This window comes from Vibrio sp. M250220, from assembly GCF_036533795.1.
In the GTDB taxonomy this organism is placed as follows: Bacteria; Pseudomonadota; Gammaproteobacteria; order Enterobacterales; family Vibrionaceae; genus Vibrio.
Map to the genome: position 1 here is coordinate 1 of NZ_JATABI010000011.1, position 56,251 is coordinate 56,251.

The window sequence follows — 56,251 nt, forward strand, 5'->3', positions numbered from 1 at the left end:
GTACTCCGTTGATACCGCCTCGCAAGAATGCGGCGCTTTGGGAAGATGGGCATCCCAGAAATGAAGCAGTAAAGGCTCTGAAAAACGGAACAATAGCGGAGTGGAAATCTGAGTTGGGTTATCACTATCGCTCAATATCTGAGACTGCAATGTCTCGATATAAAGGACTAACCAGCGGTAAATTGAGCTTGAGATGTTATAACGCTCAAGTTGGTGAGGCACTGGCAAATGTCAAAGCAATGAACAAAGTCATAGGACTAGGTATGCCTGTTAGAAGCTAGCGGCTAGTCATATATGGCGTCGTTGATCTTCAAGCTGATTTGATCAACAACGCCTAATATAACCACAATAACTAGGTGGTATTATTAACATATGCAACTGGCAATTTGGCGTGTTTTTTTTGTACAAAATACAGAGGCGGAACGAGCATCTTACAATGTGAGTTTTAAGTAAATGCTGACTTGAATAACGTGATTTAATTGCGCTTATAGTTCGTTCTAAATGCATCTATCGAATCAGGATATGAAATGTAAATAGAAGATATAGCCTCTTGCCAAGCATTTGAAGGACACACGCCATAAAGCGTTGACTCTTAGGATTCAGAGAGCCTTTTTAATGGTGCCTGTCCTTATTAGTTTTTTGTGTTGCTGCATGGCTTCTACCGTTCGGTCAAAGAAAAGGGCAAAGCGACGCTCTGCCCTGATTTAAAGAATTAGTTTCGAGACTTACTTGGGTAGAATGACTTGGTCAATAACGTGAATGACACCGTTGCTAGCTTTGACGTCAGTCGAAACCACATTGGCATTGTCAACCATGACGTTACCGTCCACCACTTTGATCATCACATCTTGTCCTTGTACAGTGGTTGCTTTGTCCAATTTGACAACATCAGCCGCCATTACCTTTCCTGCAACAACATGGTAAGTAAGCACTGCTACCAACTTATCTTTGTTCTCTGGTAGAAGTAACGATTCCACTGTGCCTTTTAGTAACTTGGCAAAGGCTTCATCCGTTGGTGCAAAGACGGTGAATGGGCCATCGCTCTTTAACGTGTCGACCAAGCCAGCTGCTTTGACTGCCGCGACAAGCGTAGTGAATGAGCCGTTTTCGACTGCTACATCAACAATGTCCGCTTTCATACCATGGTTGTGTGCTTGTGCTGGCAAAATAAACGTGAATAACGCGATTAAAGCTACCGCAAGTGAAATTGTATATTTAAACATGAGTCCATCCTTTAAGTGAGGAGCTATGCTCCATTTAGCTGTTGTCTTGCTCACTAATGTCTCCGCAACGGATTTGTAAACAGATCATTTTTGTAAATCTCAACCGCTAATACTCTAAACAACAGTTTGTTGTATTTTGTGGCCGCCATTCCATAGAGAGGCGAAGAAACGAGTAGGGAATCTCGTGAAGGAAGCTCTGTGTTTAATTGGCTTATCACTGGATCTTTAAAGCCACATACATAACAAGGACAGGCACCATAAAAACTTGGTGACATCAAAGAGAGTCATACTCAAAGGCCCCATATCCTTCAAGGAATATGGGGCCTTTGCAAGTCGAGGCTATTGAGGTCTTTTCAGTGGTTTAACCACACTGTCGAGGCCTTCAATCTTCAGCGCTAAGCACAACTGCATAAGTTCGCCGAGTTCCCCTTCAGGAAACTGCTTTTTGTTGGCAAACCAAAGTAAATATTCTTCAGGCAAGTCAATCAATACTCTGCCTGCGTACTTTCCAAAAGGCATTTGCATACGTGCAAGTTTAATCAAGTTTTCTTTTTCTAGCATAAGACTGAATAAACAAGGTATTAGAGCCGTAGGGTAACACCGATTATTTAACTCGGATAGCAGTGCCTTAATCAAACGTTAGGATGGACAGTATGGGCGTACTCAACAACCACTTGATTGCCTTCAATATAGGCATTTTGTATTTCACCATCAACGCTCATACGGCTTTGTAGGTAGACCACTTTTGGACCGTTCTGATTGTCTTCTTTCAATGAGGGTACAACGTTTTGAGGTTCGATGCGTAACAAGCGGCAAAAATGACTAATAAACGACATGGTTAACGGCGTCTCGCCACGTAGCACCTGAGAAAACGTCAACTGATTCATACCGAGTTTCTTAGCAAACTCCATCTGTGTCAGGCGCATTTTTGATTTCTGAGACATCCAGATTTGATACAGCGCCTCTCGGTCTCTATCTGTGAATTCCATGTTTGGTCCTTGTGTAACTCTATTTAATTAATTGCCAGTCTTTTCATACAAGGCGTTGTCAGCGCGGAGTTAGCGAAAATCAAAGGTTCTGTTTCGTCTATGGGCATAGCGCTATTTGATGGAATCAGGCTTACCCATTAATTCATTGACAAAGAAAATTAGTCAGGTGGGATAAGTTGTTATTTTTAATAAAATTAACTAGGTAAGAAATAGATAATTCGCAAGTCAAATTATCAACAACTTATTCAATTCGAGAATGCAATTCCATATTCATTCGATGCCGTGGATTTTGCGGATTCCTTTGGCTACATTCTTCCCGCTCAATTATCACTTCAGGCAAACTATCCGAAAGGTTAGGACGCAAAGCCACCGGTCTGTCGACGTTTAATGTCTATGATAGCGGGGCTGCCGCTTGGTCTAGTCACCAAGTGTTTTCGCGTACCGGAGTGCCATCTTAACTGTCAGTTATAAAAAAGGACAAATGATGCACAAACTGCCAAACAAATCCCTCATCGCCCTCGCTTTGATCAGCGTCAGTGGCGCGAGTTACGGTCACGGTTATGTCTCTGCATACGAGAATGGTGTCGCAGAAAGTCGCGTTGCACTGTGTAAATTCCCAACCAGTGACACCAATGAGAAGAACACCAACTGTGGTGCCATTCAGTATGAGCCGCAAAGTGTCGAAGGCCCAGATGGCTTCCCTGAAGCGGGTCCAAGCGATGGCAAAATTGCCAGCGCAGCCACTACCCTAGCGGCGGCTTTAGATGAGCAGACCGCTAACCGCTGGGTAAAACGTCCTATTCATTCTGGAACTCAAAATTTTGAATGGACATTTACCGCAAATCATGTGACTAAAGATTGGAAGTACTACATCACTAAACAAGGATGGAATCCAAATCAGCCACTTGCCCGTGAATCATTTGATTTAACGCCTTTCTGTGTGGTTGATGGTGGCATGGCTCAGCCTCCAAAACGTGTCAGCCACCAATGTAACGTACCAACACGTGAGGGATACCAGGTTATCTTAGCGGTTTGGGACGTAGGCGATACTGCTGCGTCATTCTACAACGTAATAGACGTTCAATTTGATGGTGACGCACCTGTAGTTCCAGACTGGAGTCAGTCAGGCCAAATCAACCCAGGACTTAACCTAAATATTGGCGATAGTGTCTACACCCGCGTATTTGATCAAAACGGTGAAAATGTCTCTTACAGTACTGAATTAGTCATAGAAACCGCTGAACAAGGTCAGGCAAATAACTGGTCTTACGCGCTAGCGTCTAAGATCAATCAAGAGCAAAGCCAAATTCGAGCTGGTCAGTTGAATGATCGAGGTGAGTTTACTCCTGTCTATGGTACAAACCCTGTATACATCAAAGCAGGTTCCGGCTTAAATAGCGTTGAGATCGGCTATAAACTTGAAGCACCAGAGCCAGATTATCGCTTAGATGTTACAGGGCTGGAAGATGAATACCTAATTGGTGATGCCGCAACACAAATCAACCTAACACTTGAAGCAACTGGCGACCTTAATGCAGAGCTCACTGTGTTCAATCATCACCGTGAACCTCTGGCATCCTACACTGCGCCACTGGCTGACGGAGAACTGAGCAACACGACTCTAACGCTGTCAAAGTCTGAAGCCGGACATCATATGCTAGTGGTCGTGATAAAAGACCAGCAAGGCAGTGTCGTTGACCAGAATACGCTTGATTTTCACCTGATTGAAGAGGCAACACCACCACCATCCGATGCTTATGACTATGTCTTCCCTCAAGGCATGGAGAACTACACTGCTGGCACAAAAGTACTTGCTGTTGATGGTGGCATTTACCAGTGCAAACCGTTCCCATATTCAGGTTACTGTGTTCAGTGGTCGCCTTCTGCAAACCACTATGAACCAGCAGTAGGCTCACACTGGCCTTCGGCTTGGGACAAGCTAAACTAACCAGTAAAAAAAGCGGATGCCATGGCATCCGCTTTGCTACTTTTTCAATTCAGGGTTTTAGAACCATCCTAGAACCAATCGTTTAACCCAGTCGAGCAACTTCTTGAACAGGCCACCCTCTTCAACATCTTGTTGAGCGATTAGAGTAGCGCTTGCCACTTGTGTACCTTCAACACTGTAGATCACCTCTCCTACCGCGTCGCCTTTTCGAATAGGTGCTTCTAGCTCACCTTTGTACTCGATTTCGGCCTTGAGCTTATTAGCATCTCCTTTAGGCAAGGTAATCATTACCTGTTCAGATACCCCCACAGGTACAGAGTCCTGACGTCCCATCCATACCTTGGCTTCGGCTAATGTGTCACTCAGTTTGGTCGGTGAAACTGTATCGAAGAAACGGAATCCATATGAGAGTAACTGTTTACTTTCTGACTCTCGACTTTTAGTGCTGGTAGAGCCCATAACCACAGAGACTAAGCGCATTTCACCGTTGGTGGCAGACGTTGCCAAACTGTAGCCTGCTCCACTGGTGTAGCCGGTTTTCATTCCGTCAACATTGAGGCTGCGATCCCTCAATAATCCATTTCGGTTGTACTGCGTAATGCCGTTATAGGTAAAGGCTGTTTCACTGTATAACGGATAGATATCGGGTAGATCTCGAATGATCGCTTGGCTAAGAAGTGCAATATCGCGTGGCGTAGAATAAAGCCCTTGGCTATCCAGTCCATGTGGATTGGTAAAGGCGGTGTTATCTAGCCCTAACTTTTGCGACCAATTGTTCATCAAGCTCACAAACGCGTCTTCACTACCAGCCACATGCTCCGCAATCGCGACGCTAGCATCATTACCCGACTGAACGATCAAGCCACGATAAAGATCCATCAATTCAACGTTTGTTCCCACTTCGATAAACATTTTCGAAGAGTCAGGAAAATTTTTCGCCCATGCCTTAGCACTGATTTTTACCTGATCATTCAAAGAAATATTACCGCTTTTTACTTCTTGTCCCGCAACGTAAGCCGTCATCAATTTAGTCAAGCTCGCAGGATTAAGCTTCTGATCGGCATTTTTTTCCACTAGAACGGTACCAGTGTTGTAGTCAATCAGAATATAGCCTTTCGCTCCAAGCGCAGGAGGATCGGGAATAATTGTCGGGGCAGAATACGCTCCGAATGAGAAAAGAAGTGTCGGAAGAAGTGCTGTCGATTTTATTAAACGCAATGTCATGATATGCGACGTCTCACTTTAGTTAAATATGGTCGGGTTCAGTATAGACAACCGCCAAACAGTTTCAGCCGCTTTGAAACCAATCGTTACTATTGAGTCATGTTTTTCGCAATTAACACCGAATCAACCCTGGCGAGAAATAAAAAAACCAGCAGTATTAACCGCTGGTTTTCAATTTGTTCACTTTTAACTTAAGCCAGCTTCATCGCGGCTTGTTTGTTCATCATGCGTTCACGGTGAGAGAACCACAAGTATGTCGCTGCAATCGAGAAGAATAGGTATGAAAGCGCAAACACAAATGGTGAGCTAATAAGCTCTTGTGACATACCCCAACTCACTCCTGCAACTGTGATTGCAATCTTTGAAAACAGACCACAGATAAGAAGAAGTAATGCTAACTGTGGAAAACGGCTGCTTCTAAACGCAAACCAATAACAGCTACCCACAGCCATGGTCGAGATGTAAAGGCCGAGCAAAAATGAATGTAAGTGATCTGCTGATGCTACGCCTGCAGTAATTGAAATCATAAAGAGTATGAATAGTTTCATGTCTTGCCTCGCTTTTTAAACTGGGAAAAAGCTTCCTTTCATTTTTGAAATCTCATTTTGCGCATATTTTCATCGTTTGGCTCGGTAATATCAAGCAGTAATTTGTTGCAAAACTTGTTCAAAAAACAACCAACAGACAGATGTTAACATCTGGTTACAATAGCGATTTCATTAGCCTTAGAGAAAGAAAGGGTTAACCACATATTTAAGAAAAGCCAACTTATGGGCATCACAATTCAGTAACATTTGTTTACCTATAAAATTCCTTAAAAATTGTGACTAAACACAGCAAATGCCAGCCACAAAGCAGGCCTTTCGCCAGGCGAAAATTAAGATTGCTCAAATAGACAGATTACAAAGAAAAATAAAGGCCAATTTAAGTGTGAGCTTAACCACTGTTCCCAATTTTCCAGCTCGAATCACAACTTGGGGTCTGATACCTTTGCGCGACCCATTTTTAGGTCACACACACCATGCCTTCCCAGTACCGAATTGATAAAATTGTAGAGATAGGTGACACTCTTCATCGCAGCGGTTGCGCACCGTACAAACTTGAAAAGTACACTCAATTTTATGCACGTAAACACGGCGTAGATCTGATGATTCAAGCGACGCCGACGACCGTTAACTATCAGTTTCCTGAAGACAACAATGCTGTTGTAATGAAACGCCACCAGCCTGCATCAATTAATCTCAGTCTGTTGGCTAATACCATTATCCGCATCAATCAACCCAGCAGCGAACCGGTTCCTGAGCCTGTCGGATACCCGAAATGGGTAATCGCATTAGCCAATATGGCTATTCCCCCAGCCTATCTGATGCTAGTGGGCAGTACCATGGAAGCGATAGTGTTCTCCGTATTTTTGGGTTTTGTAGTTTGGCTAACACAGCAGGTGTGTAAAGCTCGTCGCTCCATCGCCGTAGAATTTATTGCCGCCTTGCTCACGGGGATTCTGGTTGCTTTCTTCGCCAGCACTGGCTTTGCAATCCCTATCTGGGCTCTATGTATTGCTGCAATAGTTCTATTCGTGCCCGGCTTATCGATTGCGAACTCGCTAGAGTGCCTTGCATTCAATGATTTAGTATCTGGTACCAGTTTACTTGGCCAGAGTGCGTTGACGCTAATAAAGCTGTTTGTCGGCATCGTTATGGGGCTAAATATTGGCGAGGCGATATGGGGGCAAGCGGAAAGCATAAAATACGTCAACGAAGTGCCATTCTGGATGCATATCTTTGGACTATTTCTGATTTCCATTTCACTGAGCATCATATTTAATGCGCGTCCTACCGATATCTTATTAGGTTTACCCGTTGCCGCATTGGGCATGTGGGGACCATTTTATCTTGGTTTTGACAGTGGGTGGGTCGTCGGCACTTGGGTAACAACCGTCTTAATCACGCTATACGGCACTTGGGTTGCAAAAAAAATGGACCTGACGGGGTCTATCTATATTGTTCAAGGCATCATTATTTTGGTTCCGGGTAGCCGAGTACTGATCAGTGCGAGCCAATCAGTATTTGAGCAATCAATTTTACCGATCCCTAGTATTGGGCTCTCAGCCTTGTTTATGTTCTCTGCTATCGTCGCAGGGCAAGTCACAGCGTACTCGATTTATTCGCCAAGAATTGAACGCTAACATCCATTGATTCAGCAAAAAGCCCTATTCAAACGTCGCTAACTAAGCGGCTTTTGAATAGGGCTCTTTCCCCTTGTGTTTCATGTTTCTTCTGAAACTTCCTTTGCCTTTTTTCGCTTTTTCTACTCTTGCTCGAAACAGCTTACTGGTCACAACGGCTTTAAGGGCGTTATCTTTTATCTGACCTCGACCGACCTCTAATTCTGTGTCGAGATCCGTGAACTCATGGCTTGAGTCACTTAACTTTTTCATAATCCATTCCTCTGAATGATAGTTTACATACAGCTGGTTTCTGCGCTGTTTCTACTCACATTTTTATCGTTAAGTAGAACAATCAACCAAGCCTTCGAATGTTACACTATTTATGCGCTAATCAGTATTATTTTCGAAATTATACCTAGCGCAAATTTTCCAATGAAAACCCCTATTTATGGCGTGCAAATCCCCTGATTTTTATTGACTTAGTTGCACTTCTCTTTAGACTGGATGCCAGCTAGAAAACGGTTCTTGTTTACTTTCGCCGTTTCGTTGGATGTATGAATATCTACCGTAACGTCGTACGCATTAGCAATCTCCTTTTCCACGCTATCGGTGCCGTATGGCTTTTACAAGATTTATCAAGGATATACATTATGTCTAACACTGTTACTGGTACAGTTAAATGGTTCAACGAAACTAAAGGTTTCGGTTTCATTCAACAAGAAAACGGTCCAGACGTTTTTGCACACTTCTCTGCAATCACTGGCGACGGTTTCCGTACTCTAGTAGAAGGCCAAAAAGTTGAGTTCGTAGTATCTCAAGGCCAAAAAGGTCCTCAAGCTGAGAACATCAAAGTACTTTAATTGATAAGTACCACAGTTTTTCGATAGCCAGCTTCAAGCTGGCTATTTTTATACCCTAAATATGCCCATACCATTGAACTTCCCTAGCGCTAAACTCTTCTAACGCACCTCCTATCTCACCCTGCCTGAGAGACACAATTCTTCCTCACAACACCACTCAGTGGATCTTAATTTCTCATTATTAGTTTTTGGCATATGCCAAAAACTAATACTATAGTGTCTCTGTCACAAGATAAGGAGTTTACTATGTTATTCGCCATCCCATACCACGGAGCGTCTGTTCACAATCACTTATCTAAAGCCCCTCAGATCATGCTTTGGGATAGCAAGGAACAAACCAAGCGCGTGCTTGACTTACCCCCTTCTTCAGCGTGTTGTGAGCGTAAAAAATATTGGCAAAGTGTTGTACAGGAGAACAATATCGACGCTGTCATCGTTCGCTCTATTGGAACCAATATGCTTAACACTCTATTTAAAATGCATGCCACTGTGCTAGCTGCACCGCGCCAGTTCGACCTTGAACGGTTTGATACCAACGTGTTGAAGCCCATTACCGACATTAATTTTGCGCGCCCTTCAGTCAAAAAGCACAACGCAACTTGCTCAGGAGATTGCCCTACTCACTCTATATCAGCGAACAAACAAGCGAGGGCCAGCAAGTTGTCACCTAAGGCGATGAGCCATCTTGCTAAGGTGTTTAAATGCACCACTCACGCAGAGTAGTAGCTATTGTTCACTAGCCAATATCAACGCATGACCATGCACTAAGCTCTGCGCTACTTTACTACGTGCACGCTTAACAATATTGGCAAAAGTTTGTCTTGATACCTTCATGAGCGTTGCCGCTTCCAATTGGCTTAAACCATCCAAATCAGCTAGACGCAACGCTTCGAGTTCATCCTCAAATAACTCGATTTTTTCGAGCTGAGAAAGCGGCACCCCATTGGGTTTAAAGCATTCGTAACTTGCTCTGCCACATATGTTTCGCTTTATTTTTGGCCTCGCCACTTTGTTCCCCTTTACGTTTTATGGGCTCAATGTTGCTTTCTAACTTTGCGGTATTTTATGACTATTCACAAACCCAAAAATCATCAACAGTGCGCTATATGTTGCCAGCCTTTTTTCAACCACCATACCAAGATTCACTTTATCGTGATGCCAAACGGTGGTGTACAGGGCGAAATTGTAGCAACAGAAGCTGCTCAAGGCTACCAAGGGGTAATGCAAGGCGGTGCCATTAGCGCTTTACATGATACCGCCATGACTCACTGCTTATTCTCTCAGCATGTCTGTGCTATGACAGCACAACTTGATGTGCGCTTTATACAGCCCATTCCTCTCAACACATTGCTTCGAGTTGAAGCGATATGCATAAAACATCGACGTGGATTGTATCTGTTAGAGAGCACTATTTACGTGGATGGTCAGTGCCACTCGAAAGCAGAGGCAAAATTTATAAGATGCGCCAAGGAGACAGTGACTACGGATAAAACAGACCTGCATTCACGCCATGTGAATGAGTCCCGAATTCCACCTGTGTAATTGAATTAATAAACAATCGGTTATGCTCCCGTTTTCTTGGGGACTGCTGTATAGTGAATTCCATTAACGTTTTACTATAAGAAAAGCCTCAGCGGTACTCCTATAGTACACTTCAATCATTTGGAACCCTTGAAAATACATGGCTCTTAAACCGACTATCTACAAATTCCGTATTTCACTTTCAGATACCAACCGTGACCTGTATGACTCGACGCAACTTACCGTTGCTCAGCATCCGTCAGAAACCGTTCCGAGAATGATGGCGCGAATTCTGGCCTTCTGTATTAAATGGCAGCCAGATTTAGCGTTGACCAAAGGCTTGTCGACCACTGAAGAACCAGACCTGTGGGTCAAATCTTTAGACGACCAAATACAGCTTTGGGTTGATATTGGAGAGCCTTCGCTCGACAGAATCAAAAAGGCGTGTCGCTTAGCCACTAACGTTGATGTGTTTTCATTTAACAGCAAATCTAATGTTTGGTGGGAACAAACTAAGAACAAGGCACATCAATACAACGCCAATATCTATCAGTTTGATTGGGATGGTATTGAAGCATTATCAGAAATTGTTGAACGCAGTATGGATCTGTCAGTCATGATTACTGGTGAAAGCCTGTTTGTTGATTGTGACAAAGGCTCATTTGAAATCTCATTGAAGAGCTTGCAGTCAAATGACTGAACTTGAGCTGTCGCTTAAAGCCATTGACGCCGACTCTATCCCAGCAATCACGCTACCTTGTTCAGCATGGGAGCAGTTTTGCAGCCGCCACGCGTCACTGTTTGCTAAAACAAGGAGACGCAATCCAGATAAGCCCGCCACACATGGGCTGCTGGGTGTTCTCACTAAAGCCCATATGGAAGAGAGTTCAGCCCTCGAATCACAAATTGCATCGATTCAGGCAATGCAGGATGTATTGGTATCAAATCTCGGACAGGAGCACGCCGATAAATTTGAGCAGCAAGGCATCAAGCAACTTATTCTCGTTACCCATCTGTGGCTCTATCTTCAAGGCTATTTGAAGATGGACTTCAGTTTGGCCAATGATCATGCCGGCAATACGGCTCACTTGATCGCGACGCTCAACAAGCAAGACCCTCAATATCTGCGCACTCAGTTTCTCGAAAGCTACTACCACGGCAAGCAACGCGCCGCTGAGAATACTCAAGCGAAACCAGGCCTGATAGATTGGCTGCGTCGCATCTTCGGCAACTCGACTTCATAAAAAAATGGCCCTCATCGAGGGCCATTTTTTTATAGGTAAGTATGAGGGCCAAATACCTCATAGTGGATTCGATCTCGGTCTACACCAAGAGACTCTAGTTGACGCACTACCGATTCCATAAAACCGATAGGGCCACAAAGATAAAAATCGGCACTGTCTAAAGGTAGTTGATCGGCAATCAGGCTTACGTTGAGCTCCCCTTGAAACTCGGCATTGGCCTCTTCAAGATACCAAGTGAATGACTTCCAGTTGTTATCTTTCACAGCTCGTTCCGTATCCGCCTTGAAAGTATGCTGCTGTTCAGTGTTGCACGCATAGAGCACGCTGACATCTTGCTTATTCTGCGCAGCTAATGTCTGCATCATCGACTGAATTGGTGTTGCACCAACACCCGCGGAAATCAGCACCACTGGTTGCTGTTTCTCTTGGTAGAAGAAATCACCTGCTGGTGGGTAAAGGCGAACCACATCCCCCTCATGTACTTCATCATGTAGGTAGTTTGATACCAAACCTTTATGCTCACCCACTTCTCTTTTAACAGAAATACGGTAGTCTACGCCGTTTGGTTTTTGCGACAGTGAATACTGGCGAATCTCGTTGTATTCGCCCTCTGTAGGCTTTAATTCAATACCCACATATTGACCTGGTTGGTAGGTTAGAACATCCCCACCATCCTGCGGTACTAAAACAAAACTAGTCACAAACTGTGATTCCGGTTGCTTAGATTTAACCACGAAGTTGCGTGAGTTAGCCCAACCACCAACGGCCTGCTTGCGTTGCAGATAAAGTTCGCCTTCACGATCGATAAAGACCTGAGCCAAAAACAGGTACGCCGCTGTCCATGCTTCTTCAACTTCAGAGGTAAAGGCATCACTGGCCAGTTCACGTAGTGTTTCGATTAAGTGATGACCAACAATCTGGTAGTGTTCAGCTTGAATGTTAAAACTAGTGTGTTTGTGAGCAATGCGCTCGACAGCAGAAGTCAGTACTTGCAGATTATCAATATTCTTTGCGTACGCCGCCACAGCTTCAAATAGGGCGACGCCCTGACGACCGTTTTTTTGGTGGGTCATATTGAAGATGTCTTTCAGTTCTGGGTTGTGAGTAAACATTCTTTGATAGAAATGTTGGGTCAATGCAGGACCTGCTGATTCCAGTAGTGGAATTGTACTCTTTACGACTTCAATGTGCTGATTGTTGAGCATTCGAGTTTTCTCCTCATTATTTTAATTTTGTTCGTAGCAGATATAGCAGGAAGAATGCCAACTTCAAAAATGTATCTAAACACTTGGTTTAGCGCGTTTTAATCACCAATATCATGTCAAATAAACACACCTGTAAAATGTCAATTTGACACATTGATATTGTAATAACTCGACCAATATGGTTAATTCAACATCATGTGATGCTCAACTGTTTCTACCTTTAGCTATTATGCAAGATATCTCTGTTTCTACCCTTATCGACATGACCATTGGTCTCGCTCGCGGTGATAACGACCAAGATCGATTCAATAATCTACTCGACGCTATTCGTAAAGCCATCCAATGCGACTGTGTCGCCCTGCTCTCATTACAAGGAGATACTCTTATCCCGTTGGCGATGCAAGGGTTGACCCGTGACACGCTAGGGCGTCGTTTTAAGATAGACGAACATCCTCGTTTTGCCCTGATTTGTGAGTCGAAAACCGCAGTTAGGTTTGATGCGAATAGCGATCTTCCCGATCCCTTTGATAATTTGCTACTCGACTATGATGGGGATCTGCCCATGCACTCATGTATGGGGCTACCACTTATCTATGCAGACAAGCTCCTCGGTGTGCTTACACTTGATAGTCTAAAGCCAGGGGTCTTCGAGCAGTTTCCTAAACGCAGTCTTGATGCCCTCTCGGCTATCGCGGCTTCAACACTCAAAGTCGCTCTCACCGTCAGCCAACTAGAACAACAAGCGAAACAGACTCAACAAAGATTTGAGGAACTGAACGAAGAGGCATGGGAACGTGATGGTGGAGAAATCATTGGTGACAGTCAGGCAATGCAAGCCCTCAAGGCTGATATTGAGGTGGTTGCCCCTTCCAACTTTAATATTCTGATCCACGGGGAAACGGGGGTCGGTAAAGAGCTGGTTGCACGCAGTTTGCACCACTTGTCACCACGCAGAAAACAGCCTCTGGTTTATGTCAACTGCGCTGCGATTCCTGAGAATCTTGTCGAGAGCGAACTCTTCGGTCACGTGAAAGGCGCCTTTACCGGCGCAGATAAATCACGTTTGGGTAAATTTGCGTTAGCGGATGGCGGCACCCTATTTCTCGATGAGATTGGTGAGCTTCCTCTTGCAGCGCAAAGCAAGATCCTTCGAGCTCTGCAAAATAATGAGATCCAGCCCGTAGGACAAGACAACGTCGAGAACATTGATGTGCGTGTGCTCGCCGCGACCAACCGAGATCTAAAAGAAGAAGTCTCTGCAGGCCACTTCCGTTCTGATCTCTATCATCGACTCAGTGTCTACCCAATCACGGTTCCCGCCCTTCGTGAACGCAACGGTGATATCGTACTGCTCGCTGGTTACTTCCTTGAGCAGGCTAGACGCAAACTGGGGATTGTGCAGATTAAGTTGGGCAAAGATGCTCAACTCCTATTGTCTCGCTACAACTGGCCGGGTAATGTCCGCGAATTGGAGCATGTCATTAACCGAGCCGCACTAAAAGCGAGAGCTCGCGGTCAAGGAGGTAAACTGATTACCGTTTCAGTTGAAGACATAGGCCAACTGCAATCGGCGCAAGAGAGCAATACCCTTACTCAGATCAATGAGGCTCATCTAGCACCAGAGTTCGAGCTATCACGTGGTCTAAGAGAGTCAACGGAAGAATATCAGCGTCACATGATTATCACAGCCTTGACTCAAGCTGATTTTAATTGGGCAAAAGCCGCACGTCAGTTGAAGACAGATCGTGCCAACTTAACGCGTCTTGCCAAACGGCTAGGTATCGAAGTCACCAAAAAACATCAGGTGAACATTGGCTGAGTTTAAGATTCAACATTGATTACATCTCAGTTACAATACGCAACGAAAAAGTCATCTGCCAATAATATAATGTTCATCAAATAGGATTGTTATGAAGTTTATCCGCTGGTTTTTAGGACGTGTGATCCTGCTGCTCAACTTTGTTTTTTCACCAAAAGGCATAAAGCGTGATGCTGAACAACAGCAAGCGGTCGATCAGAGAGCTCAATCATTGGCTCTATACCAATTCGAAGCGTGTCCGTTTTGTGTCAAAGTACGTCGAGCGATGAAGCGTCAATCCGTTAAGTTTGAATTACGTGATGCAAAGAATGATCAAACACACCGCGCAGAATTAGAAGCAGGGGGTGGAAAAGTGAAAGTTCCTTGCCTAAGAATTGAAAAAGACGGTGACGTACAATGGATGTATGAATCATCAGATATCGTTGCTTACTTAGAGAAAGAGTTCGCGTAAATAAGGAAGGTTCCATGTCATGCAAACCATTGAACATTCGGCATATCAAAGCCATTGTGTTTGATTTAGATAATACCTTGGTAAGCTCAGACATGGATTTCTTCTGGTTAAGAGAGCAAATTGGTTGTCCTTCAGATACCGACTTGCTCTCTTATGTTGATCAACTTGAATGTGCCAACGCTTACGCCAATGCGCACGCACTCATCCTGCAACATGAGCTTGAAGACGCGCAGCAATCACAGCCAATGCCTGGCAGTCAGTCCCTCATCGAATTCATTCACAACAATCAACTTTATACCGCTATCATTACTCGAAATTGTGCTCAGGCCGCTCAAATCAAAATCAAGCATAACCAGCTCAATATCTCTCGACTGATCACCCGCGAACACTTTCCGCCCAAACCGAATCCAGAGTCACTGATCGCTTTAGCCGATGAATGGCAACTTGAACGCCATGAAATTCTCTATGTGGGTGATTATCTCTACGATCTTCAGGCGGCCTACAATGCTGATATGCCTTCGTGTCTTGTCACTCACGGCAAAACGTCTCCATTTGGCGCACACGCTTCACTGATCGTAGAGCATCTTGACGAACTCGAGTCTGTCTTGTCTCAATCAAACGAAACAACACGCAATTGAACGATAGCAACAAAGTGAAATAAATCACACTTACCCTTGAATTTTGTCTGGTAAGTAACGATGTATTAAAAACAACAAATCAAACCGAGGTCTATCGCCTCGGTTTATCTTTAGATTCGTTATAAAAACCTAACACAACGGCTTGGCTATGACTGCAAAAACTCTTGATTCATCCCCTTCTCTTGGGCAACAGCTATTTAAAATGACGTGGCCAATGCTGTTCGGTGTGCTGTCGATTATGAGCTTTCAGCTAGTAGACAGTGCGTTCATCGGTCAGCTCGGTATTCTGCCACTGGCGGCGCAAGGTTTCACACTTCCACTGCAAATGGTCATTATTGGTATTCAAGTTGGTCTAGGTATCGCAACCACTGCCGTTATCGCCAAAGCAATTGGCGCTAGCCAGCCAAAATACGCCAAACAACTTGGTGGATTAGTCATCGTCATCGGTAGTGTTGGTGTCGCCGTGTTTTCAGTGATGACCTATCTACTCCGAGAGCCCATTTTAGCGTTACTCAGTGCCCCTGAAAGTGTATTACCTATCATTGATAGCTATTGGATCTACTGGTTGGTAAGCTCTTGGACGGGTGCAGTACTCTACTTCTTCTACAGTCTTTGCCGAGCCAACGGAAACACCATGCTCCCAGGCACCATGATGATGGTCACCAGTTTGCTCAACCTGATCCTAGATCCAATTTTCATCTTTACGTTAGATCTCGGTATTGATGGTGCGGCTATCGCAACCATTGTGGCATTTGGTATCGGTCTAGTGGTCGTCGCACCAAAAGTTGCCGCTAAACAGTGGCTGAGCTTCGACTGGAGAGATCTCGATGTTGCTAAAAGTGTCCGCTCAATCGGCCACATCATGGGGCCTGCGATGATCAGTCAACTGCTTCCACCTCTCTCATCGATGCTCGCAACCAAGCTACTTGCAAGCTATGGTACAGCAGCGGTCGCCGCTTGGGCGTTAGGTTCACGCTTTGAGTTCTTTGCCATCGTTTCGGTCTTGGCGCTCACCATGTCTATGCCCCCTATGGTCGGCAAGTTGCTGGGAGCCAACAATCTCGCCGACATTCGCAAACTGGTTGCTATTGCATCTAAGTTTGTTATCAGTTTCCAATTGCTTATCGCTGTCATCACGCTATTCGCATCGCTGTTTTTAGCACAACTGATGACCAGCGACTCCGCAGTAGAGAGCATTCTTAATTACCACCTAATGATCGTTCCCTTTAGTCTTGGGCCTTTAGGGATCTGTATGCTGATGGTGTCCATCTCCAACGCACTTGGTCGTTCTTACACCGCGTTGACGATTTCTGCGCTTAGGTTATTTGCCTTTTTCCTACCGTGTTTGTGGCTCGGAGCGCAACTCGGAGGGATCGAAGGACTTTTCTGGGGAGCCTTTGGTGGCAATATTCTCGCTGGCATCTGTGCATGGATGATGTTCCATAAAGTACTCAATCAGTTAGAGCAACGTGCCGTGACTCAGTGATAAAAGTTTGCATTCTGTAATCAACCTAGATAGTCTAAATAATCACCACTAAGGATCGATTATGAAATTCGTGTTTACTTACCTTTGGCTTCTTCTCCCTAATGCCAGTAGCCGGTAGGTATCACTATATCTGGCTGCGAGAAACGTAGCCAGAACTCCACTTTCTCGTAGCCCTAAAATCACTCAGCAAGGATACGAGCAACATGACTGAACAAACGCAAACTACCGTCCCCGACTCTCTATCTCAGAGCGGAATTCTGTTGGCGCTCGCCGGATGTATACTATTTTCTATCAAACCCATCCTGATCAAAATTGCCTACCAATATGGCGGCGATGCGACGTCAATTATGTCGCTCCGTGCATTCAGCTCTCTGCCTCTCTATCTGGTTACGCTGGTGCTCTTATGTCGCAGTGCTGGAAATCGGATAAAAGTAAAACAACACGGAGCCAAAGCCGCGTTAATTGGCGTGATGGGCTACTACCTAGCGAGCTTTCTAGATATCTCGTCACTTGAATTTATTTCTGCGCAATTAGAACGATTGCTTATCTTTCTTTTCCCTACTTTTGTCGTTCTAATTAGCTGGTGTCTATATGGGCAGAAGCCACATCGTAATGTTGTTCTTTCTGCTGTAACTGGCTACGCAGGGATCAGTGTTATTGTTGTCCATGATTTCAGTACGGTGGGTCATTCCGTCGTACTGGGGAGCGCGCTTGCGATTAGTTCGGCACTGGTATTCGCCTTCTACCTAGTATGGAGTAAGCCTCTTATTACTCAGCTAGGAAGTTCTCTCTTTACCAGTATCGGTATGGGTTGCGCAGGGCTTGCCATTATTCTCCACCTGCTGTTGAGTGGTAGTGAAGTAACCCAATGGTCACAAGAGCTCATCACAACAGGTATTATTCTCGGTATATTCTGTACCGTGCTACCGTCTTATTTGATTGCCGCGGCCATGGCACGTTTAACGCCAACAAGCTTAAGCCTGACCAGCAACATTGGCCCTGCCGTTACCGCAGGCCTCGCGGTTGTCGTTCTCGATGAACTCTTTACCCCTTGGCATGCGATTGGTCTGGTGCTGGTGGTCTTTTCCGTCTATACGCTAAACAAGAAATCGTAACGACATCAAAACGGGCTGAAACATCGATGAACTTGCACCATCATACGCATTCCGCAGATGATCTTACGCTTAGAAAGTCGTATGATTCAGCCTATCAATTTTTCAGATAGTTATATCATGACCACCCACAACCACCACCCTATTCAAGGGGCAAGCTGGATGCTAACAGCAGGCCTAGCGTTTGCTATCGTCAACAGCTTAGCTCAGATTGCCAGTATTAATTTTGGTCTCTCTTCTACCACCGTTGCGTTGATTCAATACGCCATCGCTTTGGTCGTTATTCTCCCTTATCTTAAAACGCTAGGCATTCGTCGGTCGCTGCGAACCCAGAATCTTGGGATGCATATCTTCCGTGTGTTTTTGTCGGTGATTGGTATCCAGCTATGGCTGTGGGCATTAGCCTATCCTGTGCCTATTTGGCAAGGCATCGCACTGTTGATGACCTCACCTCTTTTTGCAACCGTTGGTTCAGGCTTATTCTTGAAAGAAAAGGTTGGCGTTGCTCGATGGGGAGCGACGTTAACTGGCTTTGTTGGTGCCATGATCATTCTGGAGCCTTGGGCCGATGATTTCAGTTGGGCAACACTGCTGCCTGTTGGTGCCGCCTTCTTCTGGGCGTGCTACTCACTAATGGTGAAAAAGCTCTCTTCTGACGACTCACCTTCTACTATGGTGGTCTACTTACTAGTCCTGATTACTCCATTCAACATTTTGCTCGCGCTTCCAGACTGGCAAACGCCCGTTGGTGGCACGATCTGGCTGGTTTTAATCGCCGCAGGTGCAATGACTGCTCTTGCTCAATGGGCTATTGTTAAAGCGTATTCGGTTGCCGATGCCTCGTTTGTTCAGCCGTTTGATCATGCTAAGTTGCCGCTCAACGTCTTGGCGGGATGGCTAGTGTTCAGTTGGGTGCCACCGGGCCGACTTTGGCTTGGTGCAGCCATTATCATTGCATCGGTCGCGTTTATTACTCGTTGGGAAACCAAAAAATCAGCTCGCTGAAAGAAATGTCGAACTTGGCCGTTCTTATCAGTCATAGGAATAAATGAGAGACACCTTTATGACAGAACCAATCAAATTGACACTCTATCGCTGGGCGGGTAGCTGGGGGCCATTTAAGGTCAACATCCCCTGTGGTGAATGCACCTTGACGAAAGATATTCTTACCGACACGTTTGAGAATGAGTTGGCAGGTGTACCAGTAACACTTGAGATTAAAGATTGGTTATCGCACTGGTGGGAACCGCTCAAAGTTGGGGCATGGCACGCACCCATTTTAATGGTGGAAGGTAAGGTGGTCAGCCAAGGCGAAGCTTTGAATCGAGGTGTTTTGATTCAATCCGTGATTCAGGAATGGACTAAGCGAGATACCCTTAAAGGCAATATCGTTTATGGCAAAGCGACCTGTCCTTACTGTGTGAAAGCTAAGAAAATGCTTGAGGATGCAGGCATCGATTACCACTATTTCGACGTGGTAAAAGACAGCGCAGCACTCTACCGAATGATCCCCGAAGTCAAAGCGATTATCGGCGAAAAAACGCCGGTTACCGTGCCTCAAATCTGGCTTGAAGGCAACTACATCGGTGGCTCAGACAACTTAGGAGCGTGGTTAGAAGAAAAAGGGCTCCATACTGTACCTGACAACGTCATCGCCTTATAATATTCGTTATCTACAACAAAGCCCTACCTAGTAAGGTAGGGCTTTGTGTTAGTCAGTGAGAAGAAAGCTCTCGCTCCCCTCACCCACTGTAAAATCCATTTCACGCCAGCGATTATTTGGCCATCTTTTTCATCATGCGTTTGATGAATGACGTTTTCTTCGCTTTAGGCTTGCCATAAAGTGCATCGTGCATGGCTTGCTTTGCGATCATCTGACCTAGATATGCGTTGCCTAATTCGTGATTCATGAGTCTCTCCTCAGTTATAAAGAGTGTGATTTTAATCACAAACAAAATAAAAACAAGACCTAGATCACATTAAAGTCTTAGTTAAGAACGCTTTGGCTGTTGGTATGTTTTACCCGCCATTAGGTACGTGTCTTTACGTTTCACATCAAACATAATGTCAAAGAACCACGCCACAAAACGGATAACATCATCACCTTCATCCATCACGTGCTCAACAAACTCTTGTTCTTCACCCTGCTCGTTGGTTTGCACTGTTACATGGTAAATTCGCTTAGCACCTTCCACCTCAGCTAGAGCAAACTGACCTGTCAATGATTCCGCAGCTTCTGCGACTTCACTATCATCACAAGCTTTTAGCATTTCTAATGCTTGCGGTAGCGTCTCTTTTTCACACAGTGCTTTTACCAATACTTCAAATTCTTTGTGTTCCATGATCATCTTCTCTGGATAGGAGTTTGCCGGCATTGTATACCCAAGTATCTATCAAGCAAACTCTTGCTGAACTAACGGCACTTTTCTCGACGCGATCAACACCGCTCCCATTGCCACCGCAAAGAGTAAATGGCCCAATAATAGGCATAATAGAAGCCGTAATGGAAATATAGGACAACGCTTTGGTAAGCTGTGCACCTTCGTAGCTATCTCTTAATACACTCCGACCTAACACAGATGCACTTCCGGCACCTAAACCTTGCAACAACCTTCCCAATATGAGCAAATGGAGATGATGAGAGAAAGTCAGACATATCGCAGTACCAACCAGATATACGCCTTGACCCATGATAAAAACAGGTCGTCGCCCAATAGCATCCGACAGTGGTCCGTAAAACAGTTGAGAAGCCCCAAAACCGAGTAGGAAAAGTGTCACTAAGAGTTGAACATCGGCTTGGGTGGGTTCAAATCAGTTTAAATTGGCCACTATCAAATGATAATATAGCGAATTGGAAAGTGATTGGTTCCAAAGTGGAAATAATTGGAGAGATAGAGCAACTCACTGAGTTTTAAAGCCACCGCACTTTGAGCATAGAGCGGATTCTTCCAGACATCACTGCTGATGAGGCAACTGTCTATGCTTACTATCCGAAACTGGACTATCAGCACACAAGAACTAAGCTGTTTCTCGATTATTTGAAAGAAAGATTATCTAAAGGTCAATAAGTTAGCTCCAAACGCACGTCATTTGGATTATTCATTTGCAATAGTATGCATCTCATACCATATTTAGTTTGTAACCCCGATCAATAAATAAGTGGCAAAGTTCACAATAAGAGTGAGTTACTACGTTATGGTTAGGACAATATATCAACATGCTCCGCTGAGCGTTGAGACTCTAAATGACACGTTACGTTTAGATGGGATAGATCTGCTCAACAAAACCACGTCTGAGCTGAGTCGTATCTCATCATCATTGTGTACATGTGTGATCGAGCTAGACCCATTTACCTCAAAGCCCACTTTGCTCGCTTCTTCAAGTGATCAGCGGTTACTACGTGAGAACTACACCTCACCTCTGACACGAGCGACCTGTACCTTAATCACCAAAACCGAGCAGGATTCCATCGTATGTGCAAGTAACGCCCATGAAGCAAATCCTCAAGAGCAGTACGGCATAGAGGCTTACATTGCCGTACCGCTCAAGACGCATAACGGTGAAGTGCTGGGTGTTTTGCTGTCCACCTACACAACCGCGCTAGATAGCAACCAGTGTGATGAACTCATTTATTACCATAAGCTGTTTGGCAACCTTATCGCTCATAGCTTGAGATCGAAATGGCTGTCAGCTCGTTCAGATACACTGGTCGAGCAACTGAGCTACGAAGTGTCCCATGACAATCTTACTGGGCTTCTCAACCGTAGCTTTCTGTCGGATAAACTAGAACGACTAAATGAACTGCAAAATGAACCTTTTACTCTAGCCTATATTGATATTGATAATTTCAAATCAATCAATGACTTGTATGGTAACTATATTGGTGATCAGATAATTAAATTTGTTGCCAATACCATCAAAGAAACCATCAAAGACAAGCAACTCGCATTTCGTATTTCCGGTGATGAATTTGCTTTTATCACGCTGTCCGGTGATCCTTTCGAACTGTGTTACGCTCTGATTGAAAATTTAGAGAAAGGCTACAAAGATCCAGCGCACAACATCAAGTTCAGTGTCAGCATCGGTCTGGCAAGAAACAACGGGCACAACATTAGCTCAGATCAGATAATCCTTAATGCAAGCTTGGCTCTGAAAGACTGTAAACAATCTCGTCATACCCATATTCAATGCTACGATACTCATTTGAGCGCTCAATATTATCGCCGCGCTTTAGTGATCGATGCCCTTCGTCAAGAACTGGAGATAAAATGCCTCAGCCAGAGCGAGATCTATGTTGTCGCTCAACCGATAGTCGATTTGCGCAGTAGCCAATGGGACTACTTTGAAATTCTGGCTCGTTGGCAAAGTAAAACACTCGGCCCAATATATCCGATCGAGTTTATTGAAGCAGCCGAACAGTCAGGATTAATTGTGGAACTTGGTGAGCGAATAGTCGAACTAGCATGCCAAGCAAAACAAAAGCTGGAACAGGGATTAGGCCATAACGTCAAGTTGGGGATTAACTGTTCAGCGCATGAGCTCAACAACTCGACTCGTTATCTTCAGCACATACTTACAACCATTCGTAAGTATGACTTTGCGCCACAAGATTTTACGATTGAGCTAACTGAAACCGTGCTGCTCTCACAGACGGAAGAAGTGAAAGAGATCCTCAATAAGCTGCGTGTACTCGGGTTTAAGGTCGCGTTAGATGATTTCGGCACTGGCTATTCGAGCCTTAACTATATTCACAGTTATCCTATCGACTGCATCAAAATTGACGCGACCTTCATCAAGAACATGCTAACTAACGAGACTGCGGAACGGGTTGTGTGGTTGATCGTTCAGCTTGCTAACCAGCTTGGCGTATCGCTCGTGGCTGAAGGGGTAGAAGATCAAGAAGCGTTGGACAAGTTGACGGCGATGGGGTGTCCGCTCATTCAAGGATACTATTTTTCGCGTCCTGAAACACCAGAGGTACTGGTTAGCAAAAACTTTGAACGTAGCGAACAGCAGCAAGTGTCAAACGGCTAGTAATGTTGGCGGTGAAGTGTTATCGGTGTTAGAAGGGCAACTCGACTTGCATAACGACATCGCCATCGTATTTTTCGTGCCAGCGATAATCGAGCCTCATTCTTGGTTTACCTGAATTCATGTCACCAAATCCAAAGCTCAGTAACAATCCGTGACTTTTTAGCCACTCTTCGGCACTCATAGACTCTAACTGTTGCTCGAGTTCACTGGGTACCCATACTCCGATACCGACATAGTTAGAGGCCAAACTGCGGCTCAAGATCGGGTTAACCTCTTCACTCATACTCCAATCCGCCCAATATTCACTGTAATCTTGGTTATCACTGGTGGTTAGATCATTGAATGAGTCAAGCGATTTTGTCGTATATTCAATATCTTGGAGTAAGGAGACACAAAGCCCCTGTGTTTTACCAAACATGACTGATTGAGTCGAGGAGTAGATCTCGCATCCAGCCAATGCAGATGACGAAAATAACGTCAACGCTATAAGTCCGAGCTTTGACATTCACACCTCTTATATATCGCACGACAGCCCGTTTAATAATACTCCATTTCGGCTAATCTGCGACACACTTTTTCAGTCGTCAGGTTAGAAATATCCCGTTTTTCACTCAGAGCCTGACGAATATCTGTACTTCTTACTTGGACGGTTTCTGGGCAACTCAGTAACGACCAACGAGTTACTATATCTTGCGCATTATAGAATTTGGCGAAGTTGAACAGGTTATCAGGCCCCATAACAAAGGTCAGTTGACTGTCCGGATACTGAGCTTGTAGCGCTTCAAGTACAGCGAAGGTCGTAACACTGGCATCCGGTTTATATAATGTTTCTTCGATTGTCGAACACTCAACGTTAGAGGCCGACAAATCCTCTATAAACAAACCCACCAGCTCACATCTGACTGAATAATCCAGCATCTGTTTTCCCCAAGCATGAGCAATACTTGGCAACAGCAAAACCTTGTCAAAGTGGCCTAATGACTCAATAACACTTTTGTGCCCTAAACTAGGCGGATTAAAAGCACTTCCAAATACTGCAATTTTGCTCATTTTGTTCTTCACTCTGTGGCGAAAACTGTGATCACAGTTTTCTAATTCTTTGATTGAGGTATGATATAGCAAGGTGACTTTAACACGTCCACTTCAGTTGAGATAAGTCTTGCTGAGATAGACCTGTTAAGGCTATCAGGATTACCACAAAATTTTAAACTACATTGCTTGCAGGAAGGAAACATAATGGAACTGTTGATTCGCGATGAAATGCGCGTTCTGCCGTCAATCGACCCTCACTTTGAAATCAACCGCCGCGTCGACTTTATCAAAAAAAAGCTCCAAGAGGCGGGTTGTAAATCCCTCGTTCTTGGCATTAGTGGTGGCGTAGACTCCACGACTTGCGGTCGTCTAGCTCAGATCGCTGTTGACCAGCTTAACGAAGAATCCAACGGTGGCTATCAGTTTATCGCCGTTCGCTTACCTTACGGCGAGCAAAAAGATGAAGACGAAGCTCAGTTAGCTCTCCAGTTTATCCAACCGACACATTCTGTTTCAGTCAATATCAAATCAGGTGTTGACGGATTACACGCTGCAAGCCACACCGCACTTGAAGGCACTGGGCTTCTACCGCAAGACAAAGCAAAAATTGACTTTGTCAAAGGGAATGTCAAGGCTCGCGCTCGCATGGTGGCACAATACGAAATCGCAGGTTACGTCGGTGGCTTGGTTATCGGCACGGATCACTCAGCAGAAAACATCACCGGTTTCTACACTAAGTTTGGCGATGGCGCGTGTGATATGGCTCCGCTATTCGGCCTAAGCAAGCGTCAAGTTCGAGAAGTCGCTGAGACACTGGGTGCCCCTGAACTTCTAGTGAAAAAAGTTCCAACGGCAGACTTGGAAGAACTTGCGCCTCAAAAAGCTGACGAAGATGCTTTAAACCTAACTTACGATCAAATCGATGATTTCCTCGAAGGAAAGCCTGTCTCTCCAGAGGTGACTGAGCGTCTAATTCATATCTACACGGTAACTCAGCATAAGCGCCAACCAATCCCGACTATCTACGATTAAACATCACTTAAGCCCTTATCCGCTGGTAAGGGCTTTTGTTATTCATGCCCGCAAACAAAATTAGCAAGCAACATTTGTTGCTATCAACGCTAGCCTAAGCCGTCACACTCTAACCAAATATTGACCTAGGCCACTAGCAGGAAAGCACGCTTTTCACTACACTAAGGCGGTTAACCTACGGCGCTGAACCCAAGGCGGCTCTCTCGCCCCTCACTTTACTTGTTTTTTGTATCATCGACGCTAATTAGTGTATAAAAGTATGGAACAGGATAAATTTACCAATATTTATCGATTGCCCACAGCAGTGCAGATCCGCATTGGAAAATGGCAACAAACCTTTAATGGCACGTCAGATATTGTCATGCACCAAGCAATCGAAGTGCGGAACAAGCAGTACCGTAAACCTGATTTTTTCCCAACGGGCTGGAGCGTTCAATTATTCGACAATAGTGATATTTCAGTGACGCATCACGGGAAATATATTCAAACGGCGATGCGTACCATGCTGGATAGAAAGGTGTCCTACAAACGAGTTTATCTGTCTCGTGTTCCTTTAGAGCAGGCAGAACCTGGTATCATCGCGTTCAAGCAAGAGTGGATTTCAAAACACAACCGCGTCGCACGAAAGTACAATCAAATAAAGAAAAAACAATTTCTTCGCTTTGCAATGGAAGAGGTAGAAACGCTTTATCCCTCAATCCCTAAAGGTGAGTTTGATGTCCAGCTATGGAATAAACTGGTCGTTTCTGAAATTGGCCCTGCGAAGAAGTTTGATAACCCCTATTTTGTCAAGAAAGCAAAAGTATAAGCAGTAAGGGCATCATTCAGGTGCCCTTTTTACTTTTTCTCGTAGCTAGTATTTATCAACAATATCTTGATATTGACTACGTCCTGCCGCGTCCTTCTCCTTGAGCATGTCGAGCCCTTTTTGCAATTTTTCGACGATCGCGTCGTCTGTGTCTCGGTTAATTGCGAAATAGACTTCACCTTCACTCACGACATATACAGGTTCAAACAGATCTGGGTCAACTTTGGCTTGCCTTGTCCACCAATACGCCGCTCGCTCAGCATAGACAAACAGATCGATGCGCTTTTTCATCAACTGTTCCGCCAACACAGTGACGTAGGAGGCTTCTTGCATTGAGTTGCGAGGAATACCAAGTGAAAGCAGGCTCTGTTCTCCGATATCATCACGAATGACACCAATTCGGTAATTGGCCATATCCATAGGCGAATTAATCTTTATATTTGAATCTTTGCGCGCTAGCACCACAACTTTGATATCAAGAATTGGCCCAACCCACTTAAAAAGATTCTCTCGATGTTCAGAGCGCGTGGTTGAGAAAAGGATTGAGTCTTTGTTCGTTAAAACCGTCCGATAAGAGCGCGCCCAAGGTTGTAGCGTCACCTGACTAAGTTCTATCGGCTCTCCAACCAGTTCGCTTGCGGCCAAAAGAATGTCGATCGAATAACCCGTTACCTGGCCGTCTTTTATGAAATTTGCTGGCGGGTAGGATTCGGTATAGAAAGATATTTCACGTAGATCGTCTTCAGCGAAACTCACACTAAAGAACACAAGATACGCGAAAATAACGCACACCAGTCGTCGCATTGTGAATGCTCCCTATCTTGCCCTTACTAACCTTAAAGTTAGTTTACAGCAGAGCAGTTCTAAAGGGAGAAGGTAAATTATATTAGCCCATTTCGGCTAAGACCCCTTTTGACGCTTGTACACATCTTGCCAAAACGACGAATCTCATCGAACTGAGGTGTCACTCCGCGCCTGAGCGCAGATTCCCAATAAGTCAGCTCAGAATCAACCATTTCCAATAATTTCTTGGGACAACCAATACCTACAAAGTGTCAGTAAAACAAAAAACCTACCAACTCCGAAAGTTGATAGGTTTTTAGGTTACCACTAAGACGTAAAGTTATAGCACTTTATGCAGCTTATGAGTCCGCTCTGCTTGCTCCGCCATGGTTAGGAACGAATCAATCCAATGGAGAATCAGTGCCGAATCTTGTGGTTGTTCCAGTTGACGCAAAGCTTCATCAGCCTTTTTAGTACCAATGATTTCGCGACGCTTTTCAACCAGCTTGCCAGTGAACTCTTTACTAAACTCAGGGTGCCCTTGCACAGTAAAAATGTGGTTGTCTTTCACCAGCATAAAATTAGGACAAAAATCATTACCTGCGATGACCTTAACACCTTTAGGAACTATCACCACTTGGTCCTGATGACTGACCAGCATACGCACGCTATCCATGGATAGGTTCATCCACTTCTTCTGCGCGTTTACATTGACAGGGTAACTACCCAGTCCCCAGCCTTTTTCAGACTTCATCACGGTGCCACCGAGTGCTCTAGCAATAACCTGATGACCAAAACAGATACCGACTAATGGTCGACGAACAGCCTCACATCGTTGAATCCACTCCATGAGACCAAGGATCCAAGCATCATCATCATAAGCATTGTGAACACTACCTGTAATGATAAAACCGTGGCATTCGTCAAGGCACGGCAGCACCCCCTGAGTTGCATCAAAATCAACAAACTCAAACTGATTGTTCACTTCATGGAGAGAAGCGGCAATCATATCGAAGTACTGACCGTGGAGGTCTGACAACGGTGGGGCTACGTGCCCACAAGTAATGATTCCTATCTTCATTGTTCACCTATTTCATGGTTGGCATAACAAATTCACTATCCCTTTGACCTCTAGGCCAACGTGCTGTCACAGTCTTCATACGTGTGTAGAAACGTACGCCATCATTGCCGTGAACGTTGAGTGGTCCAAAGATTGAACGCTTCCAGCCACCAAAACTATGGAACGCCATTGGCACTGGAATTGGAACATTTACACCTACCATGCCAATTTCAATCTGTTCTGTAAAGTTTCTCGCCGTATCGCCATCACGAGTAAAGATCGCTGTCCCGTTTCCAAACTCATGTTGGTTAATCATATTAACGGCATGCTGGTAATCATCGGCTCGCACTACTGAAAGAACGGGACCAAAGATCTCTTCTTTATAGATGGTCATGTCTTCCGTCACGTTGTCAAATAGCGTACCACCGACGAAGTAACCAGGAGAACCGGCATCAAAGTTACGCCCATCAACAACCAGTGTCGCGCCTTGATCTACACCTGACTGAATGTAGTCAACCACTTTATTTTTGTGTGGCTCACTGACCAAAGGACCCATTTCATTTTCAGGTGTTACACCAATACCTGGGCCAACGCGTAGCGCCTCAACCTTCTGTTTAAGTTTTTCGACTAAGCGATCTGCAACCTCATCACCCACCGCTACGGCAACCGAAATTGCCATACAACGTTCACCTGCCGCACCATATGCCGCGCCCATAATCGCGTTTACAGCCTGATCTAAATCAGCATCTGGCATCACAACTAAGTGGTTTTTCGCGCCACCTAGCGCCTGAACGCGTTTACCATTTGCACTACCTTTTGCATAAATCGCTTCAGCAATCGGCGTTGAACCGACAAAACTCACCGCTGCAACATCAGGTGATTCAAGTAGCGCATCAACGACTTCTTTGTCGCCTTGGACAACATTAAATACACCGTCTGGTAGACCTGCCTGTTTGAGAAGATCCGCCAACACCATTGCTGCACTCGGATCTTTTTCTGACGGTTTTAAGATAAAGCTGTTACCGCAAGCCAACGCGACCGGAATCATCCAAAGCGGAACCATAACTGGGAAATTAAAAGGGGTGATACCAACACAAACACCCACTGGCTGCATCATTGAATAACTGTCAATTTCACGACCAACATTAAGTGAGTGTTCACCTTTCAACAGGTGCGGAATGCCACATGAGAACTCAACAACTTCGAGACCTCGAGTCAGTTCACCCAGTGCATCGCTGTGCACTTTTCCATGTTCTTGCGTGATCAAGGTCGCCAAGCTATCTGCGTTGTCTTCTAATAGCTGCTTAAACTTAAACATCACTCGCGCACGCTGGAGTGGCGGTGTCGCTTGCCATTCAACCTGTGCCTTTTTCGCTATTTGAACCACCTCTTCAGCTTCTTGGGCTGTAGATAGCTGCACTTGACCACGTCGCTCTCCCGTCGCCGGATTAAAAAGATCCGCGCTACGAGTGCTTTTACTTTCAACTACCGATCCATTTATAAAGTTTGAAACTAAAATCGACATAATTATTCCTTGTATTCAATCGTGCTCAGCACATCACTTAAGATATTAAACAGTTCATCAATATGGTGTTTCTCGATAATCAGTGGTGGCGACAGGGCAATGATATCCCCTGTGACACGAATCAACGCCCCCTTCTCGTAACATGCTTGGAAAACTTGGAACGCTCGCGAACCCGGCTTTCCGGCAATGCTCGATAACTCAATACCAGCAACCAATCCATAGTTTCTCAGGTCAATAACATGCGGTAGCCCTTTTAGGCTATGCACTGCATCTTCCCAGTATTGGGAAAGTTCTGAAGCGCGAGTATATAAGCTCTCTTGACGATAGATATTAAGCGTCGCTAATCCCGCTGCGGCAGCCACTGGATGACCTGAATAGGTGTAACCGTGGAACAACTCTATCGACTGACTCTCTGGGCTTACCATCGCATCGTAGATTTCATCACGAACAAATACTGCGCCCATAGGAATTGCACCATTGGTTAATCCCTTAGCACTGGTGATGATATCTGGAATCACATCGAATTCTTGTGCAGCAAATGGACTACCAAGGCGACCAAAGCCAGTAATTACCTCATCAAAAATGAGTAAGATACCGTGCTGGGTACAGATCTCTCTTAGCTTTTTCAAATAGCCTTTTGGCGGCAAGATAACCCCAGTGGAGCCTGCGATTGGTTCTACGATCACAGCGGCGATATTGCTCGCATCGTGAAGCGTGACAATATTTTGCAAGCTTTCTGCCCAACCCGGATCATATTCTGGCAGACCACGGCTAAACCCACTGTGTTCAATACTGAGAGTATGAGGAAGATGGTCTACGCCAGTCAGAAGGCTACCGAAGGTTTTGCGGTTATTGACGATTCCCCCCACGGAAATACCACCAAATCCTACCCCGTGATAGCCTCGTTCACGCCCAATCAGTCGCGTTCGCGTCCCTTGACCAATTGTACGTTGGTATGCCAAAGCAATTTTCAATGCGGTATCAACGGATTCCGAGCCTGAGTTAGTAAAAAAGACTTTGCTCAGCCCTGCTGGCGCTATCTCCGCAAGCTCTTCAGCAAACTGAAATGGCAACGGGTGGCCCATCTGAAATGTCGGCGCAAAATCTAGGTTGTGGATTTGCTGACTCACGGCCTCGCTGATCTCTCTGCGTCCATGTCCTGCATTACAACACCATAGCCCTGCTGTACCGTCGAGCACTTTTCGGTTGTCGTCTGTGCGGTAGTACATCCCCTCAGCTGACACCATCATCCGTGGTGATTGTTTAAACTGCGAGTTGGCGGTAAACGGCATCCAAAATGCGTCTAAGTTGTGTGTTTTTGCGAGATCCTGCATGTGCATTTCCTCAATCAATGACTAAGAGTTTGTTGTCTGTGATATCGATCAAAGCGTTTCTTTTAATAAACGCCTAACCATAATGTTAAAAGTGTGTTATAAAATACTTAACAAAAACGACTATAGCGTGGAAATTTACGCCATGCAATGTTTAAATTTTAAACGTTACAGGTCGAATGTGATGAAATAAACATCAAAATGTGTTTAATTTAATAATCATAGATGTTTTAGGAGGATTCATATCATGGATACAGAAATCGGCACTCGTTTTAAAGCTTTACGCGAGAAAGCCGGATTATCTCAACGAGAGTTGGCAAAGCGTGCTGGAGTAACAAATGGCTTCATCTCTCAAATAGAGAATAACGCGGTCAGCCCATCCGTCGCCTCTTTGAGCAAGTTACTGAGTAAGATACCAACCTCTATGGCGGAGTTTTTCGCTATAGACGATCCACAACCTGAACAGTTTTACACTCGCAAAGAGGAACAACCAGAAATTGGCCAAGGAGAAATTAGTTATCGACAAGTCGGACATTTCCACGGTGATCGTCATATAGGTATGCTGAGAGAAACTCTCAAACCGAATGCTGACACCGGTGAGGAAATGCTCACTCACGAAGGACAAGAGTGTGGTGTCGTTGTTCAAGGCCAACTTGAGCTGACCGTCGATCTCAATACCGTTACCCTCCATGTAGGGGATGGATACTACTTTGATAGCACCCGTCCTCACCGTTTTAGAAACACGGCTGAAGAAGACTGCGTCATCATTAGCGCGAATTCACCAGCAAGCTTTTAAGGATAAGGCAATAATATGGATACTATGTACTGGCAGAACAAGGCAGAGACGATCAAGTTTTCGACTCAGGCGTTTATCAATGGACAGCTACAAGACGCAAAAAGTGGTGAAACGTTTGAGGTCATTAACCCTGCAACCGGCCGTGTTCTCGCCTCTGTGGCACGATGTGATCAACAGGATGTCGACCTCGCCGTCGCAGTTGCACGCCAAACTTTCGAAAGTCGTGTATGGGCAGGGCTTGCACCAGCGGAAAGAAAGGCCATCCTTTTAAACTATGCTAACGAAATCGACGCTCACCAACAGCAGTTTGCTCTTTTAGAGTCACTGGACATGGGGAAACCAATTGGTGATGCTATCGGTTACGATGCGCCTGCGACAGCTCGCTGTATTGCATGGAATGCAGAAGCCATTGATAAAATGTATGACGAAGTTGCCCCTGTAACAGAAGGCGCGCTCGCTCTCGTGACCAGAGAAGCACTTGGTGTCGTCGCTGCTATCGTTCCTTGGAACTTCCCGACAGTGATGGCCGCATGGAAAATCGGTCCCGCTCTAGCAACGGGCAACTCCGTCATCATTAAGCCTTCAGAGAAATCGCCACTGACGGCGATCTTACTCGCTGAGCTTGCCAAAAAAGCAGGCATCCCTGATGGCGTGTTACAAGTCTTACCAGGCTTTGGACATGAAGCAGGCCAAGCGCTTGCACTGCACAACGATGTCGACTGCATCACCTTTACGGGTTCGACCGCTGTTGGTAAGAAGTTACTTGCATTTGCAGGTCAATCAAACCTTAAACGCGCCTTTATGGAGTGTGGTGGTAAGAGTCCTCATATTGTCAACCACGATGTTAAGAACCTTGCTAAGGCTGCGGCGACTGCCGTTTCTGCCATTTGTTACAACCAAGGGGAAGTATGTACTGCTGGGTCCCGTTTATTGGTTCATTCTTCCATCAAGGATCAATTCATCGAACTGCTGCTCGAAAACGTCAAGAATTGGCAACCAGGCGATCCCCTATCAGAAACGACCCGTGTGGGCGCAATTGTCGATGAATCACAGTTCAAACGTGTTCTAGAGTATGTCGACATCGGTCAACAAGAGGGGGCGAAATTGATCAGTGGTGGTCAGCCAGTGCGTCAGGAAACGGGGGGCTACTTTATCCAACCAGCGATTTTTACAGAAGTCACTCGTGATATGCGCATTTTCCAAGAAGAAATTTTTGGCCCCGTTTTGTGTGTCTCGACGTTCGACACGATAGAAGAAGCCATTGAGCTCGCCAACGACAGCGATTATGGCCTAGCCGCAGGTATCTGGACTGCCGATATTTCAACCGCTGTACGCTGCTCAAGAGCACTTCGTGCGGGTACCGTATTCGTCAACAACTGGGATGGCGGTGATATGACAATGCCATTTGGCGGCTATAAACAGAGCGGTAACGGCCGTGACAAATCACTTCATGCACTCGATAAATACACCGAAATGAAGTCGACATGGATAGAGTTGGATTAACGCGAACCGTCTCTAGAATGACAAAGCCTGTGATACCTTTTTCAAGGGTATCACAAGACAATCATGAGGTTCGGTTGAGTAGAAATATAGAAATGGCTTTAGAAAGTGGGTGGCGTAGCCGCACTAATCAGTTCACATTCAACTTTGCCTCGGTTTCTAAAACGATGAGGCTTCTTGGTTTCAAAGTAGTAAGAGTCGCCTGCTTTAAGCAGTTGCGTCTTACTTCCGACAGTTATTTCAATTTCACCACTAATGATTATCCCGCCCTCTTCACCGTCATGCTGCAAGAAGTCCGGTCCAGTATCCGTACCCGGTGGATAAAACTCGCGCAAAATCGCCAGTTTTCGCCCCTCACGCTTGGCCCCAACCAGTAACATCTTAATTGTGCCGTCACCAAGGTCCGCCATTTGCCCGAGTGTAAAAAAGATTTCATCTTTTGCCTCGATTTCTATGGTGAAAAACTCTCCCATTGAGATTGGAATAGCATCGAGAATTTTCTTTAGTGACCCCACAGATGGGTTAACGAGATTCTGCTCAATCTGGGAGATCATTGAGTTGGTGACACCGCTGCGCTTCGCTAACTCTCTTTGAGAAAGCCCGCGCATCGTTCTTATTGTTTTTAGTTGTTTCCCAACATCCATGGCCTATCCTCTGAAAAAGTAATTGCAACACTAATGACACAAATTGACTATCAACGCGCAAAATTAAGCCAACAATTATAAAGAAAGGTGATGTCATAGCAAGCTATACCACACCACCTTGAACAGCACTATTGAGCAGCAAGTTTCATCTCAAGTTGCCGACGTTTTTCTGCTTTCGCCATCACCCACCAAGCGACAAAGGTTGCACACGCTACCGCCAATATGATGAGGGTCGCTAGAGCATTGATTTTCGGGCTGACCCCTAAACGAACGCTGGAGAACACCACCATAGGTAAGGTTGTAGCACTTGGCCCTGAAACAAAACTCGCAATAACTAAATCATCCAATGACAATGTGAATGCCAGTAACCATCCAGCGAGAATTGCTGGTGCGATAGTGGGTAAGGTGATTTGGAAGAAGACTTTCCAAGGCGGCGCCCCAAGATCCATCGCCGCCTCCTCAATCGAGCGATCCACTTCTTGTAGACGAGAGCTGACTACAACGGTGACATAAGCCGTACAAAAAGTCACATGCGCTATCCATATCGTCAACATGCCTCGCTGTGAGAAGATGTCGAACACTTGCCCTAGCGCTATAAAGAGCAATAGCAAGGATAAGCCGGTAATCACCTCTGGCATAACCAGTGGAGCGGTGATCATGAAGGCAAAACCGGTTTCACCTCTGAACTTACCAAACCGGTTTAAGACAAAAGCAGCGATAGTACCAAGCACAACAGCTGCGCTGGCTGACAAGAAACCGATCATCAGGCTAAGTTTGACCCCTCCCATCAATAGGTCATCTTCGAGAAGCTCAAAGTACCATTTGATTGAGAAACCTGACCAAACCGTTACCAATCTGTTTTCGTTAAACGAATAAATAATGAGGATTAGAATCGGTAGGTATAGAAACGTAAGACCTGCCGCGAGTATCGCCCACTTCCATTTGGTTTTATATACAGGAATCGCATCCATTAGTTTGCCTCCAACTCACGTTTCTGATAACGGTGGAACCACAGTATCGGAATCATTAACAGTAACAACATGACAATGGCCACTGCTGACGCCACGGGCCAATCTCGATTATTGAAAAACTCTTGCCACAAAACTTTACCAATCAATATCGAATCAGGCCCACCAAGGAGCTCAGGGATAACGAACTCACCCACAGCAGGAATAAACACTAACATCGAGCCAGCAATGATCCCCGCACGAGTGAGTGGGACAAGAATGCTAAATAGGGTCGTGTATGGCTTCGCTCCTAAATCACTAGACGCTTCGATCAACGAATAGTCGACGCGCATTAAAGCGGTATAGATAGGCAAAACCATGAAAGGTAGGTAGGTGTAAACAATCCCTATGTAAACTGCAGCATCGGTATGAAGTATTTTTAATGGCTCATCAATGGCTCCTAACGACAGCAGCACATTGTTAAGCAATCCATTATTTTTGAGGATGCCTATCCACGCATAAACTCGAATCAAGAAACTGGTCCATGACGGTAGAATGATTAGCATCAGTAAGATGTTTCGAGTCGCTGGTGTTGAGTGAACAATCGCCCAAGCGATCGGGAAACCAATCAACAAACATAAAGCCGTCGACACTAGTGCGATGCGGATCGATTGTAGATATGACGAGATATAGAGATCGTCTTCAACAAGATACTGGTAGTTACCAATATTGAGCAGCAACTGCATTTTCTGTTCTGCATAACTCCACAGCTCACTGTATGGCGGGATAGCAATTTGTGCTTCGGCGAAACTGATTTTGAACACAATAAGAAAAGGTAGCAGGAAAAACAGTAACAACCACCCATAGGGAATCGACAGCAATAGACACTTTGGCGTCGGAACCACACGCCAGAAGTTCAATTTGGCATGAGTTTTCATATCTTAAGTACCACGCTACTTTCTAATTCCCAGCATAGGTTGACCCTTTGCTCCCAAGTCGGCATTTCTTTGCGATGACGGCTAGTGTTTTGCAAAGTGGCGGTCACCAATTTACCGCTTTCTAAACGCACATGGTAAATCGACTGATTGCCCATATAAGCGATATCTTCAACAACACCAGAGCAGGAGTTCTCTGCGTTGGATGGTTTGTCGCACAGCATCATCTTCTCGGGGCGTATTGCGATATAAACAGGAATCCCTGGAGCGCCAGATACACCGTGTGCAATTCGGATTGGAGAAGGGAGATCCGGTGTAGCAATCGTTGCGCTGTCTTTGTTGTTGGTCGCGAGAACACCTTCAAATACGTTAACTGAACCAATGAATCTAGCGGTGTATCTTGAGTTAGGGTGTTCATAAATGACTTCGGGAGAACCGATTTGAGCAAACTGACCTTTGTTCATGATGGCAATGCGACTCGCCATCGTCATGGCTTCTTCTTGGTCATGTGTCACCATGACACATGTCACGCCGACGCTCTCAAGAATATCCACAACCTCAAGCTGCATTTTTTCTCTGAGGTTTTTGTCCAACGCACCCATTGGTTCATCAAGAAGTAGTAACTTAGGTTTCTTCGCTAGGCTTCTCGCCAAGGCCACCCTTTGTTTCTGTCCACCAGATAGCTGATGTGGCTTACGATTGGCATAGTCTGTCATCCTCACCAACTCAAGCATGTGTTTTACTGTCGCGTCGATCTCTTTGCTTGGCATGCCATCTTGCTTTAGCCCGTAAGCTATATTTTTGGCTACCGTCATATGAGGAAATAGAGCGTATGATTGAAACATCATGTTGACTGGACGACGGTACGGCGGGACATTCGCTAAGTCTTCACCATCGAGTATAATTTGCCCTTCCGTAGGCTGTTCAAAACCCGCTAGCATTCTAAGTAGTGTTGATTTGCCGCAACCCGAGGCACCTAATAAGGCAAACAACTCACCTTGGTTGATGGTCAGGTCGACATTATCTACCGCAACATGGCCATCAAAGTTCTTAGTCAAACCGCGTATTTCTAACAAGGGTTTAGGCGGTTTAGATTTTGTATGGCTATGCACTAGCTCGGTTTCAATAGACATCACACTCATATCTTTCTCCCTACAGCGGCGAGCACCCGAAAGTGCCCGCCTTACAACTTAGTTTTTAATAAAGTCAGTCCACGCACGTGTAATAGTTCGTGAAACCTTATGCGGCAGCATTTTCGAGCTGTACAACTTCTCTTGTGCCTCTGGCGTAGGGTAGATACCCGGATCGTCTAGTATCTCCTGATCGATAAACTCACGAGACGGGACATTTGGATTCGCATACCAAACGTAGTTACTAATTTCTGCGATAACTTCAGGACGCAGCAGGAAGTTGATGAACAAATGCGCATTTTCTGGATGTTTCGCCTCTTTAGGAATCGCCATCAAATCGAACCAAGCAAGCGCACCTTCTTTTGGAATTGAGTAAGAAATTTCGACTCCATTGTCCGCTTCTGCCGCACGATCTGCCGCTTGAAGAACATCGCCAGACCAACCGATAGCGACACAGATATCGCCATTTGCTAAGTCATTGATGTATTGAGATGAGTGGAAATATGTGACGTAAGGACGAATGTCTTTCAACAATGCGAGTGCATCATTCTTGTAGTCATCCGCATTAGTACTGTTTGGATCTTTACCTAAATAGTTAAGTGCCGCCGCCATAATTTCGGTTGGCGCATTCAAGAAGCCCACACCACACTGAGCTAGCTTCTCCATATTTTCAGGCTTAAACACCAACTCCCAACTGTCGACAGGGGCGTTCTCACCAAGTGCTGCTTGTACTTTTTCTACGTTGTAACCGATACCTGTGGTACCCCATAGGTAAGGAATCGCGTACTCATTGTTCGGATCAACCGTATCAGCCAGAATCGACATCAACTTAGGATCTAGATTTTTGTAGTTACTCAGCTTGCTTTTATCCAGCTTCTGAAATGCACCCGCTTTAGCTTGACGTCCAAGGAAGTCATTACTCGGCACGACAAGATCAAATCCTGTGTTGCCTGAGAGAATTTTCGCTTCCAACACTTCGTTAGAGTCGAAAACGTCGTAAACCACCTTAATACCTGTCTCTTGTTCAAACTTGGTAATCGTGTCTTCCGCGATATAATCTGACCAGTTATAAACGTTAAGAACTTTCTCTTCGCCAGCGTGCACTAATGCCGGTGCAGTAACCATTGCTGCTCCCAGCGCCATGCCGATATATGATTTTAGTTTAACCATTTGGATCTCCGTTCCTCTTGCTTGTTGCTCGTGTACGTGACCGACTAAGACTTGACGTCCGCCAATGTGTTATCTAAAGCTTGTTTCGCTTTAGTGACCAGTTGATCGATTTCATCCTTGCTAATGATAAGTGGTGGCGAACAGATCATTGTGTCTCCCACCGCTCGTAAAACGACGCCTGAATTAAAGCAGTGCTCACGACAGCGAGTACCGACTTCTAGCTCTTTATCAAAACGCTGATTGGTCTCTTTATCCGCTACCAATTCGATAGCACCAACCAGACCCTTGCAACGGGCTTCTGCCACCAATGGATGCTGTGCAAGCTCGCTCCAACGCTGAGCAAAGTATGGGGCGGTCTCTTCTCGAACCTGGTTGACGACATTAAGGCGTTGCATCTCTTTGATGTTGGCAATCGCTACCGCACACGCTGCTGGGTGCCCGGAATAAGTAAAGCCATGAGCAAATTCCGTATCAGCATCGGTGAGAACTTTAGCGACGTGGTCACGGACCATCACACCACCTAGAGGCAGATAGCCTGAAGTAATACCTTTAGCCATACACATCAAATCAGGTTTGATATTGAAGGTCTGGCTGGCAAACCATTCACCTGTGCGTCCAAAGCCACAAATGACTTCATCGACGATCAATAGGATTTCGTATTTGTCACAAATACGTTGAATTTCTGGCCAATAGCTATCTGGCGGGATAATCACGCCGCCCGCCCCCTGAATCGGTTCGGCAATAAAGGCAGCAACATTATCTTCACCTAACTCAAGAATTTTGGCTTCCAATTGGCGAGCACGCTCTAGACCAAACTCGTTGGCATCTTGCCCCTGACCTTCACCAAAGTGATAAGGCTGATCGATATGAACGATATTGGGTAGTGGCAAACCACCTTGCGCATGCATAAACTTCATACCACCCAAACTCGCACCTGCCATGGTGCTTCCATGGTAAGCATTGTTTCGGCTGATCACAGTTTGTTTGCTGGCTTTGCCTTTGCTTGCCCAGTAGTGCCTTACCATGCGCAGTACGGTGTCATTACACTCAGAGCCAGAACCAGTGAAGAAAACGTGGTTCATTCCTTCTGGCGTGATTTCTGCCAGTAATGTTGATAATTCTACCGCCGGTGGATGAGTAGTTTGGAAGAACAGATTGTAATAAGGTAGCTCCTTGAGCTGCGCCGTTGCAGCATCAATGAGTGGTTGACTGCTGTAGCCAAGGTTTACACACCAAAGCCCAGCCATACCATCAAGAATTTTGTTACCGTCCTCATCGTAAATGTAAACGCCCTCAGCTTTAGTAATGACGCGAGAACCTTTTGCATTTAATGACTTAAAGTTAGTAAAAGGGTGCAAACAATGTGCACTGTCTTGCTCAATCCATGTAGACATAGTTAACTCTCATCTTTTTCAGATATCGAAATAAACTCGGTAAACTGACCACAAACTAGCTCACCTTGTCTCAAGTCACCTGGCCAATAATGCCAAGTGACTCGAGTCATGATTTACACGTTCAATAATAGGAACTCACGCTCCCATGAACTGATCACTTGGAAAAACGTTTTGTATTCTTTGCGCTTAATGGCGACATAAGCCGCTACAAAACGATCGCCTAAAATTTCACGAAGCTCATCACTCTGCTCCAATAACACCAGTGAATCTTCCAGCGTATGTGGCAGAGAATAGGGTTGAGTTGTCATATCACCTGTACATTCTGGCGTTGGTGTGAGCTTCTCTTTCATGCCCAAATAACCACAAGCGAGGGTGAGTGCCATCGCCAAATATGGATTAGCATCAGCTCCCGCATAGCGGTTCTCGATTCGACGAGAATTTCTATCTGAAATAGGTACTCGCAATCCAACGGTGCGGTTGTCCACCCCCCAAGCTACGTTGGTAGGCGCAGATTCACCAAATACCAAACGGCGGTAGGAGTTCACATTCGGCGCAAAAAACGAAATTGCGGCAGGCGTGTATTTCTGCATACCAGCGATATAGTTCATGAAGAGTTCACTGTTAGAGCCATCATCATTCGCAAACAGGTTCTGACCGTTGTCATCCACTAGACTCTGGTGAATATGCATCGCACTACCTGGCTCATTTTCCATTGGTTTTGCCATAAAGGTCGCATACACATCATGTTTTAATGCCGCTTCACGTACCGTACGCTTAAACAAGAACACTTGGTCAGCTCTATCCAGTGGCTCACCGTGGTCAAAGTTGAGTTCCATTTGCGCGGCACCAGATTCGTGCACCAGGGTGTCAACATCCAACTCCTGTACTTCACAATAGTCGTACATATCTTCAAAAATTGGATCGAACTCGTTTACCGCATCAATACTGAACGACTGACGCGCGGTTTCTGGACGACCGTTACGACCAATTGGCGGTTCAAGTGGGTAGTCCCAGTCGAGGTTTTTCTTAACGAGGAAGAACTCCAACTCTGGTGCAACAATAGGATTCCATCCCTCTTTCTTGTAGAGATCTAAAACGCGTCTTAGAACGGCACGAGGCGAGATATCTACTGGATCACCACCCACGGTGTAACAGTCGTGGATGACTTGAGCTGTGGGTTCTTTAGTCCAAGGAACAAAACGAATCGTATCCGGATCCGGTTCTAGCAGCATGTCTTTCTCAGTCAGGTCAATCATGCTTTCATCATCAGGCCAGTCACCGGTTACCGTTTGGAAAAAAACCGCTTCGGGAAGGCGCATTCCTCCCTCTCGAAGAAACTTTTTGGCGGGCATGATCTTACCTCGCGCATTACCAGTAATATCAGGTATGAGGCATTCCACCTCAGTAATCCTATTACTCTCAATCCATTTCGTTATCTTTTCCATGATTTATTCACCTATTGTTTGACGACAATTTTGTCCGCGACTGGGAATAGAATTGACCTTGAACTGGTCAAATGTCAACCACGAATGTTAATTATTTTGATAATTTGATACTTATATTTTACAAATAATTAACAACAGTGTTGTGTTTTACTAAACGTTGTGTAAGGGTAATACCGTGCGTTGGATGTTTTTTCATCACTATTAAGTAGGAATGTTATCGACGAAATATGGCTAACGTGTTACCGAACACGCTAAGGAAAGTAAGGACGCACTTGCCTATTCCCATAAGCGGTAATCAACTGAAAGGAAGCGAATTAACAATGAACGAGCTAGTCAAACAAGCCATTGCGACCACTCACGATGCCTGCTCAGTTTCCAGCAATGCTGACGCCATCGTGCAATTCATCCGCGAAAACTCCAACGTCACCACCGTCGATTTAATGCTGTTTGATATTAACGGTGTCATCCGCGGCAAAAGAGTGAATGCCTCACAACTGGATAAAATTGCCGAGCAAGGCATATGCTTACCCGCTTCTGTTTTCGCCCTCGATATATGTGGCGAAACCGTCGAAGAAACAGGGCTAGGATTTGAGCAAGGTGATGGAGACAGACTCTGCATGCTGGTTGACAGTTCATTGCAACTGACGCCTTGGCTTGAGAACAGTGCTCAAGCCATTGTTACCATGTATGAGCCCGACAGCCAGCAGCCCTTTTTCGCCGATCCTCGTCACGTCCTTCAGGGGCAATTAGACAAATTCACTCAACGTGGCTTAACCCCGTGCATCGCGATAGAACTTGAGTTCTATCTGCAAGACGTTAAACCCGATGCAGACGGACAACCACAGCCACCTATCATGCCACTCAGTGGTGAGCGAATGACGCAAACTCAAGTCTATTCACTTGATGAGCTTGATGAATTTAAGGCATTTCTTGACGAAGTCTTAGCGACATGTGAAATACAAAATATTCCAACAGACAATATCACCGCCGAATATGCTCCAGGCCAGTTCGAAGTTAACTTGCGCCACTGCGAGGATGTGCTTTTAGCCTGTGACCAAGCAATGCTGTTGAAAAGAGTCATACGCGCCGTTGCAAAAAAACACGGATTCTATGCCAACTTCATGGCTAAACCCTACACAGAGCACGCAGGTAACGGCTGCCACGTCCACGTTAGTCTGCTCGATCGCGACGGAGAAAATATCTTCGCTGACGATCAGAATACCCTACTTCACGCCATTGCAGGCATTCTCGACCATATGGATGAAAGCATGGCGGTCTTGGCTCCAAACGCTAACTCTTATCGACGCTTGCAACCGAATATGTTTGTCCCACTCCAAATGACTTGGGGATGGGATAATCGTACCGTCGCAGTTCGTGTTCCCGCCGGTGAAAATAGTAATCGTCGAATTGAACATCGACTTGCAGGTGCTGATGTTAACCCATACTTAACGACCGCTGTCATTCTCGCTTCTATGTTAGATGGCATTGAGAAGCAGCAACTTCCACCAGCACCTATTGAAGGTGATGCCACACTTGTCGACGCACCAACGGTTCCGACCTCTTGGCAAGCTGCACTCGAACTATTCGACCAGAGTCTGTTCTTGAAAGAGCAACTTGGAGAACAGTTCTGCAAAATCTATTTGGCAAACAAGCAACATGAGCAGGAGCATTTTTCCGCTCAGGTATCACCACTCGAGTACCAATGGTACAAGTAAGTTCAACTTTAGTTTTAAGGACAAAGCTATGAAAGCAAAGCACACCGACTCTTACTACGCAGCGTCAGCAAATCAACACTTTGATTTTCCTACGTTAAATGGCGCACACAAGGCGGATGTTTGTGTGGTGGGTTCAGGTATTACTGGTGCAACAGCGGCACTTGAACTTGCCAATCGTGGTTTTAAAGTCATTGTGCTTGAGGGCAAACGGGTCGGTTGGGGCGCATCAGGTCGTAGTGGCGGTCAAGCGATTTTCGGTTGGGCTTCAGAGCAAAGTACTCTCGAAAAACTGGTCGGTAAATCAGACGCACGTAAACTATGGGATATGTCCGTTGACGCTTTGGCACTCACCAAAGGCAACATGAAAAAATACAACATTGAGTGTGATTGGCGTGATGGTATGGTCCATCTAGGCGTCAAATCACGTCACGATCGCGAGCTCAAAGCGTGGCACGATGATCTCACCGAGAATTATGGCTACCAATCACTGCAACTTTGGGATCAAAAACAGACACGCGAACACATCGCAAGCGATCGTTATACTTCGGGTTTATTTGACTCTAACAGCGGCCACCTCCATCCATTAAATTATACGCTTGGTTTGGTTAAAGCCGCACAAGATGCGGGGGTTGAATTTTACGAACAGAGTGAATGTAAGAAGATTGAGCATGGCGATCCTGCCAAACTGTTTACGGCACAGGGCAGCGTTGAAGCCAACCACGTTGTTTTAGCCTGTAATGCTTATATGGATGGGTTGGAGAGCAAGTTAGAAAATCGTGTCATGCCCGTTGGCACCTATATTTGCGCGACAGAACCGCTTGGTGAAACGGTCACCAATGATCTGATGAAAAATCATATTTCAGCGTGTGATATTAACTTTGTACTCGATTACTTCCGCTGTTCAGGAGATCACCGCATGTTATTTGGTGGTAGAGTCAGTTATTCAGGCGTTGCACCTTTTAACCTTAGAAAAGCAATGCAGTCGAGAATGATTGATATCTATCCGCAGCTGAAAGACGCCAAGATTGACTTTGCTTGGGGAGGTAATGTCGCCATTACCCTCAACCGAGCACCGCATTTTGGTCGCTTAAAGCCAAATGTCTACTTTGCGCAAGGTTTTTCAGGTCACGGCATCGCAGCCACTGGTATGGCGGGAACCCTAATGGCAGAGTGCATCGCCACTACAGCCGAACGTTTTGCCATATTTGACCGAATTCCTCATCACCCATTCCCAGGTGGTCGCTTGTTCCGCACCCCTGCTCTCGTTCTGGCGATGTCCTATTTCAGAATCCGAGATATGCTATAGCCACTCTGATCGTTCGTATCGCCTCGGTGTCACGCCCTCTACATTAGGGGGCATTACTCAGTTAGTAACTGTGACTGACAAACTCCACTTCATTAACCTGATGGACACGGTTTGTGTATGAGGCTAGCGCATACATGATATTGGCGAGTAGGTTGGCGTAGCGGAACAAGATCGGATCCGGCGACTTTCTGCCTGAGTGTTCAATTGCCACCAACGCGCGAACAGAACCAATGAGGTGATATACATTCGGTTGAAGCCGCAGCAATATATCACGGCTAACGTCATCCAAATCATAAGTCAGCACTAAACCAATCCTGCTACACAGCTCGTCACTGGCGATCTCAAAGTCACACACTGGGCTATCTTCATAGATGAATGGGTAGCAGATTTCTCCGTGATCTTTGCTGACGGGGCGCATCGTAATTCCTCTCCTAAAGCAGAAAGGAGCCACTATGGCTCCTTAATTGGAATCTAAGCTATCTGAATCACTACTGGTTGGAAACCTTTTTATGACCTTCTTCTAAATGAACAAAGTCAACAAGATCATCACCCGACACCTGATAAGCCTGACCGAAGCCTTTTACAAACAGACCTTGCTCCGCTTTTAGGTTGAACAAAACAAAATCCTGTAATTGGCTAAGGCCATCAATAATCTCACCAAATCTCTCTTTCATTTGTGCAATCACAAGATTCCATTGCTTGCTATCGCGTTCAACCACTGACGCTACCGCATCAAACGTTAAGCGTTTTCGAGCAAACAGCTGTTTCGAGTCACCCTCGTCTTCAATCATCATAATCGACACACTTGGATTGACCTGCAAATTACGTGCGTGGCGAGCAATTTCAGAGATTAAGACAAAGTAACCATCCTGATTCTGCACATAAGGGGCGTAACTCACATTCGGACGCCCATTTTCGTCGACAGTGGCGAGTTGCAATGTACGTCGCGCTTGACGAAACTCTTTAATTTCCGGTTCTAGACGACCTTGCAAACGCTCTTGTTTTACTTGTTGGTCCATTTGAGGCTCCTCAATCTGTTCTCTTTTTCTGTATTTGTTATTGGCTCAACTCGTGCTGCCAGCGTTTGAATGTCTCGACTTGAGAAGCAAACAATTGATGTTTGTCATCACGTCCCAAATAGACTTTAAAGATATTATTACCTTGTGAGCAAAAAAATCCAAAATAATGACTTTCTCGTCCTCTAAAAGGCTTACTTACCAAAGCAATATCCTTAATATTTTCTAGCTTGAGATGACCATGTAATTCACCTTCTTTCCCCATGAGATTGTAGTAACCTCTGGCCTCTTTCCCTCTAGGAAAGGGGGCTTTGACTTCAAAAATTGAGCCAAATGAATGAACGATAGTCGTCACAGGGCCAAAACCAACCAATTGCTCCAAAACCCATTGCGCTTGTTCCCCAGAGACAAGAGTCACCATGCCATCAGGCAAAGAAGCAACAATTTGAAATTCTGATACGTTGAGTTTTTCCGCCAAATCCGCAGGCAGCAAAGCCGGCTCTTGCTCCAATAGCTGAACCACTTGTTGTTTTAATGAGGGCATACTCTTTCCATACTGTTGCTCATTTCACTGATGATTGGGATCATAAATTGTCAACAATGAGAATGCAATTGATAATTGATCTTGTTTGCATTGTAGGTAATAATCTCGCCGTAACTGAGTAGCGAGATTGGATAAGGAGATAAAGTGAACATTAAACGATACGTTGTTGCCGCAGGTCTATCTGTTGCTGTGCATGCTGCGTTAGTTGTTGTTACACAAGAACCCAAAGCCATGGCAATGCCTGCGGGCAGTCCCTCCAATTCAGTCTCTCTCAATCTAAAAATGACGGCTCCACCAAGCTCGGTTCAACCTGTTGTTGAACAAAAAGCTCAAATCAAAACGCAACCTAAGTTAGTCGAATCAAGCGCAGTTACACAAGAAAAACACTTCGCCAAGCCAAAGCCAGTGGATACCGTCAAAACTCCAGTTTCAAAGCAACAAGCTGCACAAAAAAAGCCTGTTCAGACAGCAGAGAATCGACGCGTGGCAAAGCAAGAGAAAAAGCCTCTCGCTGAGCCACAACCAGAGCAGGCGTCCGATGATGCCCTACCTCAGGACGTTAACAACGGCGTAAATTCGCAGCCCGTAATGGTCACCAAGGCGTCATTTTTGACTAAACCTGCTGCACCCAAATATCCGCGATTGGCGAAAAAGCGCCGCTTAGAAGGCGTGGTTTTGTATGAGGTCTGGCTTGATAAAAACGGCAATCAGGTTAAGCAAGTCCTAATCTCCTCTTCAGGAGCGACGATACTTGATCAGTCCGCTTTAGACGCCATCAAAACGTGGCAGTTCACCCCACAATCTGTTGACGGTCAGCGAATTGCACACCGCATTCAAATCCCTGTTCGTTTTAAGTTGGACCAATAATGGAACAAATAAATCAGTTGCAACAACAGCTCGGCCTGATGACTTGGCCGCTAATTCTTTGCTCTGGGCTTACCCTAATGATCATCGCCGAGCGTATTTTCCATGTCATCCTCAGTTTAGGGGTTGGCAAACACGCTATTCGTGCTGAACTAGAGCAAATCACACCAACAGACTCTCAACAGATAGAAGCACTATCAAAGGCACTGGTTGTGCGTAGACCTCTCCTTTACAAGGGCGTCGCTATGCTACTCGCACACCACTCGTTTGATAAAACACTGCGTGAAGATGCGGCAGGTATGTGGCTACAAGAGAAGCGTCATCAACTTCAATTTGGTCTGCGTTTGCTCTCTCTAATCGGTGTGATTAGCCCTCTGATTGGGCTACTTGGTACCGTACTAGGTTTGATAGAGATGTTTAAAGGCGTTGCCGCCTCTACAGGTAACATTACGCCCAATGATCTTGCTGACGGTCTGGGAATCGCAATGCGGACAACCGCCGCAGGGTTGATTATTGCTCTGCCTGCCATCGCCGGAGCTCAATTGCTTGGGCTATGGGCAGATCGTGTTATCGCGAAGCTTGAACACACCTTGAACTACGTAAATCTGTGGCTTGAAGGACTACGCCTCGGAGAGACTTCATCCAGCAAGAGCAGCGCGAGTGAAAAAGTCTCTAAACTAGAAATTCAGGCCAACTAATGATTAAAGTCTCACAACAAGCAAACCACAACGGATTGGTACCAGACTTAACGCCCTTACTCGATATTATTTTTATCGTCATGGTGTTTTTGATGCTCACAGCAGCCGTCAAACTGGACTCCCTCGAAGTCGACCTACCTAGCGTCGATTCCCCTGCGGTTTCAGTGGTGGAAAATACCTCTCTGACCATCAATATTCTTGAACAAGCGCCCCATTGGGCCATTGATGGTAAACAGTATATCGACTGGAATAACTTCACTCTCGCCTTGCTCGAAGAGCACCGAACCAACAAACAGCCGATAGTGGTTGGTGCTGAAAAAACCGCGGATGTTCAACATTTGGTCAAATTGCTCGCTTTCTTGCAGCAAAACGGTATTCAAGCAACTCAACTACTCACGCAAGATTCTAAATAGCCGAGTCAACTATGTATAAAAATGCCTTCATTAAGCGCTTCGCCACTCTTTCCCTGCTTCTCATTGCCGCTCACTCTTTCGCCGATGAAAAAGTCATCAGTGCAGGCAGTGCAGTCACCGAACTGGTCGTGGCGCTGGGACAACAAGATAAGCTCGTTGCGGTTGATGTCACAAGTGAACTTCCAACCAATTTATCGTTAGCAAATATAGGTTATCACCGACAACTATCAGCAGAAGGTCTGCTTGCACTCGGTGCAACTCGTTTAATCGGTTCTGACGAGATGGGACCAGACACGACATTAAACCAACTTCGTGCAGCAGGGGTGACGGTGGATATTGTTAACACAAAACCAACCGCTGAGGGTCTGCTGCAGCGCGTAGACCAAATTGCTTCTTTACTCGATGCTCAGCAACAAGCCTCAAACTTGAAGCAAAGTATCACTAAACAGATCCATACGTTGCAAGCCAACAAAAACAATCAAGTTTCAGCGAAAAAAGTCCTGTTCTTGCTCATTCATGAAGGGCGCACCGCCAATGTCGCTGGCCGAGATACCACGCCAAATGCAATCATAGAGTTAGCGGGAGCTCGCAATCCTGCAGCGGAGAGTGTGACGTCATACAAACCTCTTTCAACGGAAGCCCTTGTAGAGATGCAACCGGATGTGATTCTAGTCAGTGGACGTAGCTACAAACAGTTAGGGGGGGTGGACGCCATTCTCGCCAGTATGCCTATGCTGGCAGCAACACCCGCTGGACAAAATGGACAAATAATTCAAATTGATGGTCGTGCTTTGGTTGGGGGACTTGGGTTGAAGAGTCTTTCAGAAGCCGAGCGGCTAAGTACAATATTGAGATAAGAGCACTACAACCATGTTTCTTCGTCGACTGGGTAATACGACAATTTGGGCACTGGGTGGACTTACACTGTTTGTGACTGCCATCAGTTCAGTGACCGTGGGGCCAATGCATATTGGCTTTTGGCAAAGTGTTCAAAGCCTGATGTTCCAATCGCGAGATCTCGCTCCTCACATCAATCTCGTCATTCATGAAATCCGTTTTCCACGCACACTTCTGTGTATGTTAGTGGGAGCGATTCTGGCACTGTGTGGCAGCGTCATGCAGGGGCTATTTCGCAATCCACTTGCCGAACCCGGAATCATTGGTGTTTCGGCAGGGGCCTCCCTCGGCGCCGCGACTGCGATAGTCCTGTTCTCAAGCATCAGTCACAATAACCCTCAATTTATGAACTTAGCGGCCGTCCCACTGTTCGCTTTTCTGGGTGGAGCACTAACAACGGTGTTGGTCTACAGGTTAGGCACAACCAAGATGGGAACCTCTGTCACCATCATGCTACTAGCAGGAGTGGCTATCAGTGCGCTTTCAGGAGCTGGAATTGGTTACATGAGCTTTGTCGCTGACGATCAGATGCTACGTGATCTCTCCTTATGGTCGATGGGGTCTATGGCGGGGGCAAACTGGTCTAGCATTCTGCTGTGTGCGACCACGCTGACTTTACTGATGGCGGTGTTCACTTATAAAGCGATGGCACTCAATGCTCTACTGCTTGGTGAGGCAGAGGCCGCACACCTTGGGATTCCTGTACAAAAACTAAAGCGCCAGCTGATCCTGCTTAGCGCGATCGGTGTTGGTGTGACTGTCAGTGTATCTGGTATGATCGGCTTTATTGGTTTGGTGATTCCTCACTTGGGTAGGATGATCTCAGGGCCTGATCATCGAACCTTATTGCCGCTTTCTGCATTAATGGGCGCACTGCTACTCACTCTAGCCGATATGTTTTCTCGAGTGGCCGTTGCCCCCGCTGAACTGCCTGTCGGCATTGTGACTGCCCTTATCGGCGCTCCTTTCTTTATCTATCTTCTCTTCAAGCAAAAAGGGGCAATCCTATGATCAATGACATCGTGTTGTCTGCCCAACAAGTTTCTATGTCGTATGGTCAACGTAAAGTGCTCGATAATATCAGTATCGATATCCGAGCCGGAGAAGTTACCACGCTTTTGGGACCCAATGGGGCGGGTAAAAGCAGTTTACTCAAATTGCTGTGTGGAGAGATCCCATCACGATGCAATATAAGCTATTTTGGACGGAGTAAAGAGCAGTGGCAGCCAGGTGATTTGGCACAGCACTTAGGTATGCTACCTCAACACAGTACACTCAGTTTTCCATTTTTGGTTCACGAGGTTGTTGAGCTTGGTGGGATCCCGCTGAATCTACCAAATAAGCAAGTAAAACTGTTGGCGCAAAAATATATGGAGATGACCGATGTTGGTCATCTAAGCGAACGTCTCTACCCTTCTTTATCGGGTGGCGAAAAGCAACGTGTCCACTTAGCTCGAGTATTGGTTCAACTCGCACATTCAGAGCGCGAAAAAATCCTGATGCTTGATGAGCCGACCTCGGCATTGGATTTGGCCCACCAGCACAACACGTTAAAAATTGCCCGCAGACTGGCAGATGAACATTGTGCCGTAGTAGTGGTTTTGCATGATTTAAACTTAGCTGCACAATATTCAGATCGTCTGGTTGTTTTGCATCAGGGAAAAATTGCATGTGATGAAGCACCTTGGCATGCACTAGATGTCGATTTGATTAAGCAAGTCTATGGCTACGACGCTCTTATCACGTCACACCCAACACTAGACTTTCCATTGATTTTTCCTGCATCCTAATCTGGTTCGATAGGTTAGAAAACCTTAGCTATACTCAGGTTATTGCGCTTGAGGAAATTGTATAATGCTTCGGTTTACTGACATCATTATCGCCTGTGTCATCACGTTTGTGAGCTTAGCTAGTTACGCTCACAACACTGAATTGACCCATGTAAGAGTCTGTGGTGATGCAATTGACTGGTCCCCTTATACTTACGTTGTAAATGATGCCGCTTACGGTTCCGATGTTGTCATTCTCGATAAGGCGTTAGTTCAAAATGGCGTTAGCTATGACATCACAATGACCTCCTGGTCTCGATGCTTGAGGGGCACCAAAAGTGGAGAATTTGACTTAGCGCTTAGTGCCTCATTCAGCGATACCCGAACCAAGGACTTTCTCTACACAGAGTGGTACTACAGCATAACCCCATACTATATCTACTCTTCCACTCGATTTCCGCAGGGTCTAGAGATAACCAGTGTGCAAGACCTATCCGCTTACAAAGTATGTGGTAACCATGGCTACAATTACGCTGACTTTGAACTTAATAATATTGTCCGTGAAGGAAACTCGGTTAAGGACGTCCTCACCAAACTAAGACAAGGTGAATGTGAAGTTTATTTAAACTGGCTGGAAATCATTGATGGTTTAAAATCGGTGTGGGGGATCGAATACATTACTGATGACTTAGTAGCTAAAGCGATACCCAACATGCCCCCACACAAGTTCTATATGCTGATTTCGAAGCAATTTCCCGCACAAACCAAACTCAAACAGGTGCTTGATAACTATTTAATCAGTTTACAAGGCAACCAGACTGCACCATAACCGAGCACCAATGACAAAACGATGAGAATATCAAAAGCACGGTCATCGGCATGGTCCATAGTCCTCGGCCATCATTTTTGACAATTACAGAAGGCGACGACGTAGTCCTGAACGCTCTAGAACACGGGTCGAGATCTCTTCTACCGATAAAGAAGAGGTATTGATATAAGGAATCGCTTCGCGACGAAATAGCGCCTCAACGGTTTGCAGTTCATGTAAACACTGTTCGTTACTCGCATAGTCACTTCCTGCTAGACGGTTTTCTCGAATCTCTGTCAATCGTTCAGGATTGATGGTCAAACCAAACAACTTATGACGATGAATTGCAAATTCAGGCAGTAATCTTAAGCGTTTCAAATCATCATCAATAAATGGATAGTTAACGACTCGCAGGCCAAACTGCATCGCCATATAAAGGCTGGTTGGCGTTTTACCACTGCGCGATACGCCAAGTAAGATGATATCCGCCTCTTCATGGGGTCTGGGCGAAATGGTCGTACAGGGCGCAGTTAACCCAGATGAGTTTTACGTTCACAAGCCGATGCTGGAAGCGGGTCAACAAGCCATTGTGAAAAAGACGTTTGGCTCAAAGCTGATCAAAATGATCTACTCGACTAACCAAGAAATTGGAAAACAAGTTGAGATCATCGATACCAGCGAACAGGAGCAAAACCAGTTTTCTCTGAGTGATGAAGAGATCAAAGAACTGGCCAAGCAAGCGATGATCATTGAAAAGCACTACCAACGTCCAATGGATATCGAGTGGGCTAAAGATGGCATCGACGGCAAGCTATACATTGTTCAAGCACGCCCAGAAACCGTATGTTCGCAAAGTGAGCAAAATGTGATTGAGCGCTACGAACTCAACAACAAAGCACAAGTGCTTATCGAAGGTCGTGCAATCGGTCAACGGATTGGCGCAGGCTCCGTTCGACTTGTCGATTCACTCGACCAAATGTCGTTAGTACAAGAAGGTGACGTGCTGGTTACTGACATGACCGACCCAGACTGGGAACCGGTGATGAAGAAAGCCTCAGCTATTGTCACTAACCGCGGTGGCCGTACCTGTCACGCTGCTATCATCGCGCGTGAACTCGGTATTCCGGCTATTGTTGGGTGTGGTAACGCAACGAGTGCTCTCACTGATGGTTCTACCGTCACCGTATCTTGTGCAGAAGGTGAAACAGGTTATGTCTACCAAGGTGAGCTAGCGTTCGAAATCAAGCGCTCTTCTGTGGATGAATTGCCGATGCTGCCGACCAAAGTGATGATGAACGTTGGTAACCCAGATCGTGCATTCGATTTTGCGCAGATTCCTAACGAAGGTGTCGGTCTGGCTCGTCTGGAATTCATCATCAACAAGATGATCGGAATTCACCCGAAAGCACTGCTCAACTTTGATGCGCAGAGCGACGAATTGAAAACCGAGATCACCCAACGAATTCGTGGCTACAAAGATCCTATCGACTTCTATGTAAGCAAACTGACTGAAGGTATCGCGACAATCGCAGCGGCTTTCTGGCCTCAACGTGTTATCGTTCGTATGTCTGACTTCAAGTCGAACGAATACAGCAACCTAGTTGGTGGACAAAGTTACGAACCTCATGAGGAGAACCCTATGTTAGGTTTCCGTGGCGCTTCACGCTATATCTCTCCAGTCTTTGAAGACTGCTTCGAGTTAGAGACACAAGCGATTAAGCGTGTTCGTAACGAAATGGGGCTGAAGAACGTAGAAATCATGATCCCATTCGTGCGCACGCCAAGCGAAGCGGCTTCGGTAATCGACTTGCTGGCTAAATTTGACTTACGCCGTGGCGATCAGGGTCTGAAAGTGATCATGATGTGCGAACTGCCATCCAACGCGATTTTGGCAGACGAATTCTTGAAGTACTTCGATGGTTTCTCTATCGGTTCCAACGACATGACTCAGCTTACACTTGGCCTTGACCGTGATTCAGGCGATGTTGCTCACCTATTTGATGAACGTAACCCGGCGGTAAAAGCGATGCTTAAAATGGCGATTGACGCGGCCACGAAAGCGGGTAAATACGTCGGCATTTGTGGGCAAGGACCATCAGATCACGAAGACTTAGCCGAATGGTTAATGGAGCAAGGCATCAGCTCAGTATCCCTCAACCCAGATACGGTTATCGATACTTGGCTACAGCTTGGAAAAGCCAACAAGTAATCGTTCGTAAATGTTAAAAGGCTTCCCGTGGGAAGCCTTTTTATATTCGGGTACAACTAGAACTTGTAACCGCCGCCAATCATAAATACCCATGGGTCGATGTGTAGCCAAGAGTCAAACCGAGTTGCACGTTTGAGTCTACGGAAAAGGAGCTTCTTGTTATGTGGTAGTCTTCAATGGAGGCTCACTTGCCAACTCGATTTCTCTTTGTTTAAGCATCGCATCCCACTCATCTCGTCTGGCTTTAAAACTCGCCATCTGATTTTTCGGCACTGAATTCGCCATGGGGATGTTTGCTTTCATCGCATTTACTGGTCGGCCACGATCAATCAATTCGTAGTGAATATGTGGACCCGTCACTCGACCTGTCGCCCCTGATAAGCCAATTCGTTGCCCACGAGACACCTTCTGACCTTTACGTACGAGAATTTTACTCAAGTGTAGGTAACGAGTTTTGTAACGACTGCCGTGCTGAATAACAACATAATTACCCGCATAAGGGTGTTTACGCGTCATCACCACCACACCATCTCCCGTCGACACAATCGGTGTACCAATAGGTACGGCCCAGTCGGTACCATTGTGAGGAGAGACTCGCCCTGTCACTGGGTGCTTACGATTAGGGTTAAATTGAGAACTTAATCGGTAACGCCCAGTAATTGGTTCGCGTTGGAAAGCTCTCTGTAGGCTATCACCATTGAAATCATAATACTGACCATCACTATGCAGATAAGCCGAAAGCACACGCCCGCGGTTGTAGATTCTGATAGCCTGGATTTCGCGATTTCCCGTCAGTTGCTCATCGACGAATTGGCGTGATTGGACAACTTCAAACTTATCTCCTGCACGTAAATCACGCGCGAAGTTTACTTTGTCTTTAAGTAGATTCACGACCTGTTCAATCTCACTCTTACCCAAGCCAAGGGCATTGACTGACTGAGAAAAACTGCCGTTGATTTCACCTACTAATGCAAAAGACTTCCACTCACCTGGAATTTTTACATCCGTGAACTCGTATTCACCATCATCAACTCGTGTATAAACTGCACGCTCAACCAAGCTGAACTCTAGCTCCATTTTTGCCAGATGCTTACTCTCCTCGTCTCGCCAGAAACGTAAGGTGTTTCCTGGTTTGAGCGTATCCAGAGCAAGATAGTTGAGGTCGGTTTCCATGATTTTCATCAGTTCGCTGTAACCAAAGCCTAACTGATTAAATATGCTACTCAAGTTATCACCAGCTTGAATAACATACTCGTAATCCGGCACATCACGTGCAATATCCGTATCGATCAGCAAGCGATCAACCAAAGTTGACTCAGGTAGGGAGAGATCAATGGTGCGTTGGTATCGACCATGTTGCGAAGTACTTGCTACCGCAATTGCCGCGAGGATCGGCAAACTCAATACCATCAGCTTTTTCGGCCTCGATAGCTCTTGGAAGCGAGACTTCAAACTTCTAGTTTGCACAATTTGACCTATAAATCGAAATAAACAAAGCCCTAAGAGTACAAATTTGTCTCAGGCTTGTCACCTGTCGATTGTCAAGTTTACAACAAAAGGCGCGCTATGCGCCTTGTTGTTTTTTTGTACAAAACTTATTTTTTCCTGTCAGAACTTACTGATAAGTAGAAATTAGCCCGTTATCTTCACCGAAACCATTTGGACGATAAAGATCAGCAGCAGGATCGTTCACCCACCTTTCTTCATCGATCAAATACCGAAACTCGAATTCTTGGTCTTTAGGTAGACGAGTTTTGAATTTATATGACTTAGATTTGGCCACTTTTTTCATGGCGAGCGGCTGCCAATCAAGAAAATCCGCGACAATCGCCACACTATGCCCAACCTCATCCGCCGTAAACTCAAAAGTTACTTCAACTTCATCCTTGGTTTTAAAGAAACGCTTATTGATCATATATCACTCCATTAACACAATTAAAATCCATCTCATAACGGGTTAGGCAGTTCAATGTCTTTGATAGCACGCTTAACAAATTGATTGGTTTAGCGCAGTTCTAAGCTATCTTGCTCAGTTAACTTGAAAAGTATAGTGGTTATTTGTGACGGTTCCTCAGCCATAGACTGATTCGCTTCACGTTCCAATAGCTTAATAGTAATCAATCTATCAACAACGGAGATTTCAGCCACTTTAATTCGATCACCTAACAATGCTCCGCCGTTGATGATCATGCGTTGTCTAAACTCGTCATACTTTGAAATTGCAAGATAATAGAACACCCCTGACCCCTGATTGCTAACCGCAAGAATCACAGCATAGGTGGTGTCATTTAACTTAACGATTTGTTCTGTGTTTATCGCAACGCGACCTCGGACTGGGCCATCCTCATAACTACCTGCCGCGATTGGTTGATGTTCTAGATCTTCTATGAAGGTAAACGCATTGCTGTCAGGCACTTTGACTGTCCATGGATTGGTTGTCTTAATGCCAAAAACTTGCGCCATAATGGCATTATTTTTCGGCCCTTGATTGGGAAATTTGGCTAGAATTTCTTCATCTGTAAGGCTGAAACGATAGATTCCTGCAACCGCGACTATAATTAGCAATACAATAGGAATCAAAAGGATGAGGGGAATCGGTAATAAGCGTTTTTTCATCGGGTTATCAATTTTATTGGAATCATAGAATAATCAAACAGCATGTTAGCAGGCTACCGCAAGGAGATAAAATGGAACAACAGCATAAAATTAGAATGGCTGACTGTAGCTGTGGTCAAGTTAATTTGGTTTGTCGTGGAGAACCTGAGCGTAGTTCAGTTTGTCAGTGTTTTGAATGCCAGATGGAACGCTATCTTTAGTTATCTTTGATCAACTTTTGACTTCGATTTTCCTATCGACAAACACGAACTCGCTCTATAATTGCGCCTTAGATCTAAGGAGCAACTTTTGATTTCCAAACTTCCACGCTGGGTAGAATATGGAGCGTTTCTACTCGCCTTACTCGCAGGCATTGTAAACGCAATAGGATTGCTAGGTTTTCAACATCAGGCTGTATCGCATATTTCTGGTACCGTCACCCTGCTTGGCACCTTAATCGAAGCCTTTGATCAGCAAACAGGCCACCTTTTACTTATCTTACTGAGCTTTCTGATTGGCGCGGTGCTAAGTGGTATTTTTATTAAGAGTACGGCACTCAAACTCGGGCGACGCTATGGCGTGGCACTCTGCTTTGAAAGCTTGCTGCTTTTTGGCGCTTACATTCTGTTGCAAGAAAACATCACCGCAGGGCAATACTTAGCTTCCGCTGCTTGTGGTTTACAAAACGCGATGATCACAACGTTTAGCGGAGCAGTGGTACGCACGACGCACATGACCGGCATCATCACTGACCTTGGCATCATGATTGGCGCGAAGCTTCGGGGTGAATCATTCGATTATCGCAAAGCGAAACTCTTCATGTTTATCTTCTGTGGATTTTTATCCGGTGGCATCATCGGTGCCAAGCTGTTCGCATATTATGCAATCGGTGCTCTTGCTGCTCCAATCATACTTGCTCTATGCCTTGCGATAGCTTACTGGGTCTTCATTTCAAGCCATCCAA

60 protein-coding genes, 5 pseudogenes and 1 riboswitch (1 of these 66 cut by a window edge) are annotated in these 56,251 nt (G+C 45.5%); of the genes and pseudogenes, 33 read left to right on the forward strand and 32 right to left on the reverse strand.

Annotation, left to right across the window (positions count from 1 at the left end; all coding sequences use genetic code 11):
- Window positions 1-281 (forward strand): transposase (locus tag QTN94_RS06070; protein ID WP_331427190.1); only part of this gene is annotated, 281 nt, incomplete at its 5' end.
- A gap of 444 nt (window positions 282-725) precedes the next feature.
- On the opposite strand, the gene QTN94_RS06075 is transcribed toward QTN94_RS06070, so the two are convergent.
- From QTN94_RS06075 to QTN94_RS06085, 3 genes are all read right to left on the reverse strand, one after another.
- Entirely contained in the window at window positions 726-1,223 is a 498-nt protein-coding gene (locus tag QTN94_RS06075) for a fasciclin domain-containing protein (protein WP_331427191.1), read from the reverse strand.
- A gap of 339 nt (window positions 1,224-1,562) precedes the next feature.
- Complete coding sequence (locus tag QTN94_RS06080) at window positions 1,563-1,784, reverse strand: DUF3820 family protein (RefSeq protein ID WP_138970523.1); 222 nt, start codon at window positions 1,782-1,784, stop codon at window positions 1,563-1,565.
- Window positions 1,785-1,855: 71 nt separating this feature from the next.
- Window positions 1,856-2,212: a helix-turn-helix domain-containing protein gene (locus tag QTN94_RS06085; RefSeq protein WP_138970524.1), complete on the reverse strand. Its 357-nt coding sequence runs from the start codon at window positions 2,210-2,212 to the stop codon at window positions 1,856-1,858.
- Between the two features lie 325 nt (window positions 2,213-2,537).
- Window positions 2,538-2,625, forward strand: a riboswitch (cyclic di-GMP riboswitch).
- A gap of 71 nt (window positions 2,626-2,696) precedes the next feature.
- Between QTN94_RS06085 and gbpA the strand changes: the two genes are divergently transcribed.
- Entirely contained in the window at window positions 2,697-4,160 is a 1,464-nt protein-coding gene (gene gbpA, locus QTN94_RS06090) for an N-acetylglucosamine-binding protein GbpA (RefSeq protein ID WP_331427226.1), read from the forward strand.
- Window positions 4,161-4,217: 57 nt separating this feature from the next.
- On the opposite strand, the gene QTN94_RS06095 is transcribed toward gbpA, so the two are convergent.
- A complete protein-coding gene (locus QTN94_RS06095) occupies window positions 4,218-5,384 on the reverse strand; it encodes a D-alanyl-D-alanine carboxypeptidase family protein (RefSeq protein ID WP_138970525.1) in 1,167 nt (388 codons plus the stop codon).
- 191 nt (window positions 5,385-5,575) lie between these two features.
- A complete protein-coding gene (locus QTN94_RS06100; protein ID WP_269375044.1) occupies window positions 5,576-5,932 on the reverse strand; it encodes an NADH:ubiquinone oxidoreductase in 357 nt (118 codons plus the stop codon).
- 473 nt (window positions 5,933-6,405) lie between these two features.
- Between QTN94_RS06100 and QTN94_RS06105 the strand changes: the two genes are divergently transcribed.
- A complete protein-coding gene (locus QTN94_RS06105; protein ID WP_269375045.1) occupies window positions 6,406-7,569 on the forward strand; it encodes a threonine/serine exporter family protein in 1,164 nt (387 codons plus the stop codon).
- Between the two features lie 42 nt (window positions 7,570-7,611).
- On the opposite strand, the gene QTN94_RS06110 is transcribed toward QTN94_RS06105, so the two are convergent.
- Window positions 7,612-7,821, reverse strand: coding sequence for an alternative ribosome-rescue factor A (locus tag QTN94_RS06110; RefSeq protein WP_138970527.1), 210 nt, complete (start codon window positions 7,819-7,821; stop codon window positions 7,612-7,614).
- A gap of 209 nt (window positions 7,822-8,030) precedes the next feature.
- On the reverse strand, window positions 8,031-8,153 hold the full coding sequence (locus tag QTN94_RS06115) for a hypothetical protein (RefSeq protein ID WP_269375047.1): 123 nt from the start codon (window positions 8,151-8,153) through the stop codon (window positions 8,031-8,033).
- A gap of 48 nt (window positions 8,154-8,201) precedes the next feature.
- Here QTN94_RS06115 and QTN94_RS06120 point away from each other — a divergent pair, with 48 nt between their 5' ends.
- Complete coding sequence (locus QTN94_RS06120; RefSeq protein ID WP_038204438.1) at window positions 8,202-8,411, forward strand: cold-shock protein; 210 nt, start codon at window positions 8,202-8,204, stop codon at window positions 8,409-8,411.
- Window positions 8,412-8,657: 246 nt separating this feature from the next.
- Entirely contained in the window at window positions 8,658-9,134 is a 477-nt protein-coding gene (locus QTN94_RS06125; protein WP_331427192.1) for a NifB/NifX family molybdenum-iron cluster-binding protein, read from the forward strand.
- Between the two features lie 3 nt (window positions 9,135-9,137).
- Here the strand turns inward: QTN94_RS06125 and QTN94_RS06130 are convergent, their stop codons facing one another.
- Window positions 9,138-9,419 (reverse strand): DUF134 domain-containing protein, encoded by a 282-nt coding sequence (locus tag QTN94_RS06130; protein ID WP_138970529.1) that lies wholly within the window; start codon window positions 9,417-9,419, stop codon window positions 9,138-9,140.
- A 57-nt stretch (window positions 9,420-9,476) separates the two neighbouring features.
- Here QTN94_RS06130 and QTN94_RS06135 point away from each other — a divergent pair, with 57 nt between their 5' ends.
- From QTN94_RS06135 to QTN94_RS06145, 3 genes are all read left to right on the forward strand, one after another.
- The gene (locus tag QTN94_RS06135; RefSeq protein WP_331427193.1) at window positions 9,477-9,953 is read left to right on the forward strand and encodes a PaaI family thioesterase; all 477 of its coding nucleotides are present in this window, start codon (window positions 9,477-9,479) and stop codon (window positions 9,951-9,953) included.
- Between the two features lie 139 nt (window positions 9,954-10,092).
- The gene (locus QTN94_RS06140) at window positions 10,093-10,632 is read left to right on the forward strand and encodes a YaeQ family protein (RefSeq protein ID WP_331417433.1); all 540 of its coding nucleotides are present in this window, start codon (window positions 10,093-10,095) and stop codon (window positions 10,630-10,632) included.
- Window positions 10,625-11,176 (forward strand): hypothetical protein, encoded by a 552-nt coding sequence (locus QTN94_RS06145; protein WP_331427194.1) that lies wholly within the window; start codon window positions 10,625-10,627, stop codon window positions 11,174-11,176. The genes QTN94_RS06140 and QTN94_RS06145 overlap by 8 nt, the downstream gene beginning before the upstream one ends.
- A 29-nt stretch (window positions 11,177-11,205) precedes the next feature.
- Here QTN94_RS06145 and hmpA read toward each other — a convergent pair whose 3' ends face one another.
- Window positions 11,206-12,381 (reverse strand): NO-inducible flavohemoprotein, encoded by a 1,176-nt coding sequence (gene hmpA, locus QTN94_RS06150; protein WP_331427195.1) that lies wholly within the window; start codon window positions 12,379-12,381, stop codon window positions 11,206-11,208.
- Window positions 12,382-12,610: 229 nt separating this feature from the next.
- Between hmpA and norR the strand changes: the two genes are divergently transcribed.
- The 7 genes from norR to QTN94_RS06185 all read left to right on the forward strand — a co-directional run bounded on the left by norR (window position 12,611) and on the right by QTN94_RS06185 (window position 19,550).
- Window positions 12,611-14,200 carry a nitric oxide reductase transcriptional regulator NorR gene (norR, locus tag QTN94_RS06155; RefSeq protein WP_331427227.1) on the forward strand — a complete coding sequence of 530 codons (1,590 nt, stop codon included), beginning with the start codon at window positions 12,611-12,613 and terminating at the stop codon, window positions 14,198-14,200.
- Between the two features lie 91 nt (window positions 14,201-14,291).
- Window positions 14,292-14,651 (forward strand): glutaredoxin family protein, encoded by a 360-nt coding sequence (locus QTN94_RS06160; protein WP_331427196.1) that lies wholly within the window; start codon window positions 14,292-14,294, stop codon window positions 14,649-14,651.
- A gap of 14 nt (window positions 14,652-14,665) precedes the next feature.
- On the forward strand, window positions 14,666-15,289 hold the full coding sequence (locus QTN94_RS06165; protein WP_331427197.1) for an HAD family hydrolase: 624 nt from the start codon (window positions 14,666-14,668) through the stop codon (window positions 15,287-15,289).
- Between the two features lie 148 nt (window positions 15,290-15,437).
- Window positions 15,438-16,775 (forward strand): MATE family efflux transporter, encoded by a 1,338-nt coding sequence (locus tag QTN94_RS06170; RefSeq protein ID WP_331427198.1) that lies wholly within the window; start codon window positions 15,438-15,440, stop codon window positions 16,773-16,775.
- A gap of 203 nt (window positions 16,776-16,978) precedes the next feature.
- Window positions 16,979-17,890 (forward strand): DMT family transporter, encoded by a 912-nt coding sequence (locus QTN94_RS06175; RefSeq protein WP_138970537.1) that lies wholly within the window; start codon window positions 16,979-16,981, stop codon window positions 17,888-17,890.
- Between the two features lie 117 nt (window positions 17,891-18,007).
- Complete coding sequence (locus QTN94_RS06180; protein ID WP_331427199.1) at window positions 18,008-18,892, forward strand: DMT family transporter; 885 nt, start codon at window positions 18,008-18,010, stop codon at window positions 18,890-18,892.
- A 58-nt stretch (window positions 18,893-18,950) separates the two neighbouring features.
- A complete protein-coding gene (locus QTN94_RS06185; protein ID WP_331417428.1) occupies window positions 18,951-19,550 on the forward strand; it encodes a glutaredoxin domain-containing protein in 600 nt (199 codons plus the stop codon).
- A 112-nt stretch (window positions 19,551-19,662) separates the two neighbouring features.
- On the opposite strand, the gene QTN94_RS06190 is transcribed toward QTN94_RS06185, so the two are convergent.
- The 3 genes and pseudogenes from QTN94_RS06190 to QTN94_RS06200 all read right to left on the reverse strand — a co-directional run.
- Entirely contained in the window at window positions 19,663-19,797 is a 135-nt protein-coding gene (locus QTN94_RS06190; RefSeq protein WP_269375060.1) for a hypothetical protein, read from the reverse strand.
- A gap of 81 nt (window positions 19,798-19,878) precedes the next feature.
- On the reverse strand, window positions 19,879-20,229 hold the full coding sequence (locus tag QTN94_RS06195; protein WP_269375061.1) for a hypothetical protein: 351 nt from the start codon (window positions 20,227-20,229) through the stop codon (window positions 19,879-19,881).
- Window positions 20,230-20,359: 130 nt separating this feature from the next.
- A pseudogene (locus QTN94_RS06200) lies at window positions 20,360-20,689 on the reverse strand (MFS transporter); the annotation flags it as partial.
- A gap of 137 nt (window positions 20,690-20,826) precedes the next feature.
- Between QTN94_RS06200 and QTN94_RS06205 the strand changes: the two are divergent.
- Both QTN94_RS06205 and QTN94_RS06210 read left to right on the forward strand, forming a co-directional pair.
- Window positions 20,827-20,955: pseudogene (locus tag QTN94_RS06205) on the forward strand (LysR family transcriptional regulator); the annotation flags it as partial.
- 127 nt (window positions 20,956-21,082) lie between these two features.
- Complete coding sequence (locus tag QTN94_RS06210; RefSeq protein ID WP_331427200.1) at window positions 21,083-22,921, forward strand: putative bifunctional diguanylate cyclase/phosphodiesterase; 1,839 nt, start codon at window positions 21,083-21,085, stop codon at window positions 22,919-22,921.
- 28 nt (window positions 22,922-22,949) lie between these two features.
- Here QTN94_RS06210 and QTN94_RS06215 read toward each other — a convergent pair whose 3' ends face one another.
- Entirely contained in the window at window positions 22,950-23,426 is a 477-nt protein-coding gene (locus tag QTN94_RS06215; RefSeq protein ID WP_331427201.1) for a hypothetical protein, read from the reverse strand.
- 32 nt (window positions 23,427-23,458) lie between these two features.
- A complete protein-coding gene (locus tag QTN94_RS06220) occupies window positions 23,459-23,971 on the reverse strand; it encodes a nicotinate-nicotinamide nucleotide adenylyltransferase (protein WP_331427202.1) in 513 nt (170 codons plus the stop codon).
- A 186-nt stretch (window positions 23,972-24,157) separates the two neighbouring features.
- On the opposite strand from QTN94_RS06220, the gene nadE reads away from it, so the two are divergent.
- Both nadE and QTN94_RS06230 read left to right on the forward strand, forming a co-directional pair.
- Window positions 24,158-24,985 (forward strand): ammonia-dependent NAD(+) synthetase, encoded by an 828-nt coding sequence (gene nadE / locus QTN94_RS06225; RefSeq protein ID WP_331427203.1) that lies wholly within the window; start codon window positions 24,158-24,160, stop codon window positions 24,983-24,985.
- A gap of 259 nt (window positions 24,986-25,244) precedes the next feature.
- Window positions 25,245-25,793 carry an MSHA operon transcriptional regulator gene (locus tag QTN94_RS06230; protein WP_331427204.1) on the forward strand — a complete coding sequence of 183 codons (549 nt, stop codon included), beginning with the start codon at window positions 25,245-25,247 and terminating at the stop codon, window positions 25,791-25,793.
- 45 nt (window positions 25,794-25,838) lie between these two features.
- Here QTN94_RS06230 and QTN94_RS06235 read toward each other — a convergent pair whose 3' ends face one another.
- The 4 genes from QTN94_RS06235 to QTN94_RS06250 all read right to left on the reverse strand — a co-directional run bounded on the left by QTN94_RS06235 (window position 25,839) and on the right by QTN94_RS06250 (window position 30,495).
- Window positions 25,839-26,597, reverse strand: a complete 759-nt coding sequence (locus tag QTN94_RS06235; protein ID WP_331417422.1) for a substrate-binding periplasmic protein — start codon at window positions 26,595-26,597, stop codon at window positions 25,839-25,841.
- Window positions 26,598-26,916: 319 nt separating this feature from the next.
- On the reverse strand, window positions 26,917-27,657 hold the full coding sequence (locus tag QTN94_RS06240) for a type 1 glutamine amidotransferase (RefSeq protein WP_331427205.1): 741 nt from the start codon (window positions 27,655-27,657) through the stop codon (window positions 26,917-26,919).
- 7 nt (window positions 27,658-27,664) lie between these two features.
- Complete coding sequence (locus QTN94_RS06245) at window positions 27,665-29,161, reverse strand: CoA-acylating methylmalonate-semialdehyde dehydrogenase (protein WP_138970548.1); 1,497 nt, start codon at window positions 29,159-29,161, stop codon at window positions 27,665-27,667.
- Between the two features lie 2 nt (window positions 29,162-29,163).
- Window positions 29,164-30,495, reverse strand: coding sequence for an aspartate aminotransferase family protein (locus QTN94_RS06250; RefSeq protein WP_331427206.1), 1,332 nt, complete (start codon window positions 30,493-30,495; stop codon window positions 29,164-29,166).
- Window positions 30,496-30,739: 244 nt separating this feature from the next.
- On the opposite strand from QTN94_RS06250, the gene QTN94_RS06255 reads away from it, so the two are divergent.
- On the forward strand, window positions 30,740-31,288 hold the full coding sequence (locus QTN94_RS06255; RefSeq protein ID WP_269375072.1) for a cupin domain-containing protein: 549 nt from the start codon (window positions 30,740-30,742) through the stop codon (window positions 31,286-31,288).
- 15 nt (window positions 31,289-31,303) lie between these two features.
- The gene (locus QTN94_RS06260) at window positions 31,304-32,791 is read left to right on the forward strand and encodes an aldehyde dehydrogenase (RefSeq protein WP_331427207.1); all 1,488 of its coding nucleotides are present in this window, start codon (window positions 31,304-31,306) and stop codon (window positions 32,789-32,791) included.
- A gap of 98 nt (window positions 32,792-32,889) precedes the next feature.
- On the opposite strand, the gene QTN94_RS06265 is transcribed toward QTN94_RS06260, so the two are convergent.
- The 7 genes from QTN94_RS06265 to QTN94_RS06295 all read right to left on the reverse strand — a co-directional run bounded on the left by QTN94_RS06265 (window position 32,890) and on the right by QTN94_RS06295 (window position 40,453).
- Window positions 32,890-33,432 (reverse strand): cupin domain-containing protein, encoded by a 543-nt coding sequence (locus QTN94_RS06265; protein ID WP_269375074.1) that lies wholly within the window; start codon window positions 33,430-33,432, stop codon window positions 32,890-32,892.
- A gap of 128 nt (window positions 33,433-33,560) precedes the next feature.
- Entirely contained in the window at window positions 33,561-34,403 is an 843-nt protein-coding gene (locus tag QTN94_RS06270) for an ABC transporter permease subunit (protein WP_138970553.1), read from the reverse strand.
- Window positions 34,403-35,317 carry a putrescine ABC transporter permease PotH gene (gene potH, locus QTN94_RS06275; RefSeq protein WP_331417418.1) on the reverse strand — a complete coding sequence of 305 codons (915 nt, stop codon included), beginning with the start codon at window positions 35,315-35,317 and terminating at the stop codon, window positions 34,403-34,405. The genes QTN94_RS06270 and potH overlap by 1 nt, the downstream gene beginning before the upstream one ends.
- A complete protein-coding gene (gene potG, locus QTN94_RS06280) occupies window positions 35,314-36,456 on the reverse strand; it encodes a putrescine ABC transporter ATP-binding subunit PotG (protein ID WP_331427208.1) in 1,143 nt (380 codons plus the stop codon). The genes potH and potG overlap by 4 nt, the downstream gene beginning before the upstream one ends.
- 48 nt (window positions 36,457-36,504) lie before the next feature.
- On the reverse strand, window positions 36,505-37,614 hold the full coding sequence (locus QTN94_RS06285; RefSeq protein ID WP_331417417.1) for an extracellular solute-binding protein: 1,110 nt from the start codon (window positions 37,612-37,614) through the stop codon (window positions 36,505-36,507).
- Window positions 37,615-37,658: 44 nt separating this feature from the next.
- On the reverse strand, window positions 37,659-39,008 hold the full coding sequence (locus tag QTN94_RS06290) for an aspartate aminotransferase family protein (RefSeq protein ID WP_331427209.1): 1,350 nt from the start codon (window positions 39,006-39,008) through the stop codon (window positions 37,659-37,661).
- Between the two features lie 113 nt (window positions 39,009-39,121).
- Complete coding sequence (locus QTN94_RS06295; protein ID WP_331417415.1) at window positions 39,122-40,453, reverse strand: glutamine synthetase family protein; 1,332 nt, start codon at window positions 40,451-40,453, stop codon at window positions 39,122-39,124.
- Between the two features lie 320 nt (window positions 40,454-40,773).
- Here QTN94_RS06295 and QTN94_RS06300 point away from each other — a divergent pair, with 320 nt between their 5' ends.
- Both QTN94_RS06300 and QTN94_RS06305 read left to right on the forward strand, forming a co-directional pair.
- The gene (locus tag QTN94_RS06300) at window positions 40,774-42,168 is read left to right on the forward strand and encodes a glutamine synthetase family protein (protein ID WP_331417414.1); all 1,395 of its coding nucleotides are present in this window, start codon (window positions 40,774-40,776) and stop codon (window positions 42,166-42,168) included.
- 28 nt (window positions 42,169-42,196) lie between these two features.
- Window positions 42,197-43,474 (forward strand): NAD(P)/FAD-dependent oxidoreductase, encoded by a 1,278-nt coding sequence (locus QTN94_RS06305; protein ID WP_331427210.1) that lies wholly within the window; start codon window positions 42,197-42,199, stop codon window positions 43,472-43,474.
- A gap of 61 nt (window positions 43,475-43,535) precedes the next feature.
- On the opposite strand, the gene QTN94_RS06310 is transcribed toward QTN94_RS06305, so the two are convergent.
- The 3 genes from QTN94_RS06310 to hutX form a co-directional block, all read right to left on the reverse strand.
- Window positions 43,536-43,892 carry a hypothetical protein gene (locus QTN94_RS06310; RefSeq protein ID WP_138970561.1) on the reverse strand — a complete coding sequence of 119 codons (357 nt, stop codon included), beginning with the start codon at window positions 43,890-43,892 and terminating at the stop codon, window positions 43,536-43,538.
- Between the two features lie 70 nt (window positions 43,893-43,962).
- Window positions 43,963-44,493: a heme utilization protein HutZ gene (hutZ, locus tag QTN94_RS06315; RefSeq protein WP_331417411.1), complete on the reverse strand. Its 531-nt coding sequence runs from the start codon at window positions 44,491-44,493 to the stop codon at window positions 43,963-43,965.
- A gap of 37 nt (window positions 44,494-44,530) precedes the next feature.
- Entirely contained in the window at window positions 44,531-45,034 is a 504-nt protein-coding gene (hutX, locus tag QTN94_RS06320) for a heme utilization cystosolic carrier protein HutX (RefSeq protein ID WP_138970563.1), read from the reverse strand.
- Between the two features lie 144 nt (window positions 45,035-45,178).
- Between hutX and QTN94_RS06325 the strand changes: the two genes are divergently transcribed.
- From QTN94_RS06325 to QTN94_RS06355, 7 genes are all read left to right on the forward strand, one after another.
- Complete coding sequence (locus tag QTN94_RS06325; RefSeq protein WP_331417409.1) at window positions 45,179-45,901, forward strand: energy transducer TonB; 723 nt, start codon at window positions 45,179-45,181, stop codon at window positions 45,899-45,901.
- Window positions 45,901-46,596, forward strand: coding sequence for a MotA/TolQ/ExbB proton channel family protein (locus QTN94_RS06330; protein ID WP_331417408.1), 696 nt, complete (start codon window positions 45,901-45,903; stop codon window positions 46,594-46,596). Before QTN94_RS06325 ends, QTN94_RS06330 begins: the two co-directional genes overlap by 1 nt.
- The gene (locus QTN94_RS06335) at window positions 46,596-47,009 is read left to right on the forward strand and encodes an ExbD/TolR family protein (RefSeq protein WP_331417407.1); all 414 of its coding nucleotides are present in this window, start codon (window positions 46,596-46,598) and stop codon (window positions 47,007-47,009) included. Before QTN94_RS06330 ends, QTN94_RS06335 begins: the two co-directional genes overlap by 1 nt.
- A gap of 11 nt (window positions 47,010-47,020) precedes the next feature.
- Window positions 47,021-47,866 carry a heme/hemin ABC transporter substrate-binding protein gene (locus QTN94_RS06340; RefSeq protein WP_331427211.1) on the forward strand — a complete coding sequence of 282 codons (846 nt, stop codon included), beginning with the start codon at window positions 47,021-47,023 and terminating at the stop codon, window positions 47,864-47,866.
- 13 nt (window positions 47,867-47,879) lie between these two features.
- The gene (locus QTN94_RS06345) at window positions 47,880-48,917 is read left to right on the forward strand and encodes a FecCD family ABC transporter permease (protein ID WP_331427212.1); all 1,038 of its coding nucleotides are present in this window, start codon (window positions 47,880-47,882) and stop codon (window positions 48,915-48,917) included.
- Window positions 48,917-49,696 (forward strand): heme ABC transporter ATP-binding protein, encoded by a 780-nt coding sequence (locus QTN94_RS06350; protein WP_138970600.1) that lies wholly within the window; start codon window positions 48,917-48,919, stop codon window positions 49,694-49,696. The genes QTN94_RS06345 and QTN94_RS06350 overlap by 1 nt, the downstream gene beginning before the upstream one ends.
- A gap of 64 nt (window positions 49,697-49,760) precedes the next feature.
- Complete coding sequence (locus QTN94_RS06355) at window positions 49,761-50,504, forward strand: substrate-binding periplasmic protein (protein WP_331427213.1); 744 nt, start codon at window positions 49,761-49,763, stop codon at window positions 50,502-50,504.
- Between the two features lie 84 nt (window positions 50,505-50,588).
- Here QTN94_RS06355 and QTN94_RS06360 read toward each other — a convergent pair.
- A pseudogene (locus QTN94_RS06360) lies at window positions 50,589-50,978 on the reverse strand (kinase/pyrophosphorylase); the annotation flags it as partial.
- Between QTN94_RS06360 and ppsA the strand changes: the two are divergent.
- Window positions 50,971-52,692: pseudogene (ppsA, locus tag QTN94_RS06365) on the forward strand (phosphoenolpyruvate synthase); the annotation flags it as partial. The pseudogenes QTN94_RS06360 and ppsA sit on opposite strands and share 8 nt — an antisense overlap.
- 159 nt (window positions 52,693-52,851) lie before the next feature.
- Here ppsA and QTN94_RS06370 read toward each other — a convergent pair.
- The 3 genes from QTN94_RS06370 to QTN94_RS06380 all read right to left on the reverse strand — a co-directional run bounded on the left by QTN94_RS06370 (window position 52,852) and on the right by QTN94_RS06380 (window position 55,308).
- Window positions 52,852-54,102, reverse strand: a complete 1,251-nt coding sequence (locus QTN94_RS06370) for a peptidoglycan DD-metalloendopeptidase family protein (protein WP_331417450.1) — start codon at window positions 54,100-54,102, stop codon at window positions 52,852-52,854.
- Window positions 54,103-54,307: 205 nt separating this feature from the next.
- Window positions 54,308-54,607 carry an isoamylase early set domain-containing protein gene (locus QTN94_RS06375; RefSeq protein ID WP_331417401.1) on the reverse strand — a complete coding sequence of 100 codons (300 nt, stop codon included), beginning with the start codon at window positions 54,605-54,607 and terminating at the stop codon, window positions 54,308-54,310.
- 89 nt (window positions 54,608-54,696) lie between these two features.
- The gene (locus tag QTN94_RS06380; RefSeq protein WP_331427214.1) at window positions 54,697-55,308 is read right to left on the reverse strand and encodes a hypothetical protein; all 612 of its coding nucleotides are present in this window, start codon (window positions 55,306-55,308) and stop codon (window positions 54,697-54,699) included.
- Between the two features lie 71 nt (window positions 55,309-55,379).
- On the opposite strand from QTN94_RS06380, the pseudogene QTN94_RS06385 reads away from it, so the two are divergent.
- Together QTN94_RS06385 and QTN94_RS06390 are read left to right on the forward strand one after the other, a co-directional pair.
- A pseudogene (locus tag QTN94_RS06385) lies at window positions 55,380-55,490 on the forward strand (GFA family protein); the annotation flags it as partial.
- A gap of 106 nt (window positions 55,491-55,596) precedes the next feature.
- Window positions 55,597-56,251, forward strand: the 5' portion of a protein-coding gene (locus QTN94_RS06390; protein WP_331427215.1) for a YoaK family protein. Its footprint extends 17 nt past the window's final position; the window shows 655 of its 672 coding nt (coding positions 1-655); the start codon lies at window positions 55,597-55,599; the stop codon falls past the right edge of the window.

Bases quoted from the DNA above. Each gene is read 5' to 3' on its own strand.
- QTN94_RS06355 (WP_331427213.1), top strand. From the start codon at position 49,761: ATGCTTCGGTTTACTGACATCATTATCGCCTGTGTCATCACGTTTGTG.
- QTN94_RS06250 (WP_331427206.1), bottom strand. From the start codon at position 30,495: ATGCAGGATCTCGCAAAAACACACAACTTAGACGCATTTTGGATGCCG.
- QTN94_RS06230 (WP_331427204.1), top strand. From the start codon at position 25,245: ATGGAACAGGATAAATTTACCAATATTTATCGATTGCCCACAGCAGTG.
- QTN94_RS06190 (WP_269375060.1), bottom strand. From the start codon at position 19,797: ATGAATCACGAATTAGGCAACGCATATCTAGGTCAGATGATCGCAAAG.
- QTN94_RS06295 (WP_331417415.1), bottom strand. From the start codon at position 40,453: ATGGAAAAGATAACGAAATGGATTGAGAGTAATAGGATTACTGAGGTG.
- QTN94_RS06255 (WP_269375072.1), top strand. From the start codon at position 30,740: ATGGATACAGAAATCGGCACTCGTTTTAAAGCTTTACGCGAGAAAGCC.
- QTN94_RS06285 (WP_331417417.1), bottom strand. From the start codon at position 37,614: ATGGTTAAACTAAAATCATATATCGGCATGGCGCTGGGAGCAGCAATG.
- QTN94_RS06100 (WP_269375044.1), bottom strand. From the start codon at position 5,932: ATGAAACTATTCATACTCTTTATGATTTCAATTACTGCAGGCGTAGCA.
- QTN94_RS06080 (WP_138970523.1), bottom strand. From the start codon at position 1,784: ATGCTAGAAAAAGAAAACTTGATTAAACTTGCACGTATGCAAATGCCT.
- QTN94_RS06175 (WP_138970537.1), top strand. From the start codon at position 16,979: ATGACTGAACAAACGCAAACTACCGTCCCCGACTCTCTATCTCAGAGC.
- hutZ (WP_331417411.1), bottom strand. From the start codon at position 44,493: ATGGACCAACAAGTAAAACAAGAGCGTTTGCAAGGTCGTCTAGAACCG.
- QTN94_RS06340 (WP_331427211.1), top strand. From the start codon at position 47,021: ATGTATAAAAATGCCTTCATTAAGCGCTTCGCCACTCTTTCCCTGCTT.
- QTN94_RS06125 (WP_331427192.1), top strand. From the start codon at position 8,658: ATGTTATTCGCCATCCCATACCACGGAGCGTCTGTTCACAATCACTTA.
- QTN94_RS06240 (WP_331427205.1), bottom strand. From the start codon at position 27,657: ATGAAGATAGGAATCATTACTTGTGGGCACGTAGCCCCACCGTTGTCA.
- QTN94_RS06135 (WP_331427193.1), top strand. From the start codon at position 9,477: ATGACTATTCACAAACCCAAAAATCATCAACAGTGCGCTATATGTTGC.
- QTN94_RS06265 (WP_269375074.1), bottom strand. From the start codon at position 33,432: ATGGATGTTGGGAAACAACTAAAAACAATAAGAACGATGCGCGGGCTT.
- QTN94_RS06180 (WP_331427199.1), top strand. From the start codon at position 18,008: ATGACCACCCACAACCACCACCCTATTCAAGGGGCAAGCTGGATGCTA.
- QTN94_RS06165 (WP_331427197.1), top strand. From the start codon at position 14,666: ATGTCATGCAAACCATTGAACATTCGGCATATCAAAGCCATTGTGTTT.
- QTN94_RS06235 (WP_331417422.1), bottom strand. From the start codon at position 26,597: ATGCGACGACTGGTGTGCGTTATTTTCGCGTATCTTGTGTTCTTTAGT.
- QTN94_RS06170 (WP_331427198.1), top strand. From the start codon at position 15,438: ATGACTGCAAAAACTCTTGATTCATCCCCTTCTCTTGGGCAACAGCTA.
- QTN94_RS06305 (WP_331427210.1), top strand. From the start codon at position 42,197: ATGAAAGCAAAGCACACCGACTCTTACTACGCAGCGTCAGCAAATCAA.
- QTN94_RS06120 (WP_038204438.1), top strand. From the start codon at position 8,202: ATGTCTAACACTGTTACTGGTACAGTTAAATGGTTCAACGAAACTAAA.
- QTN94_RS06215 (WP_331427201.1), bottom strand. From the start codon at position 23,426: ATGTCAAAGCTCGGACTTATAGCGTTGACGTTATTTTCGTCATCTGCA.
- QTN94_RS06260 (WP_331427207.1), top strand. From the start codon at position 31,304: ATGGATACTATGTACTGGCAGAACAAGGCAGAGACGATCAAGTTTTCG.
- QTN94_RS06335 (WP_331417407.1), top strand. From the start codon at position 46,596: ATGATTAAAGTCTCACAACAAGCAAACCACAACGGATTGGTACCAGAC.
- hutX (WP_138970563.1), bottom strand. From the start codon at position 45,034: ATGCCCTCATTAAAACAACAAGTGGTTCAGCTATTGGAGCAAGAGCCG.
- QTN94_RS06140 (WP_331417433.1), top strand. From the start codon at position 10,093: ATGGCTCTTAAACCGACTATCTACAAATTCCGTATTTCACTTTCAGAT.
- QTN94_RS06370 (WP_331417450.1), bottom strand. From the start codon at position 54,102: ATGGTATTGAGTTTGCCGATCCTCGCGGCAATTGCGGTAGCAAGTACT.
- QTN94_RS06310 (WP_138970561.1), bottom strand. From the start codon at position 43,892: ATGCGCCCCGTCAGCAAAGATCACGGAGAAATCTGCTACCCATTCATC.
- gbpA (WP_331427226.1), top strand. From the start codon at position 2,697: ATGCACAAACTGCCAAACAAATCCCTCATCGCCCTCGCTTTGATCAGC.
- potH (WP_331417418.1), bottom strand. From the start codon at position 35,317: ATGAAAACTCATGCCAAATTGAACTTCTGGCGTGTGGTTCCGACGCCA.
- QTN94_RS06375 (WP_331417401.1), bottom strand. From the start codon at position 54,607: ATGATCAATAAGCGTTTCTTTAAAACCAAGGATGAAGTTGAAGTAACT.
- QTN94_RS06380 (WP_331427214.1), bottom strand. From the start codon at position 55,308: ATGAAAAAACGCTTATTACCGATTCCCCTCATCCTTTTGATTCCTATT.
- QTN94_RS06345 (WP_331427212.1), top strand. From the start codon at position 47,880: ATGTTTCTTCGTCGACTGGGTAATACGACAATTTGGGCACTGGGTGGA.
- QTN94_RS06095 (WP_138970525.1), bottom strand. From the start codon at position 5,384: ATGACATTGCGTTTAATAAAATCGACAGCACTTCTTCCGACACTTCTT.
- QTN94_RS06270 (WP_138970553.1), bottom strand. From the start codon at position 34,403: ATGGATGCGATTCCTGTATATAAAACCAAATGGAAGTGGGCGATACTC.
- QTN94_RS06185 (WP_331417428.1), top strand. From the start codon at position 18,951: ATGACAGAACCAATCAAATTGACACTCTATCGCTGGGCGGGTAGCTGG.
- QTN94_RS06220 (WP_331427202.1), bottom strand. From the start codon at position 23,971: ATGAGCAAAATTGCAGTATTTGGAAGTGCTTTTAATCCGCCTAGTTTA.
- QTN94_RS06210 (WP_331427200.1), top strand. From the start codon at position 21,083: ATGGTTAGGACAATATATCAACATGCTCCGCTGAGCGTTGAGACTCTA.
- QTN94_RS06075 (WP_331427191.1), bottom strand. From the start codon at position 1,223: ATGTTTAAATATACAATTTCACTTGCGGTAGCTTTAATCGCGTTATTC.
- nadE (WP_331427203.1), top strand. From the start codon at position 24,158: ATGGAACTGTTGATTCGCGATGAAATGCGCGTTCTGCCGTCAATCGAC.
- potG (WP_331427208.1), bottom strand. From the start codon at position 36,456: ATGAGTGTGATGTCTATTGAAACCGAGCTAGTGCATAGCCATACAAAA.
- hmpA (WP_331427195.1), bottom strand. From the start codon at position 12,381: ATGCTCAACAATCAGCACATTGAAGTCGTAAAGAGTACAATTCCACTA.
- QTN94_RS06160 (WP_331427196.1), top strand. From the start codon at position 14,292: ATGAAGTTTATCCGCTGGTTTTTAGGACGTGTGATCCTGCTGCTCAAC.
- QTN94_RS06110 (WP_138970527.1), bottom strand. From the start codon at position 7,821: ATGAAAAAGTTAAGTGACTCAAGCCATGAGTTCACGGATCTCGACACA.
- QTN94_RS06145 (WP_331427194.1), top strand. From the start codon at position 10,625: ATGACTGAACTTGAGCTGTCGCTTAAAGCCATTGACGCCGACTCTATC.
- norR (WP_331427227.1), top strand. From the start codon at position 12,611: ATGCAAGATATCTCTGTTTCTACCCTTATCGACATGACCATTGGTCTC.
- QTN94_RS06330 (WP_331417408.1), top strand. From the start codon at position 45,901: ATGGAACAAATAAATCAGTTGCAACAACAGCTCGGCCTGATGACTTGG.
- QTN94_RS06290 (WP_331427209.1), bottom strand. From the start codon at position 39,008: ATGTCTACATGGATTGAGCAAGACAGTGCACATTGTTTGCACCCTTTT.
- QTN94_RS06195 (WP_269375061.1), bottom strand. From the start codon at position 20,229: ATGGAACACAAAGAATTTGAAGTATTGGTAAAAGCACTGTGTGAAAAA.
- QTN94_RS06300 (WP_331417414.1), top strand. From the start codon at position 40,774: ATGAACGAGCTAGTCAAACAAGCCATTGCGACCACTCACGATGCCTGC.
- QTN94_RS06105 (WP_269375045.1), top strand. From the start codon at position 6,406: ATGCCTTCCCAGTACCGAATTGATAAAATTGTAGAGATAGGTGACACT.
- QTN94_RS06245 (WP_138970548.1), bottom strand. From the start codon at position 29,161: ATGTCGATTTTAGTTTCAAACTTTATAAATGGATCGGTAGTTGAAAGT.
- QTN94_RS06085 (WP_138970524.1), bottom strand. From the start codon at position 2,212: ATGGAATTCACAGATAGAGACCGAGAGGCGCTGTATCAAATCTGGATG.